This is a genomic window from Vibrio sp. Vb1574, from assembly GCF_033338675.1.
Genome location: NZ_JAWOTC010000012.1, coordinates 57,672 through 108,672, shown reverse-complemented (window position 1 = coordinate 108,672; position 51,001 = coordinate 57,672). Strand labels below are relative to the sequence as shown.

61 protein-coding genes and 2 pseudogenes (1 of these 63 running past the window's edge) are annotated in these 51,001 nt (G+C 44.2%); 29 read left to right on the top strand and 34 right to left on the bottom strand.

Translation table 11 applies throughout. The features are described 5' to 3' along the window. The first annotated feature begins 615 nt into the window (after positions 1 to 615). The 5 genes from R7O12_RS11080 to R7O12_RS11060 all read left to right on the top strand — a co-directional run bounded on the left by R7O12_RS11080 (position 616) and on the right by R7O12_RS11060 (position 3,180). Positions 616 to 870: a hypothetical protein gene (locus R7O12_RS11080; RefSeq protein WP_169629055.1), complete on the top strand. Its 255-nt coding sequence runs from the start codon at positions 616 to 618 to the stop codon at positions 868 to 870. 2 nt (positions 871 to 872) lie between these two features. Further along, entirely contained in the window at positions 873 to 1,103 is a 231-nt protein-coding gene (locus R7O12_RS11075; protein WP_169629054.1) for a hypothetical protein, read from the top strand. A gap of 253 nt (positions 1,104 to 1,356) precedes the next feature. Next, positions 1,357 to 1,716: a hypothetical protein gene (locus R7O12_RS11070; protein WP_169629053.1), complete on the top strand. Its 360-nt coding sequence runs from the start codon at positions 1,357 to 1,359 to the stop codon at positions 1,714 to 1,716. Between the two features lie 12 nt (positions 1,717 to 1,728). After that, positions 1,729 to 2,205: a Fe3+-citrate ABC transporter substrate-binding protein gene (locus R7O12_RS11065; RefSeq protein ID WP_169629052.1), complete on the top strand. Its 477-nt coding sequence runs from the start codon at positions 1,729 to 1,731 to the stop codon at positions 2,203 to 2,205. Positions 2,206 to 2,631: 426 nt separating this feature from the next. Beyond that, complete coding sequence (locus R7O12_RS11060) at positions 2,632 to 3,180, top strand: outer membrane protein (RefSeq protein WP_025594094.1); 549 nt, start codon at positions 2,632 to 2,634, stop codon at positions 3,178 to 3,180. A gap of 485 nt (positions 3,181 to 3,665) precedes the next feature. Here R7O12_RS11060 and R7O12_RS11055 read toward each other — a convergent pair whose 3' ends face one another. After that, positions 3,666 to 4,565, bottom strand: coding sequence for an HNH endonuclease (locus R7O12_RS11055; protein ID WP_140203481.1), 900 nt, complete (start codon positions 4,563 to 4,565; stop codon positions 3,666 to 3,668). Positions 4,566 to 5,035: 470 nt separating this feature from the next. On the opposite strand from R7O12_RS11055, the gene R7O12_RS11050 reads away from it, so the two are divergent. Further along, positions 5,036 to 6,367, top strand: coding sequence for a Fic family protein (locus R7O12_RS11050; protein ID WP_169629045.1), 1,332 nt, complete (start codon positions 5,036 to 5,038; stop codon positions 6,365 to 6,367). A 65-nt stretch (positions 6,368 to 6,432) separates the two neighbouring features. On the opposite strand, the gene R7O12_RS11045 is transcribed toward R7O12_RS11050, so the two are convergent. The 25 genes from R7O12_RS11045 to R7O12_RS10925 all read right to left on the bottom strand — a co-directional run bounded on the left by R7O12_RS11045 (position 6,433) and on the right by R7O12_RS10925 (position 23,611). After that, complete coding sequence (locus R7O12_RS11045; RefSeq protein ID WP_169629044.1) at positions 6,433 to 6,930, bottom strand: baseplate protein; 498 nt, start codon at positions 6,928 to 6,930, stop codon at positions 6,433 to 6,435. A gap of 13 nt (positions 6,931 to 6,943) precedes the next feature. After that, on the bottom strand, positions 6,944 to 7,552 hold the full coding sequence (locus R7O12_RS11040; RefSeq protein ID WP_169629043.1) for a hypothetical protein: 609 nt from the start codon (positions 7,550 to 7,552) through the stop codon (positions 6,944 to 6,946). Between the two features lie 9 nt (positions 7,553 to 7,561). Next, the gene (locus R7O12_RS11035) at positions 7,562 to 8,230 is read right to left on the bottom strand and encodes a hypothetical protein (protein WP_169629042.1); all 669 of its coding nucleotides are present in this window, start codon (positions 8,228 to 8,230) and stop codon (positions 7,562 to 7,564) included. 22 nt (positions 8,231 to 8,252) lie between these two features. Next, positions 8,253 to 9,827: a hypothetical protein gene (locus R7O12_RS11030; RefSeq protein ID WP_213907466.1), complete on the bottom strand. Its 1,575-nt coding sequence runs from the start codon at positions 9,825 to 9,827 to the stop codon at positions 8,253 to 8,255. 7 nt (positions 9,828 to 9,834) lie between these two features. Then, on the bottom strand, positions 9,835 to 10,251 hold the full coding sequence (locus R7O12_RS11025; RefSeq protein ID WP_318125834.1) for a DNA-directed RNA polymerase subunit alpha C-terminal domain-containing protein: 417 nt from the start codon (positions 10,249 to 10,251) through the stop codon (positions 9,835 to 9,837). A 46-nt stretch (positions 10,252 to 10,297) separates the two neighbouring features. Further along, entirely contained in the window at positions 10,298 to 11,947 is a 1,650-nt protein-coding gene (locus tag R7O12_RS11020) for a hypothetical protein (protein ID WP_318074075.1), read from the bottom strand. 281 nt (positions 11,948 to 12,228) lie between these two features. Beyond that, positions 12,229 to 12,576, bottom strand: a complete 348-nt coding sequence (locus tag R7O12_RS11015; RefSeq protein ID WP_213907463.1) for a hypothetical protein — start codon at positions 12,574 to 12,576, stop codon at positions 12,229 to 12,231. A gap of 2 nt (positions 12,577 to 12,578) precedes the next feature. Then, a complete protein-coding gene (locus R7O12_RS11010; protein ID WP_213868179.1) occupies positions 12,579 to 13,130 on the bottom strand; it encodes an N-acetylmuramoyl-L-alanine amidase in 552 nt (183 codons plus the stop codon). Between the two features lie 231 nt (positions 13,131 to 13,361). After that, entirely contained in the window at positions 13,362 to 13,523 is a 162-nt protein-coding gene (locus R7O12_RS11005; RefSeq protein ID WP_155396901.1) for a hypothetical protein, read from the bottom strand. 229 nt (positions 13,524 to 13,752) lie between these two features. Next, the gene (locus R7O12_RS11000) at positions 13,753 to 14,508 is read right to left on the bottom strand and encodes a hypothetical protein (protein ID WP_213907462.1); all 756 of its coding nucleotides are present in this window, start codon (positions 14,506 to 14,508) and stop codon (positions 13,753 to 13,755) included. Positions 14,509 to 14,517: 9 nt separating this feature from the next. Continuing rightward, positions 14,518 to 14,802 carry a PAAR domain-containing protein gene (locus tag R7O12_RS10995; protein ID WP_042522745.1) on the bottom strand — a complete coding sequence of 95 codons (285 nt, stop codon included), beginning with the start codon at positions 14,800 to 14,802 and terminating at the stop codon, positions 14,518 to 14,520. Positions 14,803 to 14,808: 6 nt separating this feature from the next. Then, positions 14,809 to 15,579, bottom strand: coding sequence for a hypothetical protein (locus R7O12_RS10990; protein ID WP_140203490.1), 771 nt, complete (start codon positions 15,577 to 15,579; stop codon positions 14,809 to 14,811). Next, a complete protein-coding gene (locus R7O12_RS10985) occupies positions 15,576 to 16,553 on the bottom strand; it encodes a hypothetical protein (protein WP_054579151.1) in 978 nt (325 codons plus the stop codon). The genes R7O12_RS10990 and R7O12_RS10985 overlap by 4 nt, the downstream gene beginning before the upstream one ends. Continuing rightward, positions 16,546 to 17,307: a hypothetical protein gene (locus tag R7O12_RS10980; RefSeq protein WP_213907461.1), complete on the bottom strand. Its 762-nt coding sequence runs from the start codon at positions 17,305 to 17,307 to the stop codon at positions 16,546 to 16,548. Before R7O12_RS10980 ends, R7O12_RS10985 begins: the two co-directional genes overlap by 8 nt. A 2-nt stretch (positions 17,308 to 17,309) precedes the next feature. Next, positions 17,310 to 17,849, bottom strand: coding sequence for a hypothetical protein (locus R7O12_RS10975; RefSeq protein WP_213907460.1), 540 nt, complete (start codon positions 17,847 to 17,849; stop codon positions 17,310 to 17,312). 228 nt (positions 17,850 to 18,077) lie between these two features. Then, positions 18,078 to 18,395: a CcdB family protein gene (locus R7O12_RS10970; RefSeq protein ID WP_213907428.1), complete on the bottom strand. Its 318-nt coding sequence runs from the start codon at positions 18,393 to 18,395 to the stop codon at positions 18,078 to 18,080. Next, entirely contained in the window at positions 18,395 to 18,640 is a 246-nt protein-coding gene (locus R7O12_RS10965; RefSeq protein ID WP_213907427.1) for a type II toxin-antitoxin system CcdA family antitoxin, read from the bottom strand. Before R7O12_RS10965 ends, R7O12_RS10970 begins: the two co-directional genes overlap by 1 nt. A gap of 143 nt (positions 18,641 to 18,783) precedes the next feature. Further along, positions 18,784 to 19,410 carry a hypothetical protein gene (locus R7O12_RS10960; protein WP_213907426.1) on the bottom strand — a complete coding sequence of 209 codons (627 nt, stop codon included), beginning with the start codon at positions 19,408 to 19,410 and terminating at the stop codon, positions 18,784 to 18,786. Then, a complete protein-coding gene (locus R7O12_RS10955) occupies positions 19,407 to 20,558 on the bottom strand; it encodes a hypothetical protein (RefSeq protein WP_318125833.1) in 1,152 nt (383 codons plus the stop codon). Before R7O12_RS10955 ends, R7O12_RS10960 begins: the two co-directional genes overlap by 4 nt. Positions 20,559 to 20,561: 3 nt before the next feature. Further along, the gene (locus R7O12_RS10950; protein ID WP_213907424.1) at positions 20,562 to 20,885 is read right to left on the bottom strand and encodes a hypothetical protein; all 324 of its coding nucleotides are present in this window, start codon (positions 20,883 to 20,885) and stop codon (positions 20,562 to 20,564) included. Then, positions 20,878 to 21,510 carry a hypothetical protein gene (locus tag R7O12_RS10945; protein ID WP_318125832.1) on the bottom strand — a complete coding sequence of 211 codons (633 nt, stop codon included), beginning with the start codon at positions 21,508 to 21,510 and terminating at the stop codon, positions 20,878 to 20,880. The genes R7O12_RS10950 and R7O12_RS10945 overlap by 8 nt, the downstream gene beginning before the upstream one ends. Before the next feature lie 97 nt (positions 21,511 to 21,607). Further along, positions 21,608 to 22,273, bottom strand: coding sequence for a Ref family recombination enhancement nuclease (locus R7O12_RS10940; RefSeq protein ID WP_318074078.1), 666 nt, complete (start codon positions 22,271 to 22,273; stop codon positions 21,608 to 21,610). A gap of 144 nt (positions 22,274 to 22,417) precedes the next feature. After that, on the bottom strand, positions 22,418 to 22,606 hold the full coding sequence (locus tag R7O12_RS10935; RefSeq protein WP_213907421.1) for a hypothetical protein: 189 nt from the start codon (positions 22,604 to 22,606) through the stop codon (positions 22,418 to 22,420). Further along, complete coding sequence (locus tag R7O12_RS10930; protein WP_054866672.1) at positions 22,603 to 23,136, bottom strand: PadR family transcriptional regulator; 534 nt, start codon at positions 23,134 to 23,136, stop codon at positions 22,603 to 22,605. Before R7O12_RS10930 ends, R7O12_RS10935 begins: the two co-directional genes overlap by 4 nt. Positions 23,137 to 23,152: 16 nt before the next feature. Continuing rightward, on the bottom strand, positions 23,153 to 23,611 hold the full coding sequence (locus R7O12_RS10925; RefSeq protein ID WP_048626724.1) for a hypothetical protein: 459 nt from the start codon (positions 23,609 to 23,611) through the stop codon (positions 23,153 to 23,155). A gap of 449 nt (positions 23,612 to 24,060) precedes the next feature. Between R7O12_RS10925 and R7O12_RS10920 the strand changes: the two genes are divergently transcribed. The 3 genes from R7O12_RS10920 (at position 24,061) to R7O12_RS10910 (ending at position 25,747) form a co-directional block, all read left to right on the top strand. After that, entirely contained in the window at positions 24,061 to 24,489 is a 429-nt protein-coding gene (locus R7O12_RS10920; protein WP_213907420.1) for a hypothetical protein, read from the top strand. A gap of 372 nt (positions 24,490 to 24,861) precedes the next feature. Further along, complete coding sequence (locus tag R7O12_RS10915; protein ID WP_213907419.1) at positions 24,862 to 25,146, top strand: hypothetical protein; 285 nt, start codon at positions 24,862 to 24,864, stop codon at positions 25,144 to 25,146. A 67-nt stretch (positions 25,147 to 25,213) separates the two neighbouring features. Further along, entirely contained in the window at positions 25,214 to 25,747 is a 534-nt protein-coding gene (locus R7O12_RS10910; RefSeq protein ID WP_213907418.1) for a helix-turn-helix transcriptional regulator, read from the top strand. A gap of 955 nt (positions 25,748 to 26,702) precedes the next feature. Here R7O12_RS10910 and R7O12_RS10900 read toward each other — a convergent pair. Then, positions 26,703 to 27,584: a LysR family transcriptional regulator gene (locus R7O12_RS10900; protein ID WP_282137021.1), complete on the bottom strand. Its 882-nt coding sequence runs from the start codon at positions 27,582 to 27,584 to the stop codon at positions 26,703 to 26,705. 440 nt (positions 27,585 to 28,024) lie between these two features. Here R7O12_RS10900 and R7O12_RS10895 point away from each other — a divergent pair, with 440 nt between their 5' ends. From R7O12_RS10895 to R7O12_RS10820, 16 genes and pseudogenes are all read left to right on the top strand, one after another. Continuing rightward, complete coding sequence (locus R7O12_RS10895) at positions 28,025 to 28,243, top strand: Flp family type IVb pilin (RefSeq protein ID WP_318125831.1); 219 nt, start codon at positions 28,025 to 28,027, stop codon at positions 28,241 to 28,243. 142 nt (positions 28,244 to 28,385) lie between these two features. Next, complete coding sequence (locus R7O12_RS10890; RefSeq protein WP_318125830.1) at positions 28,386 to 28,823, top strand: prepilin peptidase; 438 nt, start codon at positions 28,386 to 28,388, stop codon at positions 28,821 to 28,823. A 21-nt stretch (positions 28,824 to 28,844) separates the two neighbouring features. Then, positions 28,845 to 29,669, top strand: coding sequence for a Flp pilus assembly protein CpaB (cpaB, locus tag R7O12_RS10885; protein ID WP_318125829.1), 825 nt, complete (start codon positions 28,845 to 28,847; stop codon positions 29,667 to 29,669). Continuing rightward, a complete protein-coding gene (locus R7O12_RS10880) occupies positions 29,669 to 31,039 on the top strand; it encodes a type II and III secretion system protein family protein (protein ID WP_318125828.1) in 1,371 nt (456 codons plus the stop codon). Before cpaB ends, R7O12_RS10880 begins: the two co-directional genes overlap by 1 nt. After that, positions 31,036 to 31,512, top strand: a complete 477-nt coding sequence (locus R7O12_RS10875; RefSeq protein WP_318125827.1) for a hypothetical protein — start codon at positions 31,036 to 31,038, stop codon at positions 31,510 to 31,512. Before R7O12_RS10880 ends, R7O12_RS10875 begins: the two co-directional genes overlap by 4 nt. Positions 31,513 to 31,514: 2 nt before the next feature. Beyond that, a complete protein-coding gene (locus tag R7O12_RS10870) occupies positions 31,515 to 32,756 on the top strand; it encodes a CpaE family protein (RefSeq protein ID WP_213907414.1) in 1,242 nt (413 codons plus the stop codon). Continuing rightward, positions 32,753 to 34,024: a CpaF family protein gene (locus R7O12_RS10865; protein WP_005452328.1), complete on the top strand. Its 1,272-nt coding sequence runs from the start codon at positions 32,753 to 32,755 to the stop codon at positions 34,022 to 34,024. The genes R7O12_RS10870 and R7O12_RS10865 overlap by 4 nt, the downstream gene beginning before the upstream one ends. Position 34,025: 1 nt before the next feature. Beyond that, positions 34,026 to 34,928, top strand: a complete 903-nt coding sequence (locus tag R7O12_RS10860; protein WP_213907413.1) for a type II secretion system F family protein — start codon at positions 34,026 to 34,028, stop codon at positions 34,926 to 34,928. Continuing rightward, a complete protein-coding gene (locus R7O12_RS10855; protein ID WP_318125826.1) occupies positions 34,925 to 35,767 on the top strand; it encodes a type II secretion system F family protein in 843 nt (280 codons plus the stop codon). The genes R7O12_RS10860 and R7O12_RS10855 overlap by 4 nt, the downstream gene beginning before the upstream one ends. A gap of 11 nt (positions 35,768 to 35,778) precedes the next feature. Then, a complete protein-coding gene (locus R7O12_RS10850) occupies positions 35,779 to 36,501 on the top strand; it encodes a tetratricopeptide repeat protein (protein WP_318125825.1) in 723 nt (240 codons plus the stop codon). Positions 36,502 to 36,503: 2 nt separating this feature from the next. Continuing rightward, positions 36,504 to 36,986 carry a pilus assembly protein gene (locus R7O12_RS10845; RefSeq protein ID WP_318125824.1) on the top strand — a complete coding sequence of 161 codons (483 nt, stop codon included), beginning with the start codon at positions 36,504 to 36,506 and terminating at the stop codon, positions 36,984 to 36,986. Beyond that, positions 36,973 to 37,533 carry a tight adherence pilus pseudopilin TadF gene (gene tadF, locus R7O12_RS10840; RefSeq protein WP_318125823.1) on the top strand — a complete coding sequence of 187 codons (561 nt, stop codon included), beginning with the start codon at positions 36,973 to 36,975 and terminating at the stop codon, positions 37,531 to 37,533. Before R7O12_RS10845 ends, tadF begins: the two co-directional genes overlap by 14 nt. A 4-nt stretch (positions 37,534 to 37,537) precedes the next feature. After that, entirely contained in the window at positions 37,538 to 39,085 is a 1,548-nt protein-coding gene (locus R7O12_RS10835; protein WP_318125822.1) for a TadE/TadG family type IV pilus assembly protein, read from the top strand. A gap of 8 nt (positions 39,086 to 39,093) precedes the next feature. After that, the gene (locus R7O12_RS10830) at positions 39,094 to 39,744 is read left to right on the top strand and encodes an OmpA family protein (protein ID WP_318125821.1); all 651 of its coding nucleotides are present in this window, start codon (positions 39,094 to 39,096) and stop codon (positions 39,742 to 39,744) included. Between the two features lie 82 nt (positions 39,745 to 39,826). Beyond that, a pseudogene (locus R7O12_RS10825) lies at positions 39,827 to 40,284 on the top strand (hypothetical protein); the annotation flags it as partial. A 125-nt stretch (positions 40,285 to 40,409) separates the two neighbouring features. Next, positions 40,410 to 40,786 (top strand): annotated as a pseudogene (locus R7O12_RS10820) (helix-turn-helix domain-containing protein); the annotation flags it as partial. 531 nt (positions 40,787 to 41,317) lie between these two features. Here R7O12_RS10820 and R7O12_RS10815 read toward each other — a convergent pair. From R7O12_RS10815 to R7O12_RS10795, 5 genes are all read right to left on the bottom strand, one after another. Beyond that, entirely contained in the window at positions 41,318 to 41,557 is a 240-nt protein-coding gene (locus R7O12_RS10815; protein ID WP_282137023.1) for a hypothetical protein, read from the bottom strand. 144 nt (positions 41,558 to 41,701) lie between these two features. Continuing rightward, the gene (locus R7O12_RS10810) at positions 41,702 to 41,947 is read right to left on the bottom strand and encodes a hypothetical protein (RefSeq protein ID WP_318125820.1); all 246 of its coding nucleotides are present in this window, start codon (positions 41,945 to 41,947) and stop codon (positions 41,702 to 41,704) included. A gap of 125 nt (positions 41,948 to 42,072) precedes the next feature. Beyond that, entirely contained in the window at positions 42,073 to 42,594 is a 522-nt protein-coding gene (locus tag R7O12_RS10805) for a Fe3+-citrate ABC transporter substrate-binding protein (RefSeq protein WP_318125819.1), read from the bottom strand. Positions 42,595 to 42,903: 309 nt separating this feature from the next. Then, on the bottom strand, positions 42,904 to 43,533 hold the full coding sequence (locus tag R7O12_RS10800; RefSeq protein WP_161441108.1) for a tyrosine-type recombinase/integrase: 630 nt from the start codon (positions 43,531 to 43,533) through the stop codon (positions 42,904 to 42,906). Beyond that, positions 43,533 to 43,991: a hypothetical protein gene (locus tag R7O12_RS10795; RefSeq protein WP_318125818.1), complete on the bottom strand. Its 459-nt coding sequence runs from the start codon at positions 43,989 to 43,991 to the stop codon at positions 43,533 to 43,535. Before R7O12_RS10795 ends, R7O12_RS10800 begins: the two co-directional genes overlap by 1 nt. 1,045 nt (positions 43,992 to 45,036) lie before the next feature. Between R7O12_RS10795 and R7O12_RS10790 the strand changes: the two genes are divergently transcribed. Beyond that, positions 45,037 to 45,924 (top strand): hypothetical protein, encoded by an 888-nt coding sequence (locus tag R7O12_RS10790; protein WP_318125817.1) that lies wholly within the window; start codon positions 45,037 to 45,039, stop codon positions 45,922 to 45,924. Between the two features lie 108 nt (positions 45,925 to 46,032). Here the strand turns inward: R7O12_RS10790 and R7O12_RS10785 are convergent, their stop codons facing one another. Further along, positions 46,033 to 47,529, bottom strand: a complete 1,497-nt coding sequence (locus R7O12_RS10785) for a terminase (protein WP_318125816.1) — start codon at positions 47,527 to 47,529, stop codon at positions 46,033 to 46,035. Further along, positions 47,522 to 48,916 (bottom strand): hypothetical protein, encoded by a 1,395-nt coding sequence (locus R7O12_RS10780; RefSeq protein ID WP_318125815.1) that lies wholly within the window; start codon positions 48,914 to 48,916, stop codon positions 47,522 to 47,524. Before R7O12_RS10780 ends, R7O12_RS10785 begins: the two co-directional genes overlap by 8 nt. A 309-nt stretch (positions 48,917 to 49,225) precedes the next feature. On the opposite strand from R7O12_RS10780, the gene R7O12_RS10775 reads away from it, so the two are divergent. The 3 genes from R7O12_RS10775 to R7O12_RS10765 all read left to right on the top strand — a co-directional run. Then, the gene (locus R7O12_RS10775; RefSeq protein ID WP_213868149.1) at positions 49,226 to 49,621 is read left to right on the top strand and encodes a hypothetical protein; all 396 of its coding nucleotides are present in this window, start codon (positions 49,226 to 49,228) and stop codon (positions 49,619 to 49,621) included. Then, a complete protein-coding gene (locus R7O12_RS10770) occupies positions 49,618 to 50,133 on the top strand; it encodes a metal-dependent hydrolase (protein WP_318125814.1) in 516 nt (171 codons plus the stop codon). Before R7O12_RS10775 ends, R7O12_RS10770 begins: the two co-directional genes overlap by 4 nt. Positions 50,134 to 50,696: 563 nt before the next feature. Then, on the top strand, positions 50,697 to 51,001 hold the start of the coding sequence (locus R7O12_RS10765; protein WP_318125813.1) for a hypothetical protein. It continues 343 nt past the right edge of the window; the window shows 305 of its 648 coding nt (coding positions 1-305); the start codon lies at positions 50,697 to 50,699; the stop codon falls past the right edge of the window.

Sequence of the window (51,001 nt, the reverse complement as noted above, 5' to 3'; positions counted from 1 at the left end):
ACCCAAACGTTTTTGATCTATAAACTGCATATGTTTCTTCAGATCTGGTAAGTCAAGATACCTCGGTGAACGCTTACCTATCAAGAACCTCGTTTTTTCGGCTGGCCTATCTCGCTTGTTGAGCTGTATCTCAGCGAGGAGGAACAGATCCCAGAACAAGTATTTAGAGCTTACCAAGAGCACATTAACTCTCTTGCTAAAGGTGACGAAACTAACGCATCATTTTTTATTGATGAAGCTTACGACCCAAACCAGAAATAGAGGAATATCATGGTTGAACCTATTTTAGTTTCATTGTGCTTAATTGGTTAATTGGTATCGCTGGTTGTTTTTTAGGGATCGTAAGGGGGCGGCTATCCATCACTAGGCTTCAAGCTTTCATTGATAGTGGAAAGGTTGGTTATGACGGTTTCTCTGTTTATCCGGCGCAGTGCCTATCTAAGTTAGACAGGCGAAAAATTGATCGTGAAATTTGTATTTACGTTAGAACTTCACACGTTTTTCACTCTATCGTGATTGGCAGTTTGCATCCAAAAGAAAGCAGGTAGCGAAGCACTACATGTAGTGTTGGTTCTCAGCTGCCGGTACACCACATATAGAAATTAAGGGGTAATAGTGTCTAATTCCAAAGCAACTAAAGTTAGCAACAAGAAAGTGACGGCTCCAGGGTCTTTGAAATCATTTAAGCGGTTTTCAACCGTATCGTTCTTCGCTTTTATGGTGTTCATATTCATGACCGGAGGGATGGAAGGTTTCAATGAGTATGGTGAGCTGATCAGCTTGATTTATGGGTTGTCTGCTGGCGTGTCTGTGGTTTGTTTTTATTCGGCCATTGATAACCTTTGTGTATTTTTAACCGAAAAGGATTAATTATGTTTTTTGTAAACATAGGAATTATTGTTGGTTTTCTCATTCAGGTTGGATTGTATGTGAATGATAGGTGTTCACAACCTTATTTCGCATCGGGTTTTTGTTTATGTGTCGGTGCAATAGGTTCTATGGCGTTTGGTTACTCTATAGTTTGGGGGACGATTCAGTTAGTCGGGTTGTTTATTGGTGCATGGCAAGCAACTACTTGGCTCAGAAGGAAGCAAAAAGCATGACACCAAATCTAAGGAAGCTCCTTAAAAAATCCAAAATATTAGAGCTGCCTTCTTTTGTATTAACGGCTGTTCTAATCATTTGCATTTGGCTTGATAGTCTAAAGCTTGCTGTAACTGTCGCGCCTGTCCTTCTTGTCCTGGTTGGTGTTAGATATGCGTGTATCGTTGCTCGTAGGATTAGATTTCTGAAAGTAAAAAACCGCAACTCGGATAATCTATTTAATCGGATTAAGAGATAGTAGGAGCGTTTTTCATGAGTAAATTACAACCTAAACCACTGCTATTTTTTGGTTTAGTAGAAGAAATGGAAGTTGTTATTGGCTATGTGTCAGATGTTATGGAACTTATTGAACTGATTGATGTGAATGAATACCTTTCTCTGAGAAAGCAAATTATTGACGTTTTTCAGATTGGTGAACTGTACAGTTTTGATAGCAGTAAGTTTGGTAGTAACGTCGAATTTGGCGATATTTCTGATGCCGTTCGTTTAACTACATTCAGTATCTATCCACAAAGTACACCTATGAATAAACCTATATCTGTGGAAGAAAGAAAGCTCTGGTGTGAGAAGATAATGAATAATATGGATGCTGCTGCTTCATGCGACTATTAGTGGATCAATTTTATGAGTTCATGTAAGACCCCCATACGTTTTGTTTCAGAAGGCAAGACAGCAATTAAAGTAACAGTGCCGACACCAGAAGGTTCTCGCCGTTTTCGCTCAGTAGGCTTTAACAAAATTGGAATAGAGGAAGCTATAAAACTCGCCGTCAAAGAGCGGGACCGTATTGGTAAAGAAGAGTGGGGAAAGTTCTGGCCTCGCGTCTTATCTGATCGAACCTTGCTATCTCGATTGCCACGCAACCTAGAGCCTAAATACCGCCTTTCACCTGACAAGAAAAGCCCTGTATACGAATACGTTGCGAATTGGATGAAATATGAGGATGGAAAGCCAGTAAAAGTTGCTCGCAGATACAGTTGCCTTGAACATGGCAAATTAGGGGCTTACACGAAAGCGAAACAAGCTTTGCTAGATGCTTACCGTAGCGATTTGGAGTTGTTGGCATTCATGGGTAGAGCACCAAATGTAACGCTTCAATAAAGGGTTGTCAGTGGCCCTTTATTGTTTATCCCTGCTATTGTCGGAGGACATTAAAGTTTGAAACTTTTCTATTTCCGAAGTGCGTTACTATCGTGGCTAAAAGAACCCAATACTGACAATAAAGATCGACACTTAGACTCAATCAATGTGGCTATCCAACGAAAGTGTGACAACAAAGTTTGAAACTCGCTTTTGGACAGAAATCAGCTAGAGCATCTACTTAAATTAGCAATTCATAAATTACTTTTTGTATGGCAAAGTGAGTTTGGGAGAGCTAGCGCTTCGGTTAAGATAGCGCTAGCTAAAAGGATTGCCTCAAGATTAGGCTTTGGCTTGATGCGCACAACGAGCGTTACGTTAAATATTCGCTATTAACGATACTCCCATGCATGCATAATATCTCCAAATCAACTATAAGGACTTAAAGTGAAAAAACTGATTTTACTAGCACTCTTAAGTGCAAGTGCAAGTGCAAGTGCAAACGAGGTAGACCATTTTTATGTCGGCGGCAATTTACTTGTAGGTCACAATACTGAGTTAGATGCTGGTATTGCAACTATTGATGAAAGCAACGACTTAGGTGGAGGTGTGTATGCTGGTTATAATTTTGCAGTTCACCCTAATGTAGATTTAGGTGTGGAGTTAGAATACCAACATTTTGGTGAAGCTGAATTTAATGAAGATGCCAGTGTTAAAGGTGATGCCTTTTATATTAACGCACGCCCTAAGTTTATAGATAAAGGTAATAAATTATATAGCGCACTCATTCTTGGCGTTGGTTCATTAAAGGGCGAAGCCAACGTCTTCGGTATATCTGAATCAGAATCCAAGTTCTCTTATCAAGCAGGATTGGAAGTAGGTTACATGCTTGACAATGTAGACCTTGCTATCGGCTACAGATACAGGTCTGCTGAATTTGATGGTGTAGATATCAACATTCAAGGTGTGACAGTTGGTATGAGATATAACTTCTAGTAGCTTGCTACGAATGAGCTATCACAACCAAAAAGCTTCCCATTCGGGAGGCTTTTTTAAGTGCAGGTTATTCCTACTATGGTAAATCCGTAAGTTAGCTATCAAAAATCAGGCTTCCTGTTACCTAGAAAGCGTTAGCAACAGTTTTAATAAGAAATCTATACCTAACGTTTTGAAAGTTTGTGACACTTTGAACTTGATTTACAGGGCAAAAGTCAGCGAGTGCGCTTGAAACAAGAACAGCACAATGATGCCCATTTTTCGTACTAGTTATACTTGGTCAAAATTCAACCAGTAACAATCCTGTTCTTTTTGACGAAACAAACTTTGGGGCAGGAGTTAGTTAGATCAATATATCTGTATCAATATATCTGTATCGTGCGATGACGTCCTGGCAAATCCACCTAACTGCAATCACCGCGACGAATCACGTAGGGCTCTTTAATTAGAATACTTAAACTCCAAATGATCGAGATAGTGATAGTTTAGCGAGTCTGTGAGATCTTGAAGTTGAACTCGTTGTTATGCACTTCTAAATACTTTTCGAATCGGTCACGATGCTGTTCACTGATCTCTTCAGAACAAAGCTCCTCACCACCTTGAATTCCCAAACCTTTTAACAGTGAAGTATCAAGGTTGGGTGATAACTTAGATATGTACTTCGAGCCCTTCTTTGTGAAGGTTAGCAGGTGCGCGTCAAAGAGTTTATCAATATGAGCACAGAGTAGAATACCATTTGCCCCATCAATCCTCTGCTCATCACTTTCGCATTTAGACCAAGGCACTATATGAGATGCAATTAATATCTCGCGCACCGGTGTAAGGGTTAACGCACAGCTCTCACCATTACCCCAAACGTTGATGACGTTTTGTCTAAATTGCCCTTGTCCAACACGAGAAAGTACTAAGCTTTCGCGCTCAGTCTTATTTGTAGTAGTACCGAATATACCATCGATGTCTTGTGCTACGTTGGGTAAAGGCATTTTAGAGTGCTTTGCTTTATGGTTACCAACCGCATAGTAATCACCGCCAACAATATCTAGAGACATGTCAGAGACTTCTTCAATATACTCTTTTATCTTGGCGCTGCCTGTATCTGCGTAACCGTCGTTATCTTCATCCCATATTATTGGGAATGTTCTTAATGAATAACCTTCATTCTCTACTAGTTTTATATACTCAAGAGCTTCGCCAAATGCATTAACCCTACGCCCTTCGTTATTGAACTCCCAGGCCATTGAAAAAATCAACGCTCTGTTTCCGTTTGTATTGACATCCCACGCACCAAAATATACTTCCTTTTTTTCGTGATTCACAAAGGCCCAGCCATACCGAGCGTTGCGATTAGTTGCGCCGTAGGATTCCATAAATTTTTTTCGTGACATTATCTACCTTACTTAGTAGTTAGTTTTTATTTGTGTAAATATAAATGTTTGATTAGGTTAATAGGCGCTAGTTCTTAACTTTTGACCAGCATTACTTTTTGCATATAAAAGTTAACAGAAAATCTATGCTCATACTTTGGTTCATCACTTGTTTCGGTGACAAGGCGTTGTTGCCGAGGTCAGCCCCAACACGTTTTGGGGCACTTATAAGTGTTACGAAGTGAATTTGAGAGTGACTTCCTGAAAAGCCAACTATTCGAAAGGTTTTGAACTTTACTGTCTACCGACAGTTGTTGATCACTGGCATAAAATATTGATCGATTGGGATGGAAGTTAAGGGGACAACTGTATTATTGAAAGTATTCAGTAAAGCATTACACCCCTTGCAACTCCTAGGTAGATAAGCGATTGACTCCCACTGCCTGTGTGCAATACTAGATATATTAAACATTTTAAAAAAGTTTCACGGTATGAGCAAAAAGATAGCGGGAGTCAGCATCCCACCAGAATTACCAGCCGATTTCAGTAAAGTTGCCTCTCTAATTCGCAAACTAGATCCAATTAAATACGGATTTGATAGCAGCGGTAATTACTTGCATTGGAACGACTTTCAGTACCGTTCAAAAGAGTTTAAAGGCGATCAAAAGGGTTACGCTTGGCATGCCCTAAAAATTAGACGTGGCCTTAACGACATTTCGCTTGTTGATGAAAACGGCAATCCGTTCCAACTTAGCGCCGCCAGTCTCGATGCGAAGCTATTCCACATCGACAAACAGCTCAAACTAGAAGATTTACCGCTATCTGCGCAAGATAAAAAGGCACACCTAGTGAAAAGCGTGAAGATGGAAGAAGCCATTAGCAGCGCCCAATTGGAAGGAGCGGCCACAACGCGCAAAGTGGCCAAGGAAATGCTTGAAACGGAACGTGAGCCTAAAGATGACTCCGAACGGATGATTATCAATAACTGGCGTTTGATCATGATGGCCGATGAACTTAAGGATGTAGAGCTCACACCAGAATTGATTGGCGGGTTTAATGGCATCGCCACCGATGGAGTGTTAGAGAATGAGCACGTTGCTGGCCAATACAGAACGGATGCAGTCATGGTTAGAGACGTGGCCACTGGCGATATTATTCATGAAGCGCCAGAACATGAGCACGTTTTGAAGCTCATCGAGCAACTATGTGACTTCGCCAACACCGACCATACCACCAGCACCAATTTTATTAACCCAATCGTTAAGGCTTGTATTCTGCACTTCATGATTGGCTACATTCACCCATTTATGGACGGCAACGGGAGAACGGCTAGGGCGCTTTTCTACTGGTTCATCCTTAAGCATGGCTATGAGAACTTTAAGTACGTCTCGATCTCTGCGCCACTTAAGAGCGCGCCAACCAAGTACGTTAGAAGTTACGTTTACACCGAAACGGACGACAACGACTTAACGCACTTTGTGGACTACCAGCTAACGGTCATCATCAATGCGATTGAGCGCTTTAACGAGTACATCAAATCTAAGATTGAAGATACGAGAGAGGTGCGCGAGCTGCTAGACGACTCCAAGCTTAAGGGCGTATTGAAACTGCCACACATTGTGATTCTGGCCAAGGGATTAGAAACAGCCGGACGTGTCTTTTCAGTTAAGGAAATTCAGTCTGATTTTGACGTGTCTCATACCGCTGCGCGCAAGTATCTTGAAAGGCTGGTGGAGCTGAAGTTATTGTTCAAATCAAAGGATGGCAACGAGAATACCTACATTGCACCAGCCGACTTGAAACAGAGACTAACCAAAGCTTAAGAGCATCAAAAAAGCCGCCAAACTGGCGGCCTTTTTGTAGGGAATAGAATAGGACAGGTTGGCGATTAGAAATCTACCCAGTTGTATTGCAGTGTGATAGCTGGCTTAACAAGTGCTGCTGTATCTTCTGTTGATAGGTCGATCACGTCTGAGCGCACTTTTACGTGCTCTAAGCGGAATCGATGCGACTTAGCGCCCTTACCTTTAGTCGATTCTGGCGTAGACTCGATAACGACCGTGACCATTTTCTTTTCACGAACGATCTCACGTAGCATATCTAGCACTGTACCAGTGATAGTTTCTACACACGTCACCGCGATTTCGCCTTTGTTCTCAAGCGCACCATTTTGGATGTAGCCCAAGCCCATTTGACCAAAATCTTCTACGTCTGCACGTCCCATTGCAGGAAACTGAGTTGAACGAACCAAAACGCTGATATTTGGGTATTCTTCGATTTTCATCTCGAACTCTGTACCCATCATCTTTTCGCCAGCTTGGACGTTCTTAGTGAATTTCTGTTTCAAGAAATTCATATCGCCTTTTGCGTTAAATGCTCCGGCCATAATTACACCTATTCTATTGGAAGTGGTTAGGAATCTGTGACTGATTAATCATTTGCTTAGGAGCGGCGGTAATAGTTACCGTGTTGTAAGCGAAATTCCCGTCTCGCGTCTTAGGTGCGTTAATGTCATAACTCACCTCGCTAATTCGCATAGGTAGATTGAGCGCTTTGCCAATCTTGAATCTCGCATCACTTGGAACACGGCCACCAAGGCCATCGGAACTGACTGGAACAGTATTTTGCAGCTCTGGACTTATCATCTGAGCCAAGTATTTAATGGGATCATTAACCTCTATTTTGGCATTGGTGAACGCGACAAATTTAAGCGTTACGGTTATCTCTGGCGGTTCGTTGCCTTGCCAAACTTGCTGACTGTTCCATAGTGTTTTACTCGTCTTATCCGACACGGTTTGCGCGATTGAGGACGTTTTATCTAGGGCGTTAATGTTACCCACGGAATCGCCCTCAAACGGCGCTTCCCATATCGCTCTAAAGGCAAGCTGACACTCATCAGTCATGTAACCAATGACCGTAATTTCTTGACCGCCTATGACTTGTGTAATGGCGCATTTATTGTGGATAGACACGCCATCATCATTAGGTACGCCGACAATTACAGCCATTGCTTATCCTTACTTGTCCATACCGCGAGAATCGCGCATGCGGTTAGCCTTTTTGCGAGCTGCTTTAGCCGATGAGCTGTGAGCTTTCGCGCGCGCTTTCTTAAGTGCTGCTTTTTGTGCTGCACTCATACGGCGCTTACGGCGATTCGTTTTGATATAAGTTACCTTGCCATCACGGATCACTTTCTTAAGCGCTTCAAGCATCATGGATTCACGAACGGCGAACTCTGCGATCGCTTCGTCTGAGTCCACGCTGTCTAGGCCACGTTCTAGAGATTCAAAAATGCGATCTGCTGCTTCTGGATCTTCCAGTGCTTCTAGCATGTCGCCCTCTTTCGGCTGGCCAACTTGAGCAATGAACTCGCTAGCCGCTTCCTGTAGCGATTCGTATAGTGCTGCTTGGCCATCGGTTAGCTCGGTATCGTCATCGCCACCAGCCATGCCAAATAGCATTGCGTCTAGGTTGTCGATTGAGCTTTCACCACCGTTAACCCACTGAACACAAGCCGCTGCTGCGTCTTGGCGAGCCATGATGGTTGATGCACGATTGATGGACTCAAGAAGTTGACCTTCTGTGACAGACTCAAAAAATGCAGTTTCAGTTTGTTCCTGCTCGGCCACTTGTGGCATCACAAATGGGCGAGCAAGAACAGAACCCTCAGAAAACATTGATTTCATTCTATTCTTGCTCTTATGTTGATTAACGGATTAGTACAGGTTCACCAAGGATTCGACGCGCAGAGCCAGTTGGACAGAACGACCAAGTGACTTTCCAGTAGTCGATTTCCACTTGCTTAACTTCCAACGTCCAAGCGTTCTCGCCGTCTTGTGCTGGATTACGAGGTGTCACTAGCGCACCAACGGCTTCATAGCCTTCAAGGATGCTGGCCATACCGTCAGTTAGACCCTCAAGCGTTGCACCGTCAGGTTGGTGTTTTAGGCGATTACCTAATGCGTAGAAGTCGCGTGAGATAGCGTCAGCAATAGACACGACTTGCTCAAAACGTAGGTAGTTTTCAGCCGCAGATGACGTTAGAGAGTCATCAATGAACAGGTTGCCGTTTTCGTCTGTGCCTAGTTTGTTTAGACGTGCCTTGTACATTTCTTGGTAGTTAGGCTCGCCAGCACCTTGGATTGGTTTTAGGCCAGTACGTTGGATAACAGCACGTTCAACACCCGCTGGTGTGTAGTGCCAACCGCCGACCGGAGAGGTCTTAGCAACGCCAAGCGCTTTAGCTGCAAAGCCGATACCCGAGCCGCCCCATACCGCCATGTTGCCGTAGAAACGACACTTCGCTTGGTAAGGGATATGCACGAATGAAGCGCGATGGTTGTTGAAGTTCAGACCTTTTTTGAACTCCAATGCCGCTTCGTGCGTTAGGCGAGGATCAACATCGAAGTAGCCAGAAATGCGTTTGTCTTTACAGATTTGCGCAAGGTCAGTGATTACCGCAGTGTCGTAGCAGCCCAAACCACAAACGTAGTTAAAGCTGTAAACGGTAGTGCGTAGTGCTTTCACTGCTTTCTGGTAGTCGTCAGCCGTAATTTCGCTAATATTGCCGTTGGTCGCGCCAGTGAATTTTGTTTTCGCAATTGCAGTAACTTCGCGTTTCGCTGTTTCTGCATCGATGCGACAAGTTAGGTACTGCGAACGTTCTTCAAGAACAGTCTCGATAAACGCAGCGCTACCCATTTGGTCTACTGCTGTAGGCTCTAGGGATACAACCCATTCTTCTAGCACTACAGAGCCACCAGCCGCTTGTTCTTCCTCTAGGATTAGAGTGAACATGCCAGTGCCGTAAGTCGCTTCGTCTGCTTTCGCAAGCGTGATAGAGCGGTTATCGGATTGAGCACCGTCTTTGATAGCGATCGCTAAAAATTCGCCATCTTCAAGTGTCAGGTCAGCCGAGTAGTTGATCGCTTCGTTAGTGATCGTCACTTCGTCTGCTGGTTTGGTTAGCTTGATAGCTGGATAGGTTGCCGTTTTTGGTACGACACGAACCACAAGGCCATTACCGCCGCGCAATGCTTCATCAAGGACGCGCATGCCGTCAGCCAATTTGCCAAGGCTTGAGTGGTAAGGTTTACCTAGTTTGTCTAGGAAGTTAGCCGCCGTTACCGGAATCACTTCGAACGGCTTACCTTTTTGAGACACAATCACACCGCCAAACACTAGCTGATTAGAGTCAGTGCCTTGCTTAGTTGTCGAGTCAGCGTTAATTGGCGCAACCGCAACTTGTGAGACGTTATCCATTGAAAATTCAATCTTACTCATTCTCTGTCTATTTCAGCGTTAGATTCTGTGCTGCAAGCTGGCTGACAATTTCTTGCAAACCCGCTTGAGCAATACCTTTCACCGCAATCACGTTTTCTTTCGTCATTTCGGTTAGTTGCTCAACCGTCGCTACACCGTGGTTAGTCAGTGCTTTTTCAACGCTCGCGCTTAGCTCAAGTGCTGATAGCGCTGTGCCTTTGTCGCTGGTGGCTGTGTCTGGTTTCGTTTGAACTTCTGGTAGAACCGTTGGCTCAAGGCGAACCGAAACAAGGCCGTTTGGATAGGCCGCTTCCACTTCGTGTTTGAAGCGGTTCACGTTGAAAACTGAGAGAGGAAAATCTTTAGCCAGTGGTGGCATGACGCGACCTTGTACCGTGATTTCCTTTGGTGTGTGGTTGGTGATTAAAACGATCGTTTCTTTCATCGAATCCCCCAAGAGCGGCAGCCCGTAAGACTGCCACTTACTTGCCTTATGCCGCTGCTGCTACAGGAGCTTCGTCGATAAGTTTCACACGGTAGAAGTAGTTCTCACCGTCGAATGGATGGATCTCGCCGTAGGCCAATTCGTATAGCGTGTTAGACGCTACTAGACCTTTGCCGATTGGATGTGTGTACATGGTTGCTGCGATCGCATCACCCGCTACGTAACCCGCTTCTGAGTGAGAAGAACCGCGACCGTAACAAAGCATGTCGTTCGTACCGATAACTACTGGACACTCGAACACTTTCCACATGCCGAACAATCTACCTGCGTAGTGGATAGCGTTTTTCTGTTGGTAGTTAGCCGGAGCTACGAAATATGGAGCACCTAGTGACTTAAGGATTGTTGACGCGCCAGTACCAGCAAAGATACCTGTCATGCCAGTTGTGCGAGTCGCTTGTAGGATCTTCGTAGAAACGTTTAGAAGAACTTCGTTTAGACGTTCACGATGTAGACGCCAATCTTCACCAGCCGCTACGTAGATATTGAATGTTTCCTCGCGTGTACAAGCAAAGTCCATATCTACTAGGTGGCGAGTAGACTTCTCTGATGCCAATGTGTTGCGCATATGGCTCATTTGAAGCGATTTCAGATCTTGGCCAAACTCGCGTTGCATTGCGAACATCGCTTGAATAGTCGCGTCTGCTGCGATTGCGTTTTGACGTGGGCGCAGTATACGAGAGTCCATATCATGGTCGATCGTTGGGATAAGGTCAGGGCGTCTTTCAATGTCTACTTCGAACTCGATGTGCAGAACGGTCCCTGCTGGTAGGGCTGATGTTGGAGTGACGGTAACTTTGCCCTTTGCATGGTCTATCTGACAGTTAATAACCATACCGTTGTGAGTACCTGTCATTATTTGACTACCGTTGCTGTCTAGGTCGCGAGCCACACGTTTATGGTTAATAAATAGGGAAACAGATGTCTTAGTGAATGGGATCTCAAACTTGGTGTGTTTTAGGTCAGTCTTAGAGTCAAACACATGAGTTGTCTTAGTGCCGTCTGGTTGCTGTTCATCGACAAACTTGTAACGCTGACGCATAGATGAGTATTGGCCAACCGTTGCTTGGTCGATTTCAGTACCCGCTGCGAAGTCACCAAAGTTTGAGCCAGTGCGGCGGTAAACTTTGAAGATCTCAACTTCGTTCGCACCCGCTGGGATCATGGTTACAGCGTCAAGTGTTGCTGTCTCAAGAAGAACAGGAAGCACTAGGCCAACCATCTTCGCACGAATTTCGACACCCTCAGATGTTGATAGAGATTGACCGATAGACTCAAGCATCATTGCGCCTGTTGAGCCGTCACGCTTCGCGCCGTCTAGTGTCATCATGTTACGCATAGTTGTGTGAGCAGATGCCATTAGCTCGTCGCTAGGTAGGTGGCCGTAAGTCTTTTCGTATTCACGCACCGCAGACTGCATACCTGATACGATGCCAACCGCTGTTTCTTGAGACACTGACTCGAACATAGGCTCATTCGCAATGGCTGACAAAATAGCCGCGCCACGAGAATTGTCGTCAGTTAGAAACATGCCTGTTTGTGAATCGAATTGGGATTCGATGCACAGATTACGCATTGCTTGAGCGCCTAAATGAATCGCCTCAATGCGTTTGTTGAAGTTAGAACGTTTATCTGCCATGTAAATAAACCTTAATTATTAATTGATTGTGTTCGGAATGGTTAAGCGCTGAGAAGCGGTAAAAATTCGCTCAATTTCGGATAGTAATTAAGATTTATTTCGAAAAAAATAGGGGTAAAATCTCGTTTAACTTATTGTTATATAATGAATTTATTTCTTTTTGTGCGCTTTTATGGGAATGGTAACGAAAGGGGGTTTCTATGTCGTTGAACGTGTGTTTTTGTTGAGAGAAAAGGGGATAGGAAAGGGCATCTAAAAAAAATTTAAAAAATTTTCAGTTGTTATAGGGTTCCTGCCAAAAAGCCGAACACGTTGCTTAGTAGCTCTTGTGTGTCAGTCTCTAAGCTTGGAAGCTCAACCCCATAGAAAACGGCCAAAAAGTCACGAACAATGAGTTGATAAACGACCACCAGCGCGATGCTCCACATCATAGCGGCGCGTCCAGTACGTACCAATGTGTTAGAGCTGGCCGCTTCAAGCTCTGCCAGTTTGTAGGCAAACTCTTTGCGTTCTTCGTCACTGGTAAACACACGATCACCAAACTCGGTGAGTTCGTGGATAATGCCACCTACTTTCTCGCTGGTGGCGCTCTTAAATAGACTACTTGTAAACACTTTGGCTAGTCCCATTATTAGTTGCTCTCTTTAATGTGTTCTGCGAACGCTTCTGCCAGTGCTACGGCTAGCTTTTCGCGCAGTTCCAATCCCTTTTGTAACGACTCGTCGTTAGACAAAAAGAACGGCTCCAAAATCACGGCTGGCATTTTGGTTTTCATCAAGAAACGCCAACCGCGAGTATCAGTACCAGTGTTCGAGATAGGCTTAAGGCCACGATCACGCTGTCCGATAAGTCCAGCCACCGCTTTTTGTAGGCGCTGAGCAAGTGCTTGACTCTTGTCCGACTTATGCCAATGCAATGTCTCTGAACCTTGAACTGACTTATTGGCCACGCTGTTACAATGTAACTCGATGGCATAGTCAGCGCCCGATTCGTTCACATCACCGATCATCCGTGAGTAGGTGTCTCGATACATGATTACTGGAAGAATGTCTCGCTTATGTAGCTCGGCGGCCAATAAGCTGGCTAGGGGATGATTATAATCATATTCATTCATTCCGAATGTTTCGTTGTAAGCGCCGCCATCTTTAAAGCTGTGGCCAACAACAATACAGACTTTTTTCATTTATAAATTCCAAAACTTAGCTTAACTAATATGCGCTTAGGGGTTGACTGTGTTCGGAGTGGGGAGTATATTTATTTTCCAGGTCGACATCCCAATCGACTGGTGTCAACTAACGTTGAAACTTCATTTTTCACCTTTGTAATAGCTTCTTGCGCCGCGAACACTTACCTCGCGGCTTTTTTTGCCTGCAATTTAGAAAAAAAACCAGCACGAACGCTGGCTTTACTTGGATTATGGTCGGTTTTGAACGGGCTCTATCTTGTTTGATTTGAAGTAATCAAGAACAGGATTAACTCGATAGGGTTCTACGTGGAAGCTGGCCATCACCTGATCTTTACGCATCAAGTAAAACTGATTTCCGCTGTATCGCACCGCATCAAATATCACGTTCATTCTGCACCCATCGTACATGTATTCTCCCTCAACACTGAGGCTTTTGCGTATCACAAAGGATAGTCGCGCCTTGGTGGATTTAAGCTCGTTTCGAGCTCTAAATAGGTTAATTGCTAGTACGATGATAAGCGACATTAATCCGCATAGTTCATATGCGTTTAAATAAACTGAATAACTCATTTTGTCTTTTTATAGTGCGAATAGGAAAGGGGTTAGCACAAAAAACATTCTACAGTCTAAATACCTCTGCTGTCGCGTCTTTGATGCTCGTTTTTTTCGTCTGGTTGCTACAAATGGTAAATGAAATCGCCTTAGTGAAGTAGCCTAACGCTAAGGTGCGTTCCTCTTTCGACGCAATGATCATTGCGTCAATCACCGCGCTTGAGCTGGTCACGCCACCAGCAAGGGGAGCCATGATCTCGTTTAGCGCATTCGCTTGGCTTTCTAGTTCCGGCGGCAAGTCTGGTGGCGGTAAGGTTGCACCGTTATCTGACTCACTGCCGCTTGTTGGTGGCGTTAATGCAGTATTGATTTGCGCCATAAGAGATACGGCAGCATCCACATGGCCAGAAAGACCATTGATCACTGCCTCAAGCGCTTTCAGTTCTTCCTTGCTGGTAATTGGCAAGATACTCGGAGCGGGCACGTTGTCCTCTGTACCATCAACCTTGTGTTTGACGTTCACACCAATAGACACTTGTTCGAGGTCGGTTGGATCGGTGATCAACACTAGGTGCTCATTCCATTGCGTTAACGTGGCCACCGTTGCGCTCACTGAGTCATTCAAACCCTTAAGCGTTACCACTAACTGCGATGCGCCTTGGTAGTCCTCAATATCCTCGCTCACGCAGCCTGATAGCTTCCCTGACAAGCTTTCACACTTCACCTTAAGGGATTTGCCTCGGGTAAGGTTCTCCGCTTCCTTAAGGCCGCCTACGTCTAAAAACTGGCGAAACTGTTCGATTTGCTCTTGTGTGTCTAACATCAAATTGCCTCAATCAATCGTCATCAAGTCGTTACCGTTTACCAGCGTAGCGCCACACCCAAGGGCATCGCCTACCACGGCGACCGGAACGCCATTAACAGTAAGTTTTGAACTACCAGTAATAACGCCTACGTGCGGCGGGTTATCTGGTTTTACGTGCATGACGGATATATCACCCGTACCTAATACATTGATTCCATTCACGGTCAGTAGTGGCTGGCCAGAAACAAAAACACCTGGACTAAAGCCACCATGACCACTATCCACACTCCCTACAATTCCTACGGCTGGCATAGTGCATTACCCTAATGTAAATGGAGCTGCGGCAGCCTTAACAGCGAACTGGCCACCAGCATCGATATTGACGTTACCACTCGCTTTAATGGTCACTTCATTGCCCTCTAGGTTGGCTTTACCGGAGGCTTTTACGGTTGCATTACCACCCGCTTCGATGTTCGCATCGCCTTTCACTTTGATAGTCAGTGCGCCTCCGATTTGCTCCAATGTGTTCCCTGTTGAGCTGCGAAACGCATTGCCCTCGACGTGAATAACACATTGGCCATCTGGCGTAATTTCAATGGCCGTACCGCTTTGGGTATGCGTTACTGAGTAGCCGCCTTGATGCGTGATGAGCTCGCGCAAACCAAATCGCACAAAGAGCGCATCTTTGCGGTCATAGGCTGGTGGCTCGGGTTCTCCATCGGCTCGTTTAGGCTGATAGGCTTCTCCGTTCACCTCGCTTGGTAGGTACGACTCATAGTTAGGCGCGTAGTAAAGCGATCCGGTAATACGGGGATAACGGGTATCGCCATTTCGAGGAAAATCCACCCAAACCAGATCCCCTTTTTCCACTGGCACTGCATGGCCACCACTCGGTTTTGCACCTAATGGCAGTAGAAACTCGGCAAAAGGTAAATCCTTATCGGGGATTGCATCCCAATAACCAAGCAAGCGAACGGATACCATGTACAAGCCTTTCGGATGGACGGTATTTACCACTTCGGCCTGATAGCTACCAAACAAGCGGTTAGTGACGTTGGTGCGTGTTCTGTTCTCTGACGAATCGCTCATAGGTTTCTGACTCCCAACTCGATACGACACTGATACCGGTTCCCACGTTGGCAATGGGCGACACGGTTCATGATTTGTTTCTCTGGCATGGACTCATCCAGCTCGGTAGCAGGTAGCCGTTTATGGAATAGCACTGAGCACACCGAAAGAGGCGTAAAGGCAGTATTTCCGGTAAGTTCCACATCCAAAATAGGGATGATGGCCATGTGTTGATTATTCAGCGCCTTGGCTTGTGGAACGCTGACCATGACCATCGCGCCCGAACGTTGGCCACCTTGGAAGCCCTCGACGGTATCCCAAGAGGCATAGTTACGGTTAAGAACGCGCTCAAACAGGGCTTCCTCTCCGATAATGGAGTAGTTTGCAATGCTGTGCTCTGCTTCCTCTGGATTCGACTGTTCCAGCTTGAATTGCTCGCTCATATCCATATTCTTGAGCGACTTAAAGTGCATAACACCACGGCAGATAAACGCCACTGAGCCGTAATCTCTGGCCATTGTTCGAATTAAGCGAGACTTAGTACCACCAGCATTTAAATGGTATGTAGCGCCACGCTCAAAGCTGTCACATTCGATTTTTAGCTCGGGTAACAGCTCGGCCAGAATGTCTTTAGGCTGCATTTCAACAAAGAATCGAGGCGTTGTGACTGGCTCTTTAAGTAGGTGCGCATCCTTTTGGAATGCTTGAACGGTAAGCATACCGTCAGCACTGGTGGACTTGGCCACAATGAATTTTTCAATCCAAACCTGATCGCCTCGCTCGTTCACATCGGCCATCGTGACCTCGATCTCTGAACCGCGCTTAATCCCGTAGTCATCCCGATAAACGGCAGCCTGATCCATGATTTCCATAACCAGCTTGTTGCCGTCCATCGAAGCACACTCAATGTAGGTAAACGAATGAATGTGCTCGATAGGGATGTCATTTTCGTTGGTGACAACTTTTTGGGCGAGAAAGTATTCTTTGTTACTCAATGACTCGACCTCCCACACCAATCGCACCCTGACGGACAGCGATCGACTCGGCCTCATAAACCTCTGCAATCACTTCAAAAGAGATTGAGGAAGCAAACAGGCGAGTATTTTCATGGTCTACTTCGGCGGGTTCGGTCATCGCATCTTTACGGCCACGTATCTCGATGCTGATTTCCATTTCAGTACCCGCGAGCATGGTTTTCGCTCTGAATACATGCTTACGCTTGCCCTTGGTATGACGTAGCCAAACCATTAAACCTAGCGCTAGGCGGCTAAGGGTAGACTGGTTCCAAGCTAGGGCATTAATGCGATAGGTAAGCGCGACAAAGGACTTATTAATCACGGCATAAGGCTGGCCTTGTTCATTGGCCAGTTCGCCATAGTCAGCAATATCGACGTACTCCGCGCCATCAACAAACCCAATCACCGGATCGCGCGTGATGTAGCAAACAGGTAAAAGCTCATTACGGTTTGCTTTGACCTTGTCGCCCAACTTTGCCGTTAACTTAGATAGGAATGACACTGGATCGTTAAAGTTGCCGTAGTAAATCTGTCTCGACTTATCACGGCCAACAAAGCGAGAAAACTCACTGTTCTCTCGCCGTTTAGTGTCAGTCACAACTAAGGAATCAAGCACGTTCTGGAAAAAGGCAGCTACCGCACGGTCAATGTCGGTTAGCTCTGTGTGTTCTACCTTGCCATCGAATGTCACTACATCGCATGGGATTTCAAAGAACGTCTCATCCAGTTGCATGATTAGTCCTCCAAATCGTCCAGCTCGTAATACTTACGGCCTTTTACGATAGTGATGCACTTATCGCTTCGGTGTAAGGTCACATCGAACTTGTGGAAGTTGCTCGTTAGGATAGGGAGGTAAGCCGATACTGGCTCATTGCGTTGGTAGCCGTCTCGCGTTTTACGGCCTTTACCGGATCGGTTGCCCTCATAGATTTGAATGACCGCGCAATCAAAATCAATCTTGGCCATGTCTGCGATCGCTGCATCGAGATCTTTGTGCATGTTAAGCACGTTCGCGCACAACATGACGCAAAAACGGCGTTTTGAACTGTCAATTTCGGCAATATTGTTTACTACGCCTTTGGCTTTTGAACTCGGGTCAAAGTGAGTGACCGTCATGCTCTGCTTGTGGCAGTTAGTAAGACATTCTTCTGTTAGGTCGGGAAACTTACCGCAACCAAAGCTAAGAATGTTGTTCGCGTATGACCAGTTAGGCGCAAGTCTGCTAAGGCGCTTTGCACTGGCTGGCACTTGCTTTCGGCTAGTCTGTAATGTCATGCACACTCCAAAATTGGAGCGGCGCTTTAAGGATGGGGTGGACTAGGGCTAATATGAACGCAAATTATACACCTCGACGCCATTGACCCTAAATAATCAAAACGGCGCATATAAATGTAATGCGCATCAAATAAATCTTGTGAACTCTCAAGCCAATTGCGTTGCGTTTGATGTTTAAGGTGCATGCGGCGGCATTCGGTAATGCGTTGCTCACACCTTAACAGGACGTTATATGCCAGTAATCAGAAAGTCGATAGCAGAGATGATCTCGTCTCTAAAAGTGCTTAAATCATTTACAGGCTCGCTTAGAATTTTGGTTGGTACACTTGCCATTTGATGAGTCAGAATTACGAAATCACCTTCATCAATATGGATTACGGGACATAGATGACTGGGCGCTTTTTTCTCTAACAACTCAGTAGGCGTTAGCGGAATAACTAATCGAGTGTTCAATGTATCAAGCAGTTCACTTTGAACGTCAACAAAGTATGGATATGCGGTTGAAGTGCTTTTATCGTTGTTTTTGTATAGCGAAAATTGTGGCATTAGAATACTCGGTAAGAATCAGAAAATAGTCCGTGGTTTTCAGTTAGCTCGTTGCAAGCATTAATGGCATCAGCATTTTGCTCTAACCATTCAGCTTTCAGGCGTTGATTCACTTCTTTCTCAAGTGCCTTTTCCATTGTTGCTGAAAGGTTAATATTTAAGCGTTTAGCCTCGGCAAGTAACTCACTATTTAAGCTTAAGTTTGTAGCTTTCTTTGGTGCTTGCGTACTATATGCGTTTCTCATGACTGTAACCTATGCGTATTGTATGTGCGCATAAATTATAGGCACAGTGCAAGCACATAACAAGGCGTTTAAGATGGGGTCAAGCCCACTGCTTGATTGAAGCGGCGCTTTAAGGATGGGTTGGAATAGGGCTGATGTTAACGTTAAAGCTCGATCACTTCACCGTCTTGTAAGTTTTCTTCCGGTTCTGGTAAGAAATCTTCCTCCGGTTCTGGCTTAGGTTCTGGTTCAATCGAACTATCCGGTAATTCCGGTAAGTTCGCTGGTGGCTGGTTAAAGTCACGCATTGGTATGCAGACATAAATCACGCCCACGTTCGCCGTACCATAGCCAACGGCCTTATGTACGTACCACCACACGGTTCGTAATCCCTCGGCGGTTTCTTCATCCCATTCCAGTACACTACCGATAGGAACATGGTGCGAAGCAATACGCAGCATTAGCGGCTCTAAGGACTCGCCAAGGTTTTCGTCGCCATCATCCATCATGAAAAAGTTCTCTTGCTCATCTGGACAATCCAACAAAGCCACCAGCTCTGGATCGCTATAAGTGAGCGTATCTTGGTTGGTTTCTAGCTCTAACACTGATTCGTTTTGGTAGTTATCATCCGTTGGTGCCGATTCTGGCTCAACAGGGCGATACAGGGACGCTTCAAAGTGATCAGGTGATAGTTTGATAGCCTTAATCCAATCTTCCCTTAAAACGCGATTAAAGGGCTCATGGCCTTGGTATCGAACCTTTCTTACTACAGGTTTAACTACGTCACTCACTTGATGATTCTCTCTAATCTGCTTGGTGTTACGTTCATCAATTTTGCGAAATCGGTCAGTGCTTCACTCGTAGTTTTCCCTTGCAGCTTGTAGCCGTCATGGAAGTTCTGGAAGCCGACCTTAATCATATCGATATAACCTTTCTTCTCGTTGGACTCCTTACGCAGTTTGCGCGCTTGGCGCTTGATGGTTTCGCTTTCCCGTTTCTGTTTGGCGATCTGTTTTTCCATTGCTTTCTGAGCGCGTAGATACTTCGCGTGTTCGCGCGTAGCGGCGGCCTTATCCACCACCGTTTTACGGTTCCGTGCGGCAGCTTTCTTCTCGTTCTCGTTGAGCAAGTACGTTTTGTTATCTGAGCCAAAACCAACACGGCGCGCTTGCTGTTTCATTTGGTTGGCCAAGATGCGTTGCCATGCCAGCGATTGCAGCATGGTTGCCGCCTTGAGAACATGTTTACATGCCACACCGGACAATTCAGGGTTTCGGACTTTCGGGAAAGCAAACTCTTTAGGCGGCGCTATGCAGTAGTTACCCATAGTGGCCAAGTATCGATACCAATACTGGTGACGGCCACAGTCGCAATCAAAGGAAATACGGCCAGCACACGCCAATTGCACCGCTTGGTTGTAATCCCCATTAGGCGGTTCGTGTAGTAGCTCATCCCACTGCTCAAAACGCACCTTTACTCGATGCTCTTCGTGCTTCGATACGCTTGATGCTCGGACACGAATAAGCGCGATATTGTTCTTAATACCGATCAACGTGGCCTTGTGAATGCCTGTACCGTCATCGACACGGTTGTTTGCACGGTCTACGTCGATTTGACGCGAGTTCTTCACCAAAAAGGCGTAGGTGATGCCCGCTGTCTTGCTGTCATAGACCTCTTTGTGTCGCTGGCGAGCCTTGTCGAACTTGATCAGATCTTCTTTGGTAAACCGTTGCCCTTTCGCCTTTTCGCCTAGCGCTTTTAATGCCTTATTAGTTGGCTTGGCCAGCGTTGAGGCGGTCAGCGTTCGCTTGGCATTACGGCGATTTCTCTTTTGCGCCTGTTCAATCTTGTTGAATAGCTGGTTGAACTGCTTTTCATTGAGGCCAAGGCTGGCAAATGAGCCGTTATCCCGTTTCTCCGCTTCAAACTTCTTCGGCATAAGTTACAGTCCCATTTCGTCCATGAATTGACGCATGGAACGACGCACCCAAGATGCTGGTGGCAGTTTGATGGTTTCGCCAACAGGTAGCGGATTCATTGGGTCGTCTACGTCACAGACCAGACTAACCAACCAATCAAGCTCAACCGTGGCGTAAGCTCTGTAAGAGACGAGATCCGCACGATAAACCTCATCAAGTCGAATGGTGTACTCAAAGAGATCGGTATTGCCCGAACGGTTGACGTATTCCATGACGATGGCAAAGAAATGCGCCCGTAGAATATCGTCCTCGATGTGCTCTGCTGAGAGGCGGGATAACTTACTCATCATCGCCTCCCACTCGATACTTACCGTCTGCGATTAGCCCCGTTTTAGCCTTAAACAGTCCCATTGCGCGCGAGGCCATTTCTGGCTCTTTCTTAGGTTTGCGTAACAGGTCAAACAAACTCTTAAGCGTTAGCGTGTCGCCAATACTGTCTTGTGTGGCTGCATAGACCACAAACATGAGCGCGTAGGTGTCAGGGCGCAGTTCTGACCAGTCGATGTTGTACGTTGGCTTACCATCGGTTCCCCGTACTTCTTCCACGATGGATGGCGACACTTCGAAGCGGCCACCAGCGTTAGGCGGGTAAGTGATAGCGTTTAGGGATGTGAGATAGTTATAGGCTTCCATTGCCGACACAATGATCGGTCTGCCTTTTGCGTCCAGTTCGGACAGGCGAACGGCGCGCCCATACTTCGAAAAGTAGGGCGTAACCTCGTCCACCAGCACAATAAAACCGCCTTTTTTGAGCTTTTCTAACTTCTCGGGCAAAGTCAGCTTAAGGCTCATCAATGAGCGCTCTAATTGTTGGCATTCGATGATATGGAGTTGACCATCATCTACACCAGCAAGCATAAGTCGTGGCTGGCCAGATGATAGAGTAAGTACAGCTATGCGCGTTCGTGCCATGTTGTGACCTCTAAGCGCGCTTTTTAAGATGGGGAGTCTTGGTCAGTTTAACACCATTAACTAGGCTTTATAGCCCTGTTAATAGTTTTTATATTAATTAATGTTCGGAATGTTGTGGGTAAATGTTTTCGAGCAGTTCAAGTGGCAATCCCGCCAGCTTATAGACCTTAAATAACAGCTCTGTCTCTGTACCGTTGTGGATCTTCCATTGCGCTTTGCCGCCGTATTTCCCTTTTGCGTGGATAGGTATCATATCGGGATACTGAGCGCGCTTATCCGCTTCCAGTAGCGTGTCGTGGTGATAACAACACAAGGGTAATACATACGCATGCGCCCGTTCTCCAACACGACCAAACACATGATGCAAGGAAATCACCGGATTCTCTCGGCCATGCAACCAACACGCAATACACGGTAAGCGACCAATGGCATCCATAATGCGCTTTTCCTCTGCCGTAGGCGTTCGACCTTTCAATCCCTTACTGCCGATCTTTTTGGTCGGTTTCTTCGCTACCGGCTTCGCTTTTTGGCGCTCGATACGCTGTTGTTGTTTGTCACGCTGCTTTTTCTGGTATTCGGGATCATTTAAGCGCTCGATTTGTCGTTGGCGCTGACGTTCTTGTTGCTGTAATTGCTTTTTGAAGCGCTTCTCCCGTTCCTCGGGGTCATTCATCTTGGCGATTTGCTTTGCGCGCGCCCGTTCCATTGATTGTTTTTGCTTCTCTCGTCGTCTTTGAAGTTTCTCTGCTATTGTCAAAGCCATTAAAAACACCTACTATTTGTTTGCTCTTGTTTCACATTTGCTGGTGGAACATGAAAAGGCTGGTAACTCGAATTTGCTGATTCGAACTGTTTGCTAAGGCCAGCCGCAAAAAAACCGCGTTTATTCGCGGTTTTTTTGTACCTATCAAAAGTAACTCTCAATCAAAACCCGATGGCATGGCTTGCCGTCATCGTTACGCATCCGTTGCCCCAAACTGACGATCTTCATGAGCTTGCCCTCGCAGTCCCAAGGCTGATTTCGAGTTAAACACTCTTTGGCTCGTTTAAGCGCTGGCGAGCCAACTAAAAGATAAACGGCTTTGCGAGGTTTCACGCAGCATTCTCCGTAGCAATGTTTGAGGAAGTGATCATAGACAGTGAGCGTTCGGCAAACTTAAGCTCTGCTTTGCGCATATCAATGTCGCGCTCTACATGCAGTGTGAAGTTGTCACAGAACACGCCTTTCTCTTTCTGGTGCGCGTTCAGCTTCTCTTTAAGTTGAGTGATTTCTTGATTGAGTTTTTCAATGTACGACTTGAAGTAAGTCTCGCTGCCGATTTCCAGCATCACCGATGCAGGACTACGAATGATAGACAGGTCATCGCATGTAGATTCGTTGCGTAAAAGGTTAAGAACACGCTCGCCATCTTGAGTTAAGCTGTAATTCTTGCGGTCTGGCTTACCGTCTTGCGCTTCAATTTCGTGTGACACTAAACCCTTTTCGGTCATGCGACCGAGTTCGCGGTACACTTGCTGGTGGCTAGCTTGCCATGCGCCAGATTCAGGCATAGTTCGGTTTGTTAGGTCATAGCCTGTTTGTGTTCTCTGTTCAAGAATTGCTAGAAGTAGATTACCCAAAGTCATAGTTAGTTACCTTTTGTTATTGATGCCAAATTTCACCCGTATCCTCGTCAATAAATCCATGACAGAGATACTCTCTACTTGTTGAGTAATGCGTAAGTCTTCCCTTTAACGCCTTTTTGTTGCGGTTGTGCCAGTGCTCGTATCCGGCAGTAAACGCATATTGGTTGTTGTTGTAGTCTGCATAATGCAGATCTGAGCCGTTGCGAGCCTCACTCACTCCCGCCGACCAGCTTGCTAGAAAATCGTCACGCTCATTGAGTTTGATAGCTTGTCGCTCATCATCATGCACCCCAAGTAACGTGATAATTCCTAGCCCTTGCATGCGGTCAATGACGGTCGTATCGAAATAGCCGATGTAGATTTCATCGTGCGGGATAAACTCTACTTGTAGTGGCATTTCGTAGACCGTTCCATCTAGCGGTAGAGCTTCCATAAGCTCTATGAGTAGGCTCAACTGGTTTTTTGGAATTGCCATTGGCCAGTGCCTTGTCTAGTTGTTTAACCACATCTGCACACATGGAAAAGCGAGGCATTTCATTTCGTATCGCTTTTTCGTCTGCGCCCTCAATAAAGGCTTTCGCCTCATCTGCACTCCCTAACACCCAACTCACACACACGTTCGCTACCGCGCCAGCGTTGCGGCTAATGGCCATCGATACTGTTGCTCCGTGGTTAGACAGGGCAATAGTGCCTTTGCTGGTATTGAACGTTTTTATGGTCATTTTCTACAAATGATTAAGCGTGTTCGGAATGGTGTGTGAGACTATCACATCAAAATTAAGATATGCAATAGCTAATTTACCTCTTGATATCAAAAAAATACATATTGATATTAATTTTCGCGTTCGGAATGAAAGGTTATTGCCATAATCCAAAAATGGGATTAGATTACGCCACAAGCAAACAGTCGGAGCCGTTTAAGAAATGAATCTAATTCACGGATTTTGCAGCACTAATCCACTAATTAGCCCTGATATGGTGCTAATGCAGAGAGGTACATACGCCCACCAGCTAAAACGACTTTTCACTGACAGCAAACTACGTGTCGGCCATCTTTATGAGATGAAAACGACAGCAAGTAGCAGTGTTAAGTTTTGGGGTTCACTCTCTGCTTATTTTGATGAGATTACTTACAAAGCAAAAGAAAGCTACACGGAGATTGATTCTCAATATCAATTTTTAACCTATCTAGCTGATGCGGTTTACTTGATTGAAAAAAAGGGCATTGATTGGGATGTCACCATCCAGTCATTGATTTTGGACGATGACCAAACGCAAGAAACCCACGATCAACAGCTACGCAATATTAGCCACCTTCTGAAGATGACAAAGCAGTACGCAGAACAGTTTTAACGATGCTGACGATCTACCCATTGGACGAATTTATTAAGGCAAATTTCCGAAGCAATTCGGAGTTTGCCAGGATACATGGCGTTGTCTTAAACACGGTTTACAAGATGAACGCCAACGGAGTTCATGCCAGCGGTGATAGAAACAACTACACCCTTTGGTATGGCAAGAAAGCAGCGGTGAACAACAGCAATTGTTCTAGTTCCACAAGCAACGAAACAAAGGCGATGTGGTTTATATCAGACGTACCGTTAAGGTTAATTCCGTTTGGAGTACTCGAACATTAGGCACGTTCTTTATTCCTGCCGAGGTGACAACGGTTACTAAGGCGCGTTTTAAGGTAATGGTATTACGGGACATTTTAAGCTCTATTGAATGACGTTTAGACGCGATGATGGCGTAGAACATCGAAGCGATAGCCAACTTCTAATCGCATTCAACCTAGGCCAAGAGACTAGCGATGGCGTTGCCACTGACCAGCTTAAAGAGGGAAATGGCCATAAGGTCGCATACCTATACTGCACAAGTGATTTGGACGGAAAACATAAAGAAGTTAAATGTCACATTGCTATCTTCGGCAGCCCTAGGAACTCAACCAACCATGCTAAAAAATCAGAGAGGCCGTTGACGGTCATTCTTGTTAATAAAGGTCGCCATTAGTGTGGCTAGCGACTTTGTTCAGAGAGATAGATAGTTTATACCTAAGACAATAAGCATGGAGTTAATCATGAGAGAGTATGAATTTGCGCTAGTAGCATCTAGCGACGTACAAGCATCAAGGGAGTTAATCTTTAAATATGCCGACATGCTTTTCGAGGCTGGAGCCGAGGATTGCACTGTTTCTTCAAAAGGAAATGTTCTAGTCGTTGATTTTGACCGTGAGGCTAACTCATACGAGGAAGCGGTAGTAAGTGCTATTAAGCCAGTAAACTCAGTAGATGGATTAACCGTGAAAAGCGTCGATGCTGGCCAATATGTAGGGCTATCAGATACAGCGGAATTATCCCAATTAACACGCTCAGCTTTATCTAAATTTAGCAAAGGCGAACGAGGTGATGGCATATTCCCAACACCTTACTTACGAGTGCAAGGTAAAGTTCCTTTATACGATTGGAGTGAGATTGCACAATGGCTTGAAAGCAGAGGCTTGGTTGAAAAAGGCATTGCAGACAACGCCAAGATCACTGCACAACTGAACATAGCGTTAAAGCTAGAGAAGGGCGAGCTAGAACACGTATCACGACTAGCCGCAATCCTTTAGCAGTAGAATAATAACTCCATAGACAAGTTAGATCTCGAGGTTGTTACCGGTACTATGGTGGTGGCTTTTTTGGATTGAGCCCCTAGTCTGGCAACTTTAAGATTTAGTTAAGAGTTGAAAGGGGGCAAAATGGGGACGAAAAGAGCTTAGAGCAAACGTTATAGAATTATAAATGTCATGTAGTTTTGTAGCAAAATAGCAAAATAGCAAAATAGTAAAGGCTGATGTTCCATGGTGAGAAACGAACGATCTTAGGAAATAGTCATATGCAAATGTCAGGTCACAATGTGCCTGCTAGGACGCAGCCAGTAGGGTAGGCATATAGGAGTATATGAAAAACAACCTACTATGCTGGTGGATACGTTTTTATGAGCGATACTAAACGATCTATTCCAGTGTTCGGTTTGGCCGAGCTGTCTATCTAACAGTCTGTTCGGAATCTGTCCAATTTGATTTGGCTAAACTACCTCATGCTTTATCAACAATTATTATTTTAAATAGACTAAAAACAGCAACTTATTATTGGTGGTACCTGTAAAATCCTGGTGTTTTGTGTGCGAAACCTTTAAGTACGAGTGCAACAGTGTTTGAACTTAGTATGCACTAAAGTCAATAAAAAGAAGATTAAATTTTTGTCAGTTAAAGGTTTTAGCCAATATCAGATCAACTTGAACCTCAGGTGTATCACGTGAAAAGATAACCGTTATACAGGCGAGTGACCTACATAACCCGTGTCCAGCATTGGGCAGGGGAGGCCAAGAGCTGAAACAATCTGATGACTTTAAAGCTCATCGTTAGGCTCTGGAGAAAGCCCATAGCTGGTTAAACCGCTATCGTAGGTTACTTGTCTGTTGGGAAAAATAATACGAGGCCATGCTGCATTTTTCTTGTGGCCTCATTGTTTGGAATCAATCTCTTTAGGATAGGCTCTGGGCCTATATATAGTTTTATTTTTTCAATTCTGCAACAAACATTTTTTACTTATAAAACTAGTTTGTAGCTCCCCTTTGATCCACTGATTGAACAAGTTAAAGTCAGAGTGTATTGACCAGAAAAGGGCTGCAATTACTCTTTTTCCCACAAGTTCGGGGTGCCCACTCACAATTTTTAGCTTATTCACTTTTGTGCTATCTTCAATGAGGAATTCGGGTAAAAAGGCAATGCCTTTTTGGGCCTGACATAGCTCAAGAATAATTCCTAAATCATCTAATCTCCACAAATTATGTGCGGCTATAATTGATAGATTTAGCAACTCTTCACAGCCATCCATCAATAAAACTCGTTGGGGTAGCCCTCCTTTAAGGTGAGTTACGGCTTCGTGGGCTACCCACCAACAATTGACATGAAACAATTCATCAATATTAAATTCGTTCCCTGTCTTGTGATAAGGATTTCCCAACGCAAGATCTATTTTTCCCTCTCTAATATAGTTTCCTAATATAAAACTTGGCTTAGTAACAACTAATAACTCGACATTTGGAAATGCTTCAGAAAAATTCAACAAGGTTCTTTTAACCTCGCTATTAAATACTAATGGATCAATTCCAACGCGATATATAATTTGTTCTGAAATATTCATTTGCTTTACTGTTGTTATCAGCTCTCTATATTTTGAGGCGACAGGTGCTGACAGATGAAATAATCGTTTTCCTTTTTCAGTCAACCAGATTTTCGAATGGTTCCTATTAAATAAATTGAACCCCAAGTCTGATTCAAGGTTCTGAACAGCAGTGCTAACTGTAGACTGGGATTTGCCAATTTTTCGAGCAGCAGAACTAAATGAGCCCTCTTCAACTACAGCAACAAACGAAACAATATTTTCAAAACTTAGCTTCATTAATTCATCAACCATTTATAATCAATAAAATTGATTTTATATTTTTCTATAAAAAAAAGTATCGTGATTAGAGTCGAATTTCAATACTATTTGTAACTTATAAGCAACTCTAAAATGATGTTTTCCCTTCTAACAAATAAAATTTTTACACAAAATAATAATTATTCTTGTTAACGTATTTTAGGGGCTTGCAAGTAACTTTGTCGTGACGGAGGTCACACTTATTTGTCAATAAAAAAGATTCACATTTAATGTAATTCACATAAATAACAACATAACTATTTGTAATTAAAAACCTTTTTTATTTTCATGATCTTAATGTGTTTCATTTTTGATACCCTCCTCGAAGTGTTATCGATTTTATCGATAACACCTAATTTCTATTGCTTGTTAGATGTGAACTATAATTTGAAGGAAATTTAACCCTATAGGATACAAAAATGATTACTAAACTGTACGTACAAACAAGCCTTTTCTTATCAAAGTTTAAAAATGACGAGCGCGGTGTAACTGCAATCGAATACGGTCTAATTGCTGTTGCAATGGCTGTATTAGTAACTACAGCAGTAGGTGCTGACGGTTTCATCGGCAAGCTAGAAGGTGCATTCGCTCAAGTTGCGACTGCTATCGATACGGCGAGCGATGCGGCGAGCGAGTAATTACTTTACTGGTTAACGCAGATAATATCGCTAGATATTTGTGCCAGACCTATGTTTTCATTGGTCTGGCTCAGTTGATTTGGAATATCTAATAAATGTTATTTGAAGCTAATCTCGATAAATTCAGGCAAGAGTCTTAATTTTGAGTCATGAATTATATTTATTAGTATTGGCAATCGCGTGTTTGTATGTATCTATTACCGATTCTCTTCATCGTAAAATACAAAATAACGCTTTGCTTTTACTCCTCTTGTTGCAGATTTTTCTTTCACCATTGGATCTTCAGATTACAACCTTTTTGCTGGTGCTAGGGATAGGGTTAATACTTTATGCTCTGATTTGGATTGGAGCTGGTGATATTAAATATGCCTCAGTGTTGTCACTGACAATCCCTCTCAATGACCTACCATTGGCCTATATTATGACGGCGTTTGCTGGTGGTTTTTTAGCGATTATTTATTCGATTACTAGAAAATTAATAAGCAACACGTCGAGTAGCCAAGAAGGCATTCCGTATGGGATAGCAATTAGTGTTGGATTTTATTTAATAATTTTAACTCAAAACACGCCACATATTTAAACCTCCAAGAATGGGCACATTATGAGATCTCGACTGGTTTTACTTGTTGCTATTGTTGCCTTGATCGTAGGCGCGCTTGGCGTTGTCGACTTGTTCAAAAGTCAACCTCAACCCGAAGCTGTAGCTGGGGTGGTCGATAACAAAGATGAACAGCATGTTGCTGTATGGATGACAACCGAAGCTTATGAAAAAGGACATGCGATTAGTGCACAAGGAGTTATCAAACAACAGCTCCCGCATAATGAAGCATTAACGCTTGGCGTCAGAGAAGACGCACAAATCAGTTTTTCACCATCCGTTTTATTGAACCGAAGCCTAAATCCAGGCGATGTTGTGTTACCAGAGTACCAAGTTTCTCCCGGTCAACCAGGGTATATCGATCTACTGGTAACGGAAGGCATGACCTTGTATCCACTAAAAGTGAATGATGAGAACTTAATCAAAGATTACATTCGTCCTGGCTCATATATCGATATTCTTACCGTGAGCTCTCCAAACGCTAACCTCGCTGTAAATATGGATAAGCCGAAGCGCTTTCGAGGTGTAAAAGCGTCCATGTTCCTAAAACATGTCAAAGTGCTCAATATTGGTGATGGCGAGGGTGAAAACAGCAACATTACCGCTCGAACACCAAATAAAGAAGACGGTATGACGACGGTAGTTATCGAAGTGAAGCCAGATGAGTTGGCGAAGTTAGCGTTGGCTCAACGAATTATGCATATCGAGATTTATCGAAGCCAAACTTATACGCAGCCAGAATACGCGGAAGTACGCAATGTTATCGACAATTATACCGGAATTGAAGAGTTACGCGGTAATATTAATAATCCTAGAGAGGCTTTGTGATGATGATACACCATCGAATTAAGCAAGTACTGCGCGTATCCTTTGCATCTCTTTTGATTAGCTTGCTTTCTATAACAAACACTTTTGCTGCTGACCGATCTATCACACTTAATGACGGTCAGCACATTCAATTAAAGATGCCGATTGGAAAGGTATTTATCAGTAACCCTGATATCGCCGACTACAAAATTATTAATGACAATATGTTAGTGGTTTTTGCCAATGGCATTGGTCAGTCTCGTTTGATTGTCTATGGAACAGACGATGATGTGTTGCTTTCTGACCGCATCATCGTTGATTTGGATCTAAGCGACGTCAGACGTCAACTCAAGTTCCATTTTCCTGATGCAAAAGTCAAGGTTCAATCGGTGGGTGAGCAAGTCGCAGTTAGTGGTGTTGTTGATTCTGAAGAAACTCGTGATGACATTTATCGCATGGTGGCAACCTTACTCGGACGAGAAAAAACCGAGAAGTGGAAGAAAGTCGAAAAGCTGGAGTTTAATTCTGATTATTCAGATTATGAAGAGTCAGAGAGCATGGTTTTCGCTCGCAATATGACTTGGAAAGGTATAATTGAACGCATTAAGGTTGCAAAGACACAACAGGTGAATGTCAAAATATCAGTCGCTCAAGTTAATGAATCTTTTAGTAAAACAGTTGGAGTCGACTGGAGTTCTATTGGTTCTAAAGCGGGTGAGTTCGTATTTGACCAATTTGATGCGGCAAACCTAAGTACCGTGATCACTGCATTGGGTGACGATCAGGTTGCGGAAGTCTTGGCGGAGCCAAACCTGACGGTACTTTCCGGTGAATCGGCGAGCTTCCTTGTCGGTGGCGAAGTGCCCGTCATCGTGTCGAACAACAACAACGTGAATATTTCGTTTAGAGAGTTTGGTATTAAGCTCGACCTTACAGCGAAAGTACTTAGTCAAGACAAAATCCGAATGCAGCTAGCTCCAGAAGTAAGCGAAATAGAAAGTTATGTCGAAGCTGCAGGCATTAAAGTGCCACAGTTGTCGTCACGACGTGCAATGACAACTGTTGAACTGGCAGACGGAGATAGCTTTATCCTTGGCGGATTAATGAGCAGTGCTGATTTAGAGAAAATGCAAAAGATTCCTTTCATTGGCGACATTCCTGTACTTGGTGCTGCATTTCGTAAAGCAACGACAGAAAGAAAGCGAACTGAGTTGATCATCGTGGCAACAGTAAACCTCGTGGAACCAATCAAACCGAGAGATATTCAGCTTCCACACATCAAGAAAACCTCAACGTTAGCGCGTTGGTTGAATATTGATTCTGACGATAATTCTGACAGGTCATCGGATGCGACGATTCGTTTGCTATCTGAAGGAGGGTTTATTCAATGAAGAAGCTAGTACTTATTGCTTTATTGACATCGTCACTCTTTGGTTGCGCAACAGAGCGATATTTTGGCGGAAATGGCGCTGAAGCCGTGGTGTATAAAGAGCATCATAACTTTGAGTTTGCAGTAAAGAATCGTGCAGAAACAGAAAAGCAGATTAAGCAACTGATTCAAAAAATCGAATCGATGGATAAAGAAGCCACTTACGTGATCGATTACAAATCCGCGCGCAGTAAAACGATGTTAAAGAAGACATTTGAGCAGTATCCGTCACACATTATTGCCCCGCAAAGAGTGGAATATCGTTATACGCCAGCTTTATCAAGTGATCTGAATATCCAAGTGACGTTAACGCGTTTGCAAACCCAGCAATGCTCGCCTGCACAGATTCAAGTTCAGTTAGGTGAACCAGACTGTTTTGTTGAATCGATGCGTCTTAAACAAGTGTCCTACAAGTCTAGATTAGTAGGAGAATAATAATGTTTGATTTAACTAAAGCATTAACAACGAAAGCAAAACCGGCACAGTCTTCGACGACAGGTGTTGTTGGATGTACGTTGTTTTATCAATCACAAGAGTGTTTAAACCTTGTTCAGGAAGTGTTTCGATTCGAAGGTTGGAATGACCCAGAATGTGTAAGAGCTAACGCTGGCTTAACCAAGCTGACGGAACAACATAGCAGTCATATTGTTATCCTTGAACTGAACGAATCGAACAACGTCGTTGAAGATGCTAAGTCTTTCGCTAGCAAACTACCAACACACAAAGGTGTCGTGGTCATTGGTAAAGAAGATGCAATTTCGACGCTTCGTTCCCTCAAAGACATGGGCTTTTACTACGTCTTTTGGCCGGTGAACAAACAAGAGTTCGCAGACTTCTTAAACCATGTTAGTAAGAACTTGAAGACGTTCTCCGGTGTTAGCCAGAAGCGTAAGGCGAAGCGTGTAGCAGTGGTGGGTTCAAAAGGTGGTGTTGGTGCATCATTCATTACTACTGAATTGAGTTCGTTACTATCCACTCAAGGTTCCGATACTATTTTGGTTGATCACCAATACGCAGATACCAACATAGATGTTTTATTGGGACTGAAAGATTTTAAACCGCGCGGTATCGATGAGTTTACTGCTCCCTTGCATGAAATGGATGAAGAGGGAGCACTTAGCTACCTGTTTAACGCGCGAAAAAATCTGCGTCTGTTGGCTATCGATGGCGACATGAGTCAAAGCGATATTCTCAACTATAACCAGACGCTCTGTGATCTTTTAGCTCGAAACACGAACTTCATTATTGAAGACTTCTCGGGCGGTGTGGACTTCAAAGTTGAACCTCAACTCTTGGTAGAAAACTTTGATGTGGTAGTGCTGGTTTTGGATGCGTCGGTTTCTTCCGTAAGAAGTGCCAAACGACTGTTTGAGAAAATTTCCAATTTACAGCTCACATTATCGTCCCGAACTCGTGTGATTACGTTGGTGAATTATCACCGTCCGGAAAACGCGTATGTATTACAACGTCCTGACCTTACCAAATACTTAGGTGCGGATGTTGATCTCGAAGTGGGGTACTGCAAGTCGTTGTCGCACATCATTATTGATGGCAAACGAGGTCATAAGCACGATCGTCATATTAACCGTTCTATGGAACTACTGGTCAAGCTGATTAATGGTCAACCTGTTGATCAAAAAGGCATGGGATCTTGGTTGAAGAGGGTGCGTGCTAAATGAGTTCGAATAAAGACTTATACCTCGCGTTTCGCGGGCAAATATTTGAAGCACTAGATGCTGAAGCGGTTCAGAAAATGAGCCGCCGAGACTTAGAGGCTCAAATCCAAGCCGCTGTTGATCTTCTTGCAAACAGCTACCAACGTCCGATCACTTCGATGATGAAGTCAGGCTTGGTGAAAAGCTTAATTGATGAACTGTTTGGCTTAGGTCCATTGCAGCCTTTGGTTGAAGATCAGTCTATCTCCGACATCATGGTAAATGGACCTAACAACATCTTTTTTGAAAGGCACGGTAAAGTCCAAAAGTCAGAGGTGTCTTTTGTCAACGAAGAGCAGTTGTTAGCAATTGCTAAACGCATTGCTTCGCGTGTTGGACGACGTGTTGATGAACTGTCTCCAACGGTTGATGCCAGACTTGAAGATGGCAGCCGTGTGAATATCGTTATCCCACCCATTGCGTTGGATGGGACCTCGATTTCAATACGTAAATTCAGAGAGCAGAACATCGGCTTTGAAGATTTGATTGGTTTTGGTTCTATGTCTCCTGACATGGCGAGAGTGCTGATGATTGCGTCTCGTTGTCGAATGAATGTGCTGATTTCTGGCGGTACGGGCTCAGGTAAGACGACGCTGCTTAACGCATTGTCTCAATACATCGCTGAAGATGAGCGTATTGTCACCATAGAGGATGCGGCGGAATTACGCTTGCAACAACCTAACTTGGTTCGATTGGAAACGCGAACTTCGAGCGTTGAGCAGACTGGGGCGGTGACGCAGCGTGATTTGGTGATTAACGCACTTCGTATGCGTCCAGACCGAATCATTCTTGGTGAGTGTCGTGGCTCTGAAGCGTTTGAAATGTTGCAGGCCATGAACACGGGACACGATGGTTCTATGTCTACACTGCACGCCAACACACCGAGAGATGCGATTGCGCGTGTGGAATCGATGGTCATGATGGCGAACTTAAACCAGCCGCTTGATGCGATTCGAAGAACCATCGTCAGCGCTGTGCAAATGATTGTCCAGGTTAACCGACTGCGCGATGGGTCTCGTAAGATCACCAGTATCTCTGAAATCGTCGGCTTGGAAGGCGATAGTGTGGTGATGGAAGAGATCTACCGTTTCCGTTATGACGATGCACATTTTGGAGAAACCGTTAAAGGTGACTTCGTAACCAGCGGCATCATGCAACGATCTGAGCTTGTAAAGAAAGCCCAATTCTTCGGGCTGTATGACGAGCTGATGGCATCGTTTAAGGGGATATAACATGCTTTGGCTCTCACTTATCCTCTTTGCGTTCGTACTGCTTTTGGTCAGAGACTCAAAGGTCAAAAAGGTCGATCAGTTTTTCAACATCGAAGAAGCTGAAGCGGAAAACTTCAATGCTATCAACGTAAAATCACTGGTACGAAAACAAAGTTGGCAAAAGTTCAAAGAGTCTATTTCTCCAACACTAAAAGTACTTGGACCACGTTCATCGCTGTATATCGCTTTGTATATCACGGCGAGTCTCATCGCCTCTTGGTACGTCGTGGTTAAGCTGTTGTTGATGACGAATACCGGGTTGATCGTAGGCTTGTCTTTGGTGTTTACCATTATGGGTTACCGCTACCTAGTGACAAGAAGGCGACGTGATTTTGAAAACACTTTCCCTGATGCGCTAAACATTCTGATGAGTGCGGTAACCGCGGGTGACAGCTTAATGCAAGCCATCAGTTATGTTGGCGAGGTGATGGATAACTCGGTTGGGCGCGAGTTTAAACTGATGGGGGACCGACTTAAGTTGGGTGAGTCTCCAGAAGTGGTACTTCAACGTTCGTGTAAAAACTACCCTTACCCAGAGTTTCTGTTTTTCACTGTAACCCTTAGAGCAAATATTGCGCGAGGCGGTCAGCTGAAAGGCGTACTAGCAAGACTTATTCGAGTTTTGGTGGACGCAAGAACCCTAGAGAAAAAGAAGATGGCCATGACGTCTGAAGCGCGAATTTCTGCCAAGATTGTTGCGGCAATTCCGTTGATTTTCATGATCATTCTTAACTATGTAAACCCTGACAACGTCAATTTCGTCTTGTATGACCCTTCTGGTCGTATCGTGTTGTTTTATGTACTTGGCAGTGAGTTATTTGGCTTGTTCATTGTTTGGTTGTTAGTCAGAGGAGTACGCGCATGATGCTATTGATTGCCCTTATAGTGCTGTTTGTTTCGTTGCTTTTCTTGATTTTCGAATCGCTTCGTATAGAACAACGACGCAAAAAAGCCGCCCTTTATATTGGTGGAAATTCCGTACGTGCGCCTTCCCGAGTTAACCGTTTTTTTGTTCGTTTCGGTAAAGAACACCGACATGAACTGGAACAAAAACTGATCGAGGCCGGCTATTACAACACTGAGTGGGCGAAGTTTTACTTCCCTGCCAAATTAGCAGTGCTCGTGGTTATTACAGGATTGGTGTTGCTGTTGGATATGACAGCAAATAATCAGCTAATCATCATTACTTTTACGCTTATTGGCGTGATTGTCTTGCCGGATACTTTGCTTCAAATGCGACGCAAAATGTTGATTTTTAAGATGTCATCTCAATTGCCGTACTTGCTGGACATGATGTCGGTTTGCGTGCAGACCGGTATGACGATTGAGGCGGCATTGATTTATCTGAGTAAAGAATTGGCTGAGTTTGACTCTGACCTTTGTTATCAAATTAAACGTACCTCAGATGCGGCAAAAATCCACGGGTTAGAAAAAGCGCTAAATGATCTGAGTGATCGTATTCCAACGCCACCGATACGAAGCTTCGTACTGACGATCATTCAAAACTTGCAGTACGGTACATCAGTAGCGCAGGTGTTGAGCGATCTCGCTGAAGACATGCGAAAAGTGCAAATCCTGACCGTTGAGGAAAAGGTAGGAAAACTTTCCGCTAAGATGAGTGTCCCGCTGATCCTCTTCATCATGTTCCCGATCGTTATTCTGATTCTTGCACCAGGAATCATGCAAATGACATTAAATATTTAAGAGAGTAACCAGTGATTGAAAAACGTATTTCTCTCGTTTTGTTAGCGCTAGGTGTGTTGGCAGGTTGTCAATCGACATCTGCGCAACAGAGTCAGCTACAATATGACGTCGCGAGCATGGAAAAGGTGAAAAACTACGATGGCTTAATCTCTCACTACAAATCCCAGCTAGAGCAGGGCTCACAAGACCCAGAAGTGAAAGAAAAGCTGGCATGGGCGTATTTCCAAAAAGGAGATATCGAGTCGGCAGACTTTTATGTTCAGCATTTGCAAAAAGAGGGGGTAGATAACCCTGACTTGTACCAGTTAGAAGGACAAGTTTTTGATGAAAAAAACGACGCTAATAGCGCGGTAGAGGCGTATTTATCTTCCATTAAAACGGGTAATAAATCGGGACAAATCCATGTATTACTGGGTGTATCATACGCGAAGTTAGGTAAATACGAAGAGGCCTATCAAGAGCTGAACAGGGCGCGTTTGCGTGGTTATGACGATGTCGCGATCAAGAACAACATCGCGATGATTCATATGGCAAATGGTGAATACGAGCAAGCCATCGAAACACTTATACCAGTACTAAAAGATAATCCGGAAAATACAGTAGTGAAGGCGAACCTAGCGATTGCCCTTATGAAAGCGCAGCAAATGGATGCGGCAAAGAAACTACTCAAAGATGACTTTTCGGATCAAGAGCTCCACAGTATCGCCGTCGAATTAACTCAATCTAGGAGTTAATGATGAAATTACTTTCTAAACAAAAAGGGGTAACGGCGATCGAATTCGTAATGGGCGCGCTCGTTATGTTCTTTGCCACTTTTGCCATCTTTGAGTCGAGTTACCAAATCTATGTTGTGAACATGACGGAATATTCTCTTCGAGAAACTATACGAAACACCAAGATTTACGAGGGCAAAGGCATAAATCAGCAGTACGAGGACAAGTTTAAATCTCTGATCGAAGCTGATGGTAACTTGTGGCATTTCTTAATCGATAGCTCGCGATTTTCTATCAAAGGTCGTTACTACAAAACCTATGATGACTTCATTGCGAATAGAGGATATTCGGATGAGGGCTTGAACTTTAACTACAACTTAGCGGAGATAACGGTCACTTATCGTTACTCTCCGATCATAAAACTTGCCGGTGCAGCAGATCGAGATATCTCAAGCACAATGGTACTGAACTTAGAGCATGAGGGGTGGAAAAATGACGCTCCGTAAACAAGGTGTATGTTCTCCAAAACACCAAAAAGGCTCATTTATGGTTGAGCTGGTGTTCATTCTTACAGCGTTATGGGGTGTTTACCTTTTTGCTGCGGACTTGAGCTATCAGTTGCTTTTACGAGCCAAGCTTGATCGTTCTAGCTTTGCGTTGGTGAATATAATCAAAGAGCGTTCGCGTTACTTTGAGGGCGACGTGTTAGGTGGGAAAAACCTAGTGGTGACCAGTGCTGATTTAGAAGACTTGTCCAAAATCGCGAGTCGAATGCTCGGCTCGTCCCCAAACGATGTGGCTATCAAAATAGAGTCATTGACCAATAAAGTGAATATAGCGGTATTTACCAGCAGTAAATACAACAGACTAAATTGCAAAACGGATTCAATACTTGCACACGCAGATTTGGCTCCGGTGGAAAAGGGCGTGGTGTATCCATTGTACCGCGTCAGCCTTTGTGAGGAGCAAAGCTCTTGGTTCAAGCCGTTCTTTAATGGCGGTACCGGCACAACCGTGAAAGTTGGCTCTTCTTCAATAATGCCAGGGAGATAGTGAAATGCGAATGCAGCAATATCAGCATCGAAGTCTCCAACAACAAAAGGGCGTCGCTGCTGTATGGATGGGCTTGTTGCTCGTGCCTATTATGGGCGTCACTTTTTGGGCTGTTGAGGGCACTCGTTACGTTCAGGAGTCGAGCCGATTAAGGGACTCAGCGGAAGCTGCGGCAATGGCCGTAACGATAGAGGACCAACCGGGTTCAGCCCGTGACCTGGCAACGAAGTATGTCGAAAACTATGTGAGAGATATCAAGTCAATCAATCTTTCTGCTCAACGTTTTTATCAGGCGGAAGACATGACTACTGATATTCTTGAGTATATCCAATACACAGTGAACGCCAGAACAACGCATGACTCTTGGTTTGCAAGCAGCTTTATACCATCGTTTGATAAGCAGCAGGAGTTAGCCGGACGATCGCTAGCAAGAAAGTATCCCGCGTACCTCGGGGATAACAACATTGATATCGTTTTCGTCTCGGACTTTTCTGGCTCAATGAATGATAGGTGGGGGCCAAGTTGGAACAAAAAAATTTACGACTTGAAAACAGCGATCGCTCAGATATCGAACAAGATTCTTTGTAAAAAAATTCGTCAAGACTTCGTTGACGGAGAGTGGAAAGACGTTTGTGATGAGCCTGGAGAAGACACAACTGGGGACAAACTGCTTAACCGAGTTGGTTTTGTACCATTTAACGTTCGAACCAGGGAAATTGTGGCAGGCAATAGAGCCAATGCGACAAGCCAACTAAGTTACAAGAACCGTTACAATCCTTATTTGTCACCTTATAGCTACAACGATATCGATTGGGATTACTGGCGTACTTATTCACAAGACCAGGTAATCTATTGCGCGGAGCGGCAAAGATACTGCCCATTTCCTAAGTGGGCAAATAGTCAATATGCTAAACGCATTCGTGACGTTATCTACTCAGATAGATACGCCGTGGCTGATGTCTACAATTATGTTGATTTACCTACTTCAGTATCGACGATGTTTACTGACAAATCACGTTTAAAGCCTAATTTCTATGGCGTAAGTGGAACCCGATTGTTTAACGCTCATGGTTCTTCGAATTCATCACAATTCTATAATATTCGATTAACGAACAAACTTTCAGACCTGAGCTCGATTAGATCGATGCAGGCAGACGGCGGTACTGCTGCGTTTCAAGGCATATTAAGAGGATCTCAGATTCTCCATGATGGAGACCCCAAGAGTTCAGATGAAGAAGCGCAGCAAGATTACAACAAGAAAATCAAGATGTTGTTGATTTTGAGTGACGGGCAGGAAAGCCCTAACAACGGTATTCTAAAAGGGTTAGTAGACACTAAGATGTGTGACAAAGCCAGAACAGAAATTCCGGGCTTGTACATCGGTGTCATTGGTATCGATTTTCGTGCATCTCAGCAAAGTGGTTTTCAAGACTGTGTTGTTAATCCAAGTGAAGACATCATTGATGTATCTAACTTAGATGAATTGATTGAAAAGATAGAAGAACTCATCCGAAAAGGCTCAAAAACAAGCGGAATAACTAAGTTGTACTAGAGGAAAATATGAAAAAGTTAGTCATTGGTGCATTCGCTATCTCGACGTTGCCGTTTAGCCTGATAGTTAAGGCAGAAGAGGGGATTAGCGTTTATTGCGACAATACCTTCAACGAATACCAACATAGTATTAAAGTGGATAACGTTGTCGGATTTGCTCAACATCGACAGGGCTTCTTGCAAATAGAGCAAAAGTCTAACAGTAGAGGTCTCAAACAAGCATTGGCTGGCAAATCAAAACTAGGGGTGAATCAAACAGGCTGTACAACATGGATTAGCAATCAAAACAACAAGTCTCGAGATGATGGCTTAGTCGCTCGGTTACACTTTGGTTTTGACCAGTCTAATTTAACACCAATGGGTAGAAAAGCCCTAGGGCAGCTTGCTAAGTCACTTAAGATTAACAATAGTTCAATTACAGTAGATGGGCATACTGATAGCAAGGGTTCTGAAGGTTATAATCAGGTCTTAGGATTCAAGAGAGCGAAGGCTACGTCTGTTGGTTTAATCATTGATGGAGTGGATAAAAATCGTATTGTTGTTAAATCATTCGGTGAGAATCAACCTATTGCATCTAATTTAACGGAAGAAGGAAGAGCAAAAAATAGACGCTCTGAGATATGGATTTCCAAACAAAACACAATGAAAACAAAAGAGTAAAATGGGTGATTCATAGACATATTTTCAACTATATTAGATGTTTATGGATAGAGAAACTCTGTAAAGGCTACTACGGGTAAAAATGTATGAAGAATTTGGTGATTCAAGCCTCATATGGTGACTCTGTAGTATTTACAGACCAATATACGCAAGTGGACTAAGCGATTAAGCAGTGTGGCGCAGCTGGTTTGGAAAACCATAGCGAATGCCCTCATTTATCTCCAAGCACCAAAGTCATTGATGAGCTGAGAGTATTAATTCTTACGATGCGTGAGAAACGCAATTTAGGGCGTGGTGCTTACAATCGGAGGTGCCATTTCCTATCCTGCGTATGTAAGACGGACAGAGAGCGTGAACTCTTTCGCTGGGGGAGTCTTATAAACCACTCATGATTTATGGAATCAAGTTTAGCCCAGCAAGCCTGGATCACGTCACTTGAATGGCAAAGTAGAACGCTTGCAGAAAACAGATAAAAGAGAGTTTTATCCGACCATAGATGTCTTTGTGGGACTGGAAGAGATGGGTATGCCACTAGCTGAAGGCCACACAGCTCTTTAAGTGTATTAGTTCCGACTAGATCTAACACTTCAATTTGAAAAGAAGAGAGCTACCCACTTTGATTAAAGGTACTGAATCCGTAATCAAAGACAATAAGAGGAACTCTCATGCTTCATACTAGCAACCCAATCATCAAACACAAAGCTCTTGTATATCAAAAGCCTGCAAGGTCATGGGTGTATCAAGAGACACTTTCTATCGTTATCAAGAGTTAGTTGAAACTGGTGGTATCGATGCTCTGATTAATCAAAGCCGTAGAACACTAAATCTGAAGAATCGTGTCGATAGTGAAACTGAACAAGCAGTTCTCAAGTATGCCTTCGACTTCCCCGCACATGGTTAAGTCAGAACAAGAAATGAACTGCGTAAACTTGGTGTGTTTATCTCTCCTAGTGGCGTTCGTTCAATCTGGTTTCGTAATGACTTAGAAAACTTCAAAAAACGCCTTATTGCCTTAGAAAGACAGAACGCCAATAGAGACATTAGAGGATGCGAAATCAATCTGGGCAGAAAAGAATTTAGCCCAGATATAATCTGACAGGCACCGAGTCGAAAAGTGGGTAACTGTCAGATCAGGTCTGAATTAGTACACTCTTGTAGCTTGCCATCCACAAAGACACGGCCATCGTTATCTATCGAGACTGAACTGCCCTTATAGACCTTGCCGTTGATTCTGATTTCGCCACCAGCACTAATTGCTTGAGAGCGCCTCTACGGCCAATATTGAGCGTTAACCAGCGCCCACCGATTGAGACGCTAGTAAAGCCACTTTTGCCAAAGTTAACCGTTATAAGGCCAAATATTCGGAATGAATTGCGGGAAGTAATGTTTGTTTTTCGCATGGTATGTATTCAAAGTGGTTTGCATTCTTGGTGCAAGTCGCCCCTGTCACTATCAGGGCGTTATCATCATTGGTGATTGTGGCCATTAGCACCTGTTTGGCCTTATCGGTTAAGTAGGATTCGTCAACGATGATCTTAAAGTTATGTAAACACCAACCCGCTAGCGCTTCCTCTCAACCATTGCGGTAGTGTTGAAACATGATCGATGGTCGGTCACATGTATTGGCGTTCTTAAGGTAAACCTCACCACTATGTTTAACGATTTTCTCTACCATTAGGCAATCTTCAATCAGGGATAAATATTCGTACTTATCCTGGACTGAACATACAAACAGAACGCGACGTTTAGGATTGTGCTTAATACAGGCCATGGCAAAGTAACTCTCTGTATTTGTGATTAGATTATTGGTCACATCAACCCCTTGAAAATCGTGTCTGACATATAGAAAACAAGGCAAAAAGTAATAACAAAGCGCAAGAATCTAGGTAGTTTCAGCGCTTCAAACACGTAGGCCATCCCAATGGCTATCAATACGGTCAGTCCTATTGCTGGCCAGTTAATCATCTTCATTACCATCAACATCCGATAAAGGAATTAGTCGTTTTAAACCCGCGATCGCATCCACTGAGCGAGGCTTATCGTCGCGCGCGTAGCTTACTGAGTAGGCTTTTATGTCATCGGTAGTGCTATCGATGACAATAAGAGAAAAACTGCCGCTTGCTTGCTGCTGAGCGACGATGTTGAGCTGGTGGCCATGTTCCACCAGCCGTTTGAACTCACATAATTTAATCGGTGTAATCATGTGCCATGATGCAAACTCGTCGTTTTTGTATGTTTAAAACGTCACGTTTTATACTAGGAGTAGATTCTAACCATAGGGTTTAGATTTATAAGTCATGTTCGGAATTTGAATAAGCGGCAGCAAAACTATTTGAGCTGTACGCTGCTGACCTTTTCAATGTGTAACAATACGTCCATTACATCGCTGTGAGCATTGAGTAACTTTCTCTTTGCAATTGTCCATGCCGCTAATTTTCCGTTAGCATTCACGCTCACCTTGATGTAATGCTCGTGCTTTTGGTTTCTCTCATCGTACTTGGTGTACCGTGCTACATAGTATTGCTTGCCATCGATGGTAGTTAGCCGTGGGTCTAGACTTTTTGGCAAACGCGCCAGTAAGTTGAATTGCTTACGAACGCGATCCCAACAACGTCCCCATAGTTCCTTTCCGATTTGGTTACGTATTTTGGTTGCCTTGCGTAGCCCTTTCTTTTCACCAATGCGAACAAACCCGACAGAACGACGTATATAACCCCCCTCCGGCTTAGGCACACTAACTGCGTAACAGGTCTTTTTCTTGGTGATGAATCGATAGCCTGTGTTAGATACGAAATAAGCATAAGCGTTACGACACTCTGACACTCTTTTACCCTCAAAAAAACAAAACATACGATTCCTTTCGGTTGGATTTAACTGGCCGTTGCTGCCCTTTCTTGGCTAAATGAATAACGTTACAGCGTAACTATATTATTTATATTCCTAATTAATGCGACAGATTGATAGTCTTTAGGTCATCATAGCTGCAACCAAGCACCAGCTTGATTGCCTTTTTGCTGAACCCTTTTTTTATTAATTCTCTTACCTTTGGTTTAAGCTCATTCGGAATTGGCTTTCGGGAAAGTTCCTGTTGTCGAAGCTTAAATTCGTTCACTCGTAAGTTCGCGTCCATTAGAGCTTTGCACATAATTTTCCCTCCCGTTATTGCGTCTTTGGTTTTAATGAAATGCCTGTTGTGTACTCTTTCGCTTCGTCATGGAACGTTCTTAAGTAGTGGTCAGTCACGGCAACACTAGAATGACCAAGCGCGTCCTTAATCACTTTCAAAGAGGCTTTCTTTTCAAGTAGTAGCATGGCATACATTTTTCGCATCGAGTGTGTTGATAGCTGGTATGGCAGCCTCAACTCCATCGCTATGCGCTTATACGCTCGGTTGATGTACTGGATACTGATAGCATTGCCCTTTTTGGCTAAGTGGTGATTGGATTGAAACATCAGCTCATTGTGGCCATTGTGTAGGTAGATACGTTTAATCAGTTCTTCCAGTTCGGCATTAACGTGAATAGTAATTCGAGCGGCCTCTTTGGCGGCTTTTTCGCTCTTACCTCGGGTCATACGGCCTTTAAAGCCTTTTGATTGAACAATGGTAAATGACGACCGAATCACGCCATTTATCATCACATCGCTGAATTTTAACTTCGAAATGTCACAGTAACGTAAACCTGTACGCACCTCCATTTCAATCATCATAGAGATAAGTGGGTTAATGTCATCCATTAAACGGATTATTTTTTCCAACTCGTCTAAGTCACGCGCAGGGAAAGCAGCCATTAGATCAACTCCACATCATTAGCACTAACCGTCTTAAACTCGCCACCAACGAACACTTGGATTTGCAGTGTTCGAGATAACAAGCTAAATCCCAAGAATAAGCCTAGTTCGTCATCGACACGCACGAAGTCGTGGTGAACAGGCAATCGGCCAAAGTGGTTGATCATCTTGGTTTGCGCTTGGACGCTTTGAGGCTCTTTAATTGTGTTGATGGCGAAGCGAAGCTGAGAGCGAATCTTTAACGCATTATTACCTTTTCGAGCTTTGCTGATCGTGCCTTGCACACAGGGGAAGCCGTAGAAATTGCGAATGACGGCGGCGGCTTGTTCTTGGCCTCCACATTCATTAATTAGCTCATCCAAAGAGATAAGAATAAGGTCGTGGTGACACTCTTGGATGGCACTTCGTTTGCTTGCCCAATCCTCAGAAAGCGACAACAATTCATTTTTTTTAAACATTTTTGCTGATTCCTTTTTGGCAATATCTGATTGTTTACTCGGAATACAATATATTCCAAAGGAATATATTTTTCAACCATGTTCGGAATAGAATCTCTTTAGTAATAAAGAGTACCAAAAGTGGTCGATTAATCGGCTTTTGATAAATAGCGCAATAGCGTATAGAAAGCCACCAGCAAAAAGTCATTTCTTTTAAATATTCCATAGGAATATCTAAGGTTTTACACACAAAATTCCAGGATTGGAAAGCAACCCAAAGGAATTATTAAGTTGTTGTTTTTATTGGTTTTTATGTATTTTGGTAGCAATAGACACCGACAAAACATTGAATAAGTTAGTTTCAGTTCTAGGTAGAAATGAAACTAAAAGGGTGTTTTTAAAAACAAACCACGACAATTACCCGTCTGAGGAAATATAGCGACGGGGTTACACCGTCACGCGACACGAACGGATATGCATACCCGCAATGATTATGCGGTATAGGTCACGTTATAAAAACCTAAACGCCAGTAACGATATGTTTGCATTATTTTGCATATCTAGACAATCAAAGATCACAGTCTCATAATACTCCGCGAACATCAGCTCCGTTGGTGAGAATCCCCTAAACTCTTTCCAAATCAGAGCTATATACGTATTGGCTATCCAGTCAATTGGCTTAAGAGATATAGATATGCATTGCACGTTAAATCAATTAATCCCACTCGAAATACTAGATCAATGTGACCTGTCCCTAGATGTATTTAGCAGCTCGTTCCTCGATGACGCGACCGACATCTGCATGATGCATCTTATCCAATCGCATCCGAACGCACTATGCAATTCATCTATTGAACGTGATGACGTATTAAACTTCGTTCGAGATCACTTCTCAGCTTAAAAAGCAACACTTATAACGTTCTTCTGTTCGTTTTTTATTTAATTCCGAACACAAAAACGGTATGCTACGCATCAAGGATAAAGGTAGGGTTTTTCGTTACTCGCATACGCTCAGGGATGGAGTGTAACCTTTATCCTCCAATGTAATTTGGAGCAACCGTTCACCATGATTAATAAAAAAAATACTGAAATTAAAGATATAAAAGCTATTGATATAGAAACACTTAATCAATTACTTGCAAACAAACAAACGGCAGATGCGCGCCTAAAACGTGCCTTGAAGCACCGCGCGACTTTTTCCGAACAAATAGATGGCAAGGAAGATAGTGGACTATTCAATGATCGCATCGTAGCTGTAGTAAAACGTGGTAATCCGACCACTCGTTTACTTGAGTATATTGAGGCCGCGAAATCAGCCAATAAAGAGCTTTTAGAGCGCGCACCTCAATACTTCAACAGCTCATCTAACTCATTTAAAGAGACGACCGTAATTGAGAACGTCCGTCGCGTTAACATCACAATTAATAAAGCAGCTAGCAGCCAGAAAGTCACTGGTGCACGTCTAGCCAAAAGACTTGAAGCATACCTACGCGACCTCGACCGTAAACTCTCCTACGATCTTCCAGAAGATGAGAAAGAACAGCTCATTAACAATAAAAACACTGCATTGAATGAATTGAAATACTTCAAAGACAATGCAGACGTTGAGTTTAGAAAGCGCGGTCAAGAACACAATGACATTGTCGCTATTATCCATACCTATGATGGCAACAATGGCGGCATTTCTCGCGTAGCTAAAAAGGTTCACGTTAACGCTGGTGGCCTTGTTCTAATTAGGCATCGCTCTTGTAAAGATCACGATGTGCTAATCACAAACAACACCACAGAGGGACGTTCGATATTCGATGAAGCGAATGCTTTTAAGTCGGTACTATACCCTAACGCTAATATGTATATAGAAAGCGAAGTTGACGCTATTCGTGAAGCCAGAAAAGAGCTTAGAAGCAAGAACGAAAGCAAAGCACGTTCGCAGTTCGATGGATTAGTGAACTAAGGTTTTAAGCTAAATTATTGTTGTTCCGCTTTGATTGGTGATTTGGTGGCGATATTTAGCGGTATCGCCACCTTTTCATATTACTTTTATATGTTGACACCAACGGAATTAAGCATCGTCCGATTCAAGCGCTTCCAGTACCCATTGTTCTACGGAACTGCGAGACTCTAGCATGCTCTCTGTTACTTCCATTTCGTGCGGCACATAATCTACCAATTGAGAAAAGCAGTATGTATCCCAACGGTCAGGTGATGGGATGTTCATTTTCTCTTTCATCATCGGTTTTGGCATCATTACCCATTGGCCTGACTCGTTGATTGCACAAGGTATTTTACTGCCTTGTTCTGCCGTCTTGACGTTCTTATCTATCTGCATGCGGCCTTGGTTTATAGCATCCCGAGCCATAACGTTGGCATACGCACGCTGGTTAAAGAAACGCTGCTTATCGCTGGTGGAGTGCATCTTCTTACCCCAACGAATGCGCTGTACGCGCCGTCCGTAGCGTTCTAAGCAAGTCGCTGTGTCATAACCTACGCCGTCACTATCCACTGCTATCGTGATGTTTGGGTACAAGTCCTCACTACACTCTGCATGGATAATGTCAGCGAACCGAACCGGATCGACCGTGCTTGGTTGTTCAAGCAATTTCACGCTCTTAACGATGCGCTCCATGCGTTGACCCCAAACCTTGCAGATATTGAGTATCGAGCGGTCACGACCATTACCCACGTCCACCAGCGCAGCCCAACCCCAACCATCGGGCATATCGAGGTTGAGCCTTGCGCTTTTGTCCAGTGCATCCCGACTAAGCAGCATGCCAGCAATGGAACTTGGGAACTCCCCACGTACTTTAATCAGGTATTCCGGTGCCTCTCGACCGCCATACTCCAATCGCTTATCGAGGATAAATTCCACGGTTACGAACGGCGATTCCTCGGAGTTAAGCCGGATGGCTCGCCATCGACCACTAGGCTCGGCTAATCGGTGATGCGTATCGTAGAAATAGCCGCTAGGGCGCGTTGGCTGGCTCAATAACAGCATTCGGTTATCTTTCTCGGTCAATGCACCCGCTAACACACCAAAAGCCTTGTCAGAGACGCCTGACGCCTCATCGACAATAACAAACAAGTGTTTAGCGTGTTCACCCGCTAGCGCTTCCTCGTTACCAATTCGGCACGATTTAGCACTGGTTTGCCAGATACCTTTTGCTGAGTTTTCAAAAAAGGCTGTCTCGGTAATGGTGAAGTATTGCTGTAACCAACCATGCTTTTGTAAGAGCGTGTTCCAGTTGGATTTTAGGTACTTCCATACACCGATTTGTACCTGTCTCGCGTTGTTCGCCACCAGCACAACACGCGCATTGGGGAAGCAGAGCATGAAAGCAATGATCATGATACTGGTCATGTCTGACTTGCCTGTACCGTGGCCAGAGCTGACAGTCGTTCGCGCACCAATACGCTGAGCACTATCAATGATTTTGCGCTGCTGCCAGCTCGGCTTCTTACCGACTAGCTCAACAGCGAGGCGTTTCCAGTCATAGCGATACCGCTTAACTAGGGCAGGGTAACGGGGATCTTGTGTTACGCTCTGTATTCGTCTAGCCACCAAGTACCTCGAAGCTGTCTACATCGTCAAACCCCGACACTCCCTCGTTATCGAGGTCATCATAGGCTTGATCTTTAGCGGCTTCGTTTTGTATTTGGGATGGGGATAGGGTAGGTTCTACGCCGTTCTCTAGGTCTTCGGCTTCTTTGATTCGTCGGTTTACTTCTTCTTTGCGCGCAGGTAGCCAGTTATCTTGCTGCTCAATCTGCTCTAACGTGTAGTCATCAAACAGCTCATCCAGCTCTTGCTCACTGATACCAGTGTCGTCTACTTCTGGTTCTAGGTTCGCTAGCTCTACTTTAGCTTCATGCAATAGCGTTGCTGGTGGACGTGCGCCTAACTTCTCGATTTGCTGACACGTCTCTACGGCTGTCCAGTTGTTCTTAGTGCGCAGAGAAAGCATTTCTATTACTAGGCTGGTTTCTTCCGCTGGCAGTAAGTGTGGCATCATCAATTCAGCGTATTCCTGTTTACGCAAATCGATATAGCGCTTGGCCTCTTGTTTGGCCATCGTGGAAATACTTAATTCCAGTTCACGCAATCTGGTGCCATAGCCAAAGATGAGACGGTCACGCATGGCGTTTATGTCTACTGGCTGGTTTTCGTCATCGAGCGGAATGTCTCCGCTTTCTTCCATTTCATCGATCTCTTTAAGGCGTTTAGCTAACGTCTCATTCATTCGGTAATACTGCGAACGGGCAATAATCAGTTCGTTGCAAACCGAAAGCGGATCGGTATCCATGAGAATATCCATGATTTCGCCAGTAATACCCGCACTACGGGCATAACCACCATGCACAACAGGGCGACCCACTTGAGCACTGGAATACTGCGAAAGTCCCTCAACTGATCGCGGCTTGCGCAGTGATCCAATCCCCCCTGTTTTCGCGCGATCGCCTTGCGCACTTTGCGCTTGCGCAGTTGCCCCCGCTTCTTTGGGCTTTGATTTATCAGCTCTTTTTTTCTTCTTGTCGTTTTTCGCTTCTTGAAATTTCGCTAATTGCTCATCGTAAAGATCAAATAATCGATCAAACTCGGGCAGCGATCGCATGGAATTAAACTGGCGGCGCAATGTCGCACCGTTCACCCCTTTATCTTTCGCAAAAGCGGCCATCGTGAGCGTTGGGTTTTGAGCGCCACGCACGAGAAATTCTTTCAAAAGGGAATGCCAGTCATTGCCCTGACTGGTCTTTTTCGCTTTGATTTTTGGCATAACGGACGGTTGGAACTTGCCGCCCGTTTTGGCTGGCCGTTTTATATATCGCTTAGCGGTGCCGTACTTCAATCCGTTGGCTTCGCAATACTCGGCCAGCGTCAAAGTCGGCTGCTTCTCTAACTGCTCCCAAAACTGCTGTTGGTGAGCCTGATAGTCAATCTTGCCGGACACGGTTAAACCCCATTCATCTTGTTACGTTCGGAATAATACAGAGTTTAAACAGGTAACAACAATACGAACGAGAACATTTAAAACAATCATTTTATTGTCAATAAGGTTTTAAAGATAAAATTTTATAACGCGACATTAAATAGTATTTACAGTAACGATTTTCTGCATATAATCATGGCCAGCTAGTGAGTAACGCTACTCATGTACAATTGATTCTGCGGCACGATATAGTAATTGGCTGCGTTATCTCACTAGCCACCTTTCCCCCATACCCAAGACAACGCGCTACGTGACGAAAGGAATACCCCCTTGAAAGCACCCGAGCGCATCAAATTCAGACACAAAGCCAAAACCAAAGCACGACAAGCCATGTTTAGAACCCGCCAACGGGAAAAGGGATTAGCGCTACTTCAAGTGCGAATTTCACGCCTTGCTCACGCAAAAGCATGCGAACAATGCGAACAGAACGGGATTACCCTGACCGAGCTGTATCAGTTGGCCATCAACAACACCGATCCAAACCAACTACCAGAAAAGCACCCCGAAGTAATCGAGGGAGACCTAGTAGGGACACGCCAAATCAGTCCTTGGATTGACCCCGAAGTTGCAAAGACGTTTGAGAAATTGGCCACCAACTACCGCAATCGAACCATAGCGATGAGTGCTATCGTCTATGCGTATTGCGCTCGATGCGAAGCTGAATGAACCGAACTGGACACGCTTGGGGCGCACTGTGCTTTGCGCCCGTTCCTCTCGCCTTAATGGCAGACACAACACCACTGCATTCAATCCTGGCATTTCTTGGTTGCTTAAGCGGTTCGAGCGCACCGGACTGGCTTGAATTTGACAGAATCCCGCACCGAACTTACACCCACATCCTTTCAATATGGCTCGCTGTAACGGCTTATGGCTATCATTTGGCGATAGGGGATACATTCATACCAATTGAGGCGTTAAAAGCCACCAGCACGATTCTAGGTGCGATTCTGTGTGGATTTGGATGTGGCTGTGTGTCGCATTGGCTTGGGGATGTGCTAAACCGCCAACCAGTGCCGATTTTTACCCCGTTTGATAGGTACTGCTTGAATCTGTTCGCCTCGGGAAGCCACCAGCGAATCACATGCGTATTCATTTTCTCGGTAGCATGTATTTTAGTTGGCTTTTTACGGCCTTTTTCATTCCGAATATACTTGTTAAAAATGGCGTTTTTTACATAAAAAAATGCCGCGTTTTACCGTGGCCTTTTGATTTTGAGGAGTTGTCAATAACAGGTAATTCAATAACCAATCAATTGGCCATCTATATTTTGGAGTATCCACGTCCATTTTCTTGCGAGCGAGGCAAATATAGGACACTCAAAACGCCTTTTCAATAGATTGAAACACGACACATAAAAAAGAGCCAGTATTTCTACCAGCTCTTTGACTCTCTTTTGCAAACCTTCTTTGAATCACTCGCCGAAGCTGTACGCTTCACACGAAAACAAGGCAATTATATTGATGCTCACCCTGAAAAATCAAGAAAAAAGCGCCAATGGTGTAACCAAGGGCGCTTGAGATCAGCTGTCTAAGATTTTAAAGGAAACACGGTCGTCACAATGGCAACTAATGTAACTCGCGTACAAATAAATTTATCCGTTCGGAATTCTTAGTTCAAGTATTTTTTACCATCACAAACAAAAACAAGTATTACCAACCACCCACTTTGAAGCACGTATGTTATCAATGGCATATTAACTGAGGTATCCTTTACCGCTAATCATAATAAACAGGGAATCCTTATGCCTATTTTTATAGGGATAGCAGCCTTAGTGTTAGTAGGACTGATTTTTGGCTTTCACATCCAAGTCTCAACTTCATTTATAAATGTCATTACATCCATAGGCACATTGCTTGGTGGGTTTGGTGCTGCATACGCCGCCTATCTGGCGCGTCAATCTGTAGGGGAATGGCGTGATGAGTTTCACTATAAGAACACCTACAGTCAGCTTTCTGAGTTTGAGAGCATGTTGAAGACTATGCTTGAAGATTTTACTGAGAACTCCCTCTCTAAAGATAGCTTAACGACACTAAGCAACACGGCAGC

What these genes read in the sequence shown, in the direction of transcription:
- R7O12_RS10835 (WP_318125822.1), top strand. Translation starts at nt 37,538, where the DNA reads ATGCGAATGCAGCAATATCAGCATCGAAGTCTCCAACAACAAAAGGGC.
- R7O12_RS10855 (WP_318125826.1), top strand. Translation starts at nt 34,925, where the DNA reads ATGATGCTATTGATTGCCCTTATAGTGCTGTTTGTTTCGTTGCTTTTC.
- R7O12_RS11040 (WP_169629043.1), bottom strand. Translation starts at nt 7,552, where the DNA reads ATGGCTGTAATTGTCGGCGTACCTAATGATGATGGCGTGTCTATCCAC.
- R7O12_RS10980 (WP_213907461.1), bottom strand. Translation starts at nt 17,307, where the DNA reads ATGCAACTGGATGAGACGTTCTTTGAAATCCCATGCGATGTAGTGACA.
- R7O12_RS11000 (WP_213907462.1), bottom strand. Translation starts at nt 14,508, where the DNA reads ATGTTAGACACACAAGAGCAAATCGAACAGTTTCGCCAGTTTTTAGAC.
- R7O12_RS11055 (WP_140203481.1), bottom strand. Translation starts at nt 4,565, where the DNA reads ATGTCACGAAAAAAATTTATGGAATCCTACGGCGCAACTAATCGCAAC.
- R7O12_RS10945 (WP_318125832.1), bottom strand. Translation starts at nt 21,510, where the DNA reads ATGGCACGAACGCGCATAGCTGTACTTACTCTATCATCTGGCCAGCCA.
- R7O12_RS10930 (WP_054866672.1), bottom strand. Translation starts at nt 23,136, where the DNA reads ATGACTTTGGGTAATCTACTTCTAGCAATTCTTGAACAGAGAACACAA.
- R7O12_RS10845 (WP_318125824.1), top strand. Translation starts at nt 36,504, where the DNA reads ATGAAATTACTTTCTAAACAAAAAGGGGTAACGGCGATCGAATTCGTA.
- R7O12_RS11035 (WP_169629042.1), bottom strand. Translation starts at nt 8,230, where the DNA reads ATGAAATCAATGTTTTCTGAGGGTTCTGTTCTTGCTCGCCCATTTGTG.
- R7O12_RS10965 (WP_213907427.1), bottom strand. Translation starts at nt 18,640, where the DNA reads ATGAGAAACGCATATAGTACGCAAGCACCAAAGAAAGCTACAAACTTA.
- R7O12_RS10950 (WP_213907424.1), bottom strand. Translation starts at nt 20,885, where the DNA reads ATGAGTAAGTTATCCCGCCTCTCAGCAGAGCACATCGAGGACGATATT.
- R7O12_RS10860 (WP_213907413.1), top strand. Translation starts at nt 34,026, where the DNA reads ATGCTTTGGCTCTCACTTATCCTCTTTGCGTTCGTACTGCTTTTGGTC.
- R7O12_RS11010 (WP_213868179.1), bottom strand. Translation starts at nt 13,130, where the DNA reads ATGAAAAAAGTCTGTATTGTTGTTGGCCACAGCTTTAAAGATGGCGGC.
- R7O12_RS11065 (WP_169629052.1), top strand. Translation starts at nt 1,729, where the DNA reads ATGAGTTCATGTAAGACCCCCATACGTTTTGTTTCAGAAGGCAAGACA.
- R7O12_RS11050 (WP_169629045.1), top strand. Translation starts at nt 5,036, where the DNA reads ATGAGCAAAAAGATAGCGGGAGTCAGCATCCCACCAGAATTACCAGCC.
- cpaB (WP_318125829.1), top strand. Translation starts at nt 28,845, where the DNA reads ATGAGATCTCGACTGGTTTTACTTGTTGCTATTGTTGCCTTGATCGTA.
- R7O12_RS10920 (WP_213907420.1), top strand. Translation starts at nt 24,061, where the DNA reads ATGAATCTAATTCACGGATTTTGCAGCACTAATCCACTAATTAGCCCT.
- R7O12_RS10970 (WP_213907428.1), bottom strand. Translation starts at nt 18,395, where the DNA reads ATGCCACAATTTTCGCTATACAAAAACAACGATAAAAGCACTTCAACC.
- R7O12_RS10865 (WP_005452328.1), top strand. Translation starts at nt 32,753, where the DNA reads ATGAGTTCGAATAAAGACTTATACCTCGCGTTTCGCGGGCAAATATTT.
- R7O12_RS11030 (WP_213907466.1), bottom strand. Translation starts at nt 9,827, where the DNA reads ATGAGTAAGATTGAATTTTCAATGGATAACGTCTCACAAGTTGCGGTT.
- R7O12_RS10805 (WP_318125819.1), bottom strand. Translation starts at nt 42,594, where the DNA reads ATGTTTTGTTTTTTTGAGGGTAAAAGAGTGTCAGAGTGTCGTAACGCT.
- R7O12_RS10795 (WP_318125818.1), bottom strand. Translation starts at nt 43,991, where the DNA reads ATGTTTAAAAAAAATGAATTGTTGTCGCTTTCTGAGGATTGGGCAAGC.
- R7O12_RS11025 (WP_318125834.1), bottom strand. Translation starts at nt 10,251, where the DNA reads ATGAAAGAAACGATCGTTTTAATCACCAACCACACACCAAAGGAAATC.
- R7O12_RS10800 (WP_161441108.1), bottom strand. Translation starts at nt 43,533, where the DNA reads ATGGCTGCTTTCCCTGCGCGTGACTTAGACGAGTTGGAAAAAATAATC.
- R7O12_RS10995 (WP_042522745.1), bottom strand. Translation starts at nt 14,802, where the DNA reads ATGCCAGCCGTAGGAATTGTAGGGAGTGTGGATAGTGGTCATGGTGGC.
- R7O12_RS11045 (WP_169629044.1), bottom strand. Translation starts at nt 6,930, where the DNA reads ATGGCCGGAGCATTTAACGCAAAAGGCGATATGAATTTCTTGAAACAG.
- R7O12_RS10915 (WP_213907419.1), top strand. Translation starts at nt 24,862, where the DNA reads ATGACGTTTAGACGCGATGATGGCGTAGAACATCGAAGCGATAGCCAA.
- R7O12_RS11075 (WP_169629054.1), top strand. Translation starts at nt 873, where the DNA reads ATGTTTTTTGTAAACATAGGAATTATTGTTGGTTTTCTCATTCAGGTT.
- R7O12_RS11015 (WP_213907463.1), bottom strand. Translation starts at nt 12,576, where the DNA reads ATGGGACTAGCCAAAGTGTTTACAAGTAGTCTATTTAAGAGCGCCACC.
- R7O12_RS10955 (WP_318125833.1), bottom strand. Translation starts at nt 20,558, where the DNA reads ATGCCGAAGAAGTTTGAAGCGGAGAAACGGGATAACGGCTCATTTGCC.
- R7O12_RS11005 (WP_155396901.1), bottom strand. Translation starts at nt 13,523, where the DNA reads ATGAACGTGATATTTGATGCGGTGCGATACAGCGGAAATCAGTTTTAC.
- R7O12_RS10895 (WP_318125831.1), top strand. Translation starts at nt 28,025, where the DNA reads ATGATTACTAAACTGTACGTACAAACAAGCCTTTTCTTATCAAAGTTT.
- R7O12_RS10880 (WP_318125828.1), top strand. Translation starts at nt 29,669, where the DNA reads ATGATGATACACCATCGAATTAAGCAAGTACTGCGCGTATCCTTTGCA.
- R7O12_RS10940 (WP_318074078.1), bottom strand. Translation starts at nt 22,273, where the DNA reads ATGGCTTTGACAATAGCAGAGAAACTTCAAAGACGACGAGAGAAGCAA.
- R7O12_RS11020 (WP_318074075.1), bottom strand. Translation starts at nt 11,947, where the DNA reads ATGGCAGATAAACGTTCTAACTTCAACAAACGCATTGAGGCGATTCAT.
- R7O12_RS10990 (WP_140203490.1), bottom strand. Translation starts at nt 15,579, where the DNA reads ATGAGCGATTCGTCAGAGAACAGAACACGCACCAACGTCACTAACCGC.
- R7O12_RS10975 (WP_213907460.1), bottom strand. Translation starts at nt 17,849, where the DNA reads ATGACATTACAGACTAGCCGAAAGCAAGTGCCAGCCAGTGCAAAGCGC.
- R7O12_RS10900 (WP_282137021.1), bottom strand. Translation starts at nt 27,584, where the DNA reads ATGAAGCTAAGTTTTGAAAATATTGTTTCGTTTGTTGCTGTAGTTGAA.
- R7O12_RS10810 (WP_318125820.1), bottom strand. Translation starts at nt 41,947, where the DNA reads ATGATTACACCGATTAAATTATGTGAGTTCAAACGGCTGGTGGAACAT.
- R7O12_RS11070 (WP_169629053.1), top strand. Translation starts at nt 1,357, where the DNA reads ATGAGTAAATTACAACCTAAACCACTGCTATTTTTTGGTTTAGTAGAA.
- R7O12_RS10770 (WP_318125814.1), top strand. Translation starts at nt 49,618, where the DNA reads ATGAACCGAACTGGACACGCTTGGGGCGCACTGTGCTTTGCGCCCGTT.
- R7O12_RS10910 (WP_213907418.1), top strand. Translation starts at nt 25,214, where the DNA reads ATGAGAGAGTATGAATTTGCGCTAGTAGCATCTAGCGACGTACAAGCA.
- tadF (WP_318125823.1), top strand. Translation starts at nt 36,973, where the DNA reads ATGACGCTCCGTAAACAAGGTGTATGTTCTCCAAAACACCAAAAAGGC.
- R7O12_RS10925 (WP_048626724.1), bottom strand. Translation starts at nt 23,611, where the DNA reads ATGGCAATTCCAAAAAACCAGTTGAGCCTACTCATAGAGCTTATGGAA.
- R7O12_RS10830 (WP_318125821.1), top strand. Translation starts at nt 39,094, where the DNA reads ATGAAAAAGTTAGTCATTGGTGCATTCGCTATCTCGACGTTGCCGTTT.
- R7O12_RS10870 (WP_213907414.1), top strand. Translation starts at nt 31,515, where the DNA reads ATGTTTGATTTAACTAAAGCATTAACAACGAAAGCAAAACCGGCACAG.
- R7O12_RS10875 (WP_318125827.1), top strand. Translation starts at nt 31,036, where the DNA reads ATGAAGAAGCTAGTACTTATTGCTTTATTGACATCGTCACTCTTTGGT.
- R7O12_RS10790 (WP_318125817.1), top strand. Translation starts at nt 45,037, where the DNA reads ATGATTAATAAAAAAAATACTGAAATTAAAGATATAAAAGCTATTGAT.